Genomic DNA, 55,061 nt, shown 5'->3' with positions numbered 1-55,061 from the left:
GCTTCTGTGATTCTGAGCGAGGGGGGCTACCCTCGGGCAACAGTCTACTCGTCCTCCGGATCTAGTGAGGCAGCACTACACAGGAGAGGCTATTGCTCGGGGGGGCCCACACATCCCTCGTCTTTCGTAGGTGTCACCCCTTTTTCGGTGGCTTCCTCGCTACTCGTGTCCGCTCCGGCCGGCATCTCCCGTTCGAGCGCCTCGACTCGGTCGAGTGTCTCGCCGTGGAGCGTGACAAGCAGGTCCGAGAGCACGCCGAAGATGAGCAGTTGCACGCCGAGGATGACCCCGACGCCCGCGACGATCGCGAGGACGTTGTGGGAGATCCCGTTTGCGAACCAGTCATAGGCGACGTACGCGGCGACGAGTCCGCCCGCGAGCCCGGAGGCCACGCCCGCGCTCCCGAAGTAGAACAGCGGGTTCGAGGTCTTCGCCTGCCGGTAGATCGCCATCAGGATGATCCCCCCGTCGCGCACCGGGTGGAGGTTCGTGTTCGAGCCGTCCGGACGCGGGAGGTACGTGATCGGGACGACGGTCGTGCGGACGCCGTGGCGCGCGCACTCGACGGCCAGTTCCGTCTCGATACCGAAGCCGTCCGCCGAGAGGCGGAGGCGCTTGAAAGAGTCGACGGTGAAGGCGCGGTATCCCGAGAGGATATCGCCGAAGTCCTCGCGGTGAATGAGCGAGAACAGGCTATTGAAAATCGTGTTGCCGACGCGGTTGAGGCCGGTCATCGCGTCGTCGTGCATGTCGGCGAAGCGATCGCCGATGACGTGTTCGGCGGTGCCGCTTCGGAGCGGTTCGAGCATGGCGTCGGCGTCGCTCGCGCGGTAGGTGCCGTCGGCGTCGGCCATGAGGACGAACTCGGCGTCGACGTGCTCGCGGACGGCCTCGCGGATAGCCTGGCCCTTGCCGGAGCCCGATTGGATCTCGACGCGCGCGCCGGCATCGCGAGCGCGTTCGCGAGTGTCGTCCGTGGAGCCGCCGTCGATGACGAGGATGTTAGTGAAGCCGTGGTCGCGGAATTCCGTGACGACGTCTGCGACGGTGGCGGCCTCGTCGTAGGTGGGGAGGAGTACGCAGACGTCGTCAGTCATGTGTGTGGAGTGGTTCCGGGTGTGAGTTAGGGGTTTCGGGAACAGACAGCGGCCCGTAGTCGCGAGACTGGTAGTCACCACGCCAGTCGCCTCTGTTCATGCGAGGTCTGCGAAGATATCCCGATACCGATGGGTCGCTGCCTCGAAGTCGTAGTCGCGCACGACTTCTGCTCGCCCCTGCCGGCTCACCTCGATAAGGTCGTCCCGGTCGAGGATAGTGGCGACATCAGCCGCAATGCCCTCGGGTGATGGGTCATTCATGAGAAAGCCTGTCTCCCCCTCTCTGACCACGTCTGGGACGCCAGAGACTGGTGTCGCGTACACGGGAGTCCCACACGCGAGCGATTCCAGTATCGTCGTCGGGAGTCCTTCCGTCGGGTCAGACGGAAGGATGAGCAGGCGCATCTCGTTCAGTTCCGCAGAGACTTCATTGTGGTCGACCCAGCCGGCAAAGCTGACTCGGTCTGTCGTCGCTGTGGTCTCCAGCTCCTCAAATAGTGGACCATCGCCGATGAACCGGAAATTAGTCGACTCGGGTAGATTCTGCGCCGCCGCCAAGAGCGATCGGACGTTCTTTTCCTCGTCCAGCCGACCGACAAACCCGACGACTTCCCCCCGCGACTCGAATGGAACACGCACATCGAAAGCGTCGGTATCCACGTACCGTGCGCCGTTTGGGTACAATTTCCCGTCGAAGCGTGTCAATCCCAGTTCAGAAGCCATCGACGGCGTGTACGTCACGATTGCGTCGGCGGCGCGGTAACACACCTCCTCGAGCGCCCGGACGAGTCCCGCGAGCACACGAGCCAGCTGCGCCGGCATCCGCTGTTCCCAGTTCAACCGGAGCGTCAGCGGAACGTCTCCCCGCGGTTCGACAACAATTGTCTTCCCGATCGCCTTTGCGAACAAGACAGGGAGAAGATACGAGGTGGCTCCGAAGAACAAGACGATTTCTTCATCACGCTCGCGTATCCGCGCTGCCATCCGGAGCTGATTGCGCAGGAAGCGATACGCAGCAATGAGGATATTTGACTGACCAGCCCCGTGCTCAGATACCTCGAAAACAAGGTGATCGTCCCAGATCGACGAGTTCTCCGGAAGGTCAGCGGTCACCAGAGAGACAGTCGTAATCGCCGCAAGAACGTTCAATAGAGTCCGTGTTGCATTCTCTCCAGCAGGACTCAGCGGGTGTGTCACGACACAGACGCCCGGAAGGGGGTTTACGTCGCCAATGTCTTCGGAGTCCCCACCAGTCCAGTTGTCGCCGGATTCATTTTCGCCCTCCATTATCAACCCCACTTAGCAATACCGTACACGTACCCACAGCCGACTGCTCCTGTTAGCACCAGCAACAGCACTAACTTTTGAACTTTTGGACTGGAAGGATCACGAAACAAGCGATACAAGCGTTCGGGAGTGTACTCTCGCAGCAGGTCGCCGAGAAACTCACCCTCTTCGCCGCCCGAGTCGGGGACAAGCTGTTGCATCCCGCGTTTGGAGTAGCCCTGCCAAAACGCCCGGTCGAGCAGCCAGATTATGTCAGTTCGATATTCATATACCTTGTGTGCGACCGTCGCATTAGGATTGTACCAGACGCTCATTCCGTACTCTTTGCGAAGGCGCGCACACAGTTCCGTCTCGCCGCCCTGCAGATTCTTGTCGCCCTTGCGGCCCCCGACTTCTGCGTCGAAGCCTCCAAGATGGAGGAACACCTCTCGGTCGAAGGAGATATTCGAGCCGAATGTGTTTCGGACTGGGCCGGGGCCATCGGCGAACCCCCGATGAGTCACGCCGACAAGCCAGAAGAATTCCTCGGGGAGATAGGAGGGGCGCCCCGCAACCCAATCGGCGGTCATCTTCCCTCCGACCGCGACTGCGTCTTGCGCCTCGTAGCTCCCAACGAGTTCCTCGACCCAGTGCTTATCCGCCACAGCGTCATCGTCGATAAAGGCGACCACGTCTCCGTCGGCGAGTTCAGCACCGGTATTCCGACTCTCTAGAAGACCGACGTTCCAGTCGTTGCAGTGGGTCACGACATCGGACCTATCCCCGTACTCCTCGATCACTCTGTCGTACAGGTTATGGTTGCCGTCGACGACGATGACCAACTGCACTTCCTCATAGGACTGGTTGAGGATACTGTCCGCCGCCTCGCAAAAATCCACGAACATCGACTCCGTGTACGTGCAGAGGACGACGGAGACTTGCACACACGGTAGCAGAACCGTCTGTGGCTTACGTGTTGTGCATTCTTGTGGACGAAGTGTGGGCGACCACTTCACAAGGCTTATCCTCGTTTTCCAAGTCCATCGATGCAATGAGTCGAAGCGATAGCGACACGACCCCGGACGGTGGGAACTCCGCCACCTCCGTCCCGGGCCTCGACTACTCCTTCGCGGGGAAGTCGGCCACCGATGTCCTCGGTGACCTCTACCATATCCCGACGCTCCTCGCGATCGTCGCGTTCATGCTGTGGGTCCGCCTTCAGTCCTACAGTAACTTCATCCGCGACGGGCAGGTGTACTTCAACGGTAACGACGCGTGGTACCACCTCAGACAGGTCCGGTACACCGTCGCGAACTGGCCCTCCACGATGCCGTGGGACCCGTGGACGTACTACCCGTTCGGGACCAACTCCGGCCAATTCGGTACGCTCTACGACCAACTGGTCGCCACCGCAGCCCTCATCGTCGGCCTCGGGGCCCCCTCCGAGGCACTCGTCGCCAAGACCCTCCTCGTTGCGCCCGCGGTCTTCGGGGCGCTCATCGCGGTCCCCACCTATCTCATCGGGAAGCGCCTCGGGGGCCGCCTCGCAGGCCTTTTCGGCGCGGTCATCCTGATGCTCCTGCCTGGAACGTTCCTCCGGCGCGGACTCGTCGGCTTCGCCGACCACAACATTGTGGAACCGTTCTTTCAGGCGTTCGCGGTCGTCTCGATCATGGTCGCGCTCGCAGTCGCCCAGCGGGACCGCCCCATCTGGGAACTCGTGCAAGCGAGCGAGTGGGACGAACTGAAGCCCACTCTGTACTGGAGTGCACTCGGGGGGTTCGCGATCGGGCTGTATCTGTGGGTGTGGCCACCGGGCGTCCTCCTACTCGGTATCTTCGCCGCATACGTCGTGTTCCAAGCCGTCTCTGACTATGCGGGTGACCGATCCCCGGACCACGTCGCGTTCGTTGCGGTTATCTCGATGGTGGTTGCGGCGCTCATGGCCCTGGTTAAGTTCGAGGAGGCGACGTTCTCCCCGACCGCGATGAGCCTCATCCAGCCCGCCTTCGCGCTCGCGACCGCCGCGGGCGCCGTCTTCCTCGCGTTCCTTGCACGTCAGCTTGACGCCCGCGAGTTCGCGGACGAACGACTGAACGACGACGGGTTCGCGGCGACGGTCGGCGTGCTCGGCGCGGTCGGCGTCCTCCTCGTTATCTTCGTCGAGGCGGCGCCGTTCACCACGATCGAGAGCAACCTCCTCCGGTTCGTCGGCTTCTCTGCTACAGCGACAGCACGGACTATCGGCGAGGCCCAGCCGTTCCTCCAGTCGGGGCTCGTCCAGTACTACGGCGGCTTCGGCGTCGTCCTCGCCGAGTACGGCTTCGCGTTCATCACTGCCCTCGCGGCCGCGGTGTGGATGCTCGTCAAGCCGCTGTGGAAGCGCGGCACCACGAGCGACTACTACTACCTCGCCGGCTCGACGCTCGTCGTCTTGTTCGTGTTCGTCGGAGCGCCGATCTTCAACGACCTCGCGAGCGGGCTCGGACTCAACCCGCAGGTGGCGGGCCTCGCGCTCGTCGCGCTGCTCGTGTTCGGCGCGGCCGCGCGCGTCCGCTATGACGCCGAACACCTGTTCGTGTTCGTGTGGGCGGCGTTCATCACCGCGGCGGCGTTCACGCAGGTGCGCTTCAACTACTACCTCGCGGTCGCCGTCGCGGGAATGAACGCCTACTTCCTCCGGGAAATCCTCGCGGTTATCGGGATCGACTTCTCGGCGGACCTCTCGATGCCGGACGTGGAGACGTACCAGATCATCGCCGTGGTGCTCACGGTGCTGGTCGTCCTCGGTCCGGTGCTCGTCGTCCCGCTGTCGCTGGGGAGCACCGGCCAGGTGTCCATCGACAAGACGAACACCGCCGTCGGCGTCGGCAACAGCACCGGTCCGGGCGCAGTGACTATCTGGGACGAGAGTCTGCAGAAAATGAACAGTAACACGCCCGCCGAGGGCAACCTCGGCGGCGCCGGCAACGCCGACGAACTCGACTACTACGAAACCTACCAGCGGCCCGCCGCCGGCGACTACGATTATCCCGAGGGTGCCTATGGTGTGATGTCGTGGTGGGACTACGGGCACTGGATCACCACGCGCGGCGAGCGCATCCCGCACGCCAACCCGTTCCAGCAGGGTGCGACCTCCGCGGCGAACTACCTCCTCGCACCCAGCGAGGAGGAGGCGAGCGAGGTGCTCGCGAACATCGACGACGACGGCGAGGCCGAACAGATGCGGTACACGATGATCGACTGGCAGATGGTCACGGTCGGCTCGAAGTTCGGCGCGCCCGTCGTCTTCGACGACGACACGAACGCCTCGGACTACTACGAGCCGACGCTGCGCGCACAGGAGACCCAGCAGGGCACTCGCTACGGTGTCGCCTTCCAAGACAAGAAGCAGCGCTACTACGAGAGCATGATGGTGCGGCTGTACATGTACCACGGCAGTCGCGCCGACCCGGCGGTCCAGACGCTGTTCGGCGACCGGGTGATCGTGTTCGACTACGACACCGTTTCCGCCGAGGACGGAACCAGCTACAAGGTGCTACCGCAGGGCGAGAACGCAACCGCGGTGCGGACGTTCGCCAACGAGAGCGCCGCACAGCAGTTCGTCGAGGAGGACGGCACCGCCCAGATCGGCGGCGTCGGCGCGTTCCCGCGCGAGTCCGTGCCCGCGTTGGAGCACTACCGGCTCGTGAGCACCTCCGATACCTCGGCGTACGCCTCGAGTCAGTACCAACGGACGGTGCTGCAGGAGTCGCAGTCGCTGGGGCTGCGCCCGTCGCTGCTGCAGCAGACGCAGCCGCAGTGGGTGAAGACGTTCGAGAAGGTGCCCGGCGCGACCGTCGAGGGTGACGGCGCCGACCCCAACGAGACGGTCACCGCGACCGTCGAGATGGAAGTTCCCGAGGGCGGCACCGGCGGCAACGCGTCGACGTTCACCTACGAGCAGCAGACTACCGCGAACGAGGACGGCGAGTTCGAGTTCACCGTCCCCTACTCGACGGCCGGCTACGACGAGTACGGCCCCGAGAACGGCTACACCAACGTGAGCGTCCGCGCGACGGGCGCGTACACGGTCACCGGCGAGGTCGAGAGCAACGAGTCGGCGTACATCGTCCGCAACCAAGGGACGTTCAACGTGAGCGAGGGCGCTGTCAACGGCGACACCGACGAGACCGCGACGGTGACGCTGTCCGAGGAAGTCCTCCGTGCGCCCGAAGGCGCCCAGGAGAACGGCTCGGAGACGAACAACACGACCGACGACTCCGAGAACACGAGCTCGCTGCCCGCGGAGTTCGACTCGCTGAACGGGCTCGATTCGACGAGCGACGACCCGAGCGGCGAGTCGTTCGCGGGAACGGGTGCGACGGACGGGGCCGCACCATCGGTCCGTGCTCCGATCCGCCGACACGTCACGCCGTAGATGACGGACTCCAGCGGCGATGACGCAGTCGACGCGGCGGACGATTCGGAGGCGACCGGCTCGGCGGACGCGACCCTGATCGAACGCGACGAGGGACCGATCGGCACGTACCTCCGCGGGGTCGCGATGGGGACCGCCGACGCCGTCCCCGGCGTCTCCGGCGGGACCATCGCGTTGATCACCGGGATCTACGACCGCCTCATCGCCGCGGTCACGGCCGCCTCGCCGTCGCTCGCGCGCCGCACGATCGAGGGGCTCCTCGGTGACCGAGACCAGCTTCGCGCCGTCTGGACCGACATCGACGGGGCGTTCCTGCTCGCGCTCGGCGCGGGAATCGCCACCGCGATCCTCACCGTCACCCGGGTGTTACACGTCGCGCTGGAGACGGCCCCCGTGCTCACGTACGGCTTCTTCTTCGGGCTCATCGGCGCGTCGGCGGTCGTGCTCAGAGACGAGTTCCGCGTCGACACCGCCGGCCGGGCCGCCGCGGCCGTCGCGGGAGCGGCGCTGGCGTTCGTCGCCTCCGGGCGCGCGTCCGCGGCGCTCGGCGAGACCGCGCTCGCGACGTTCTTCGCGGGCGCGGTCGCGGTGAGCGCGATGATCCTCCCCGGCATCTCGGGGTCGCTCCTGCTGGTCATCCTCGGCCAGTACGAGCGGATGACCGAGGCGCTGTCCGTGTTCGTCGATTCGCTGCTGGCGGTCGCGACCGGCGGCCCGATGGCCGCGGCCATCGAGGCCGGGATCCCGGTGGTCGCGTTCCTCGCGGGCGGCGTCGTCGGACTGCTCACCGTCGCCCACGCGGTTCGGGCGGCGCTCGCGGCGCGGCGCGAGGCGACGCTCGCGTTCCTGATCGGCCTCATCGTCGGCGCACTCAGGGCGCCCGTCGTCCGCGTCGGCGAGGAGATCGGTGCCTGGACCGCGACGGTCGGCGGCGAGTTCGTCGTCGCGGCCGCGGTCGGCGCGCTTCTCGTCGTCGGACTCGACCGGCTCGCCGGCGGCGTCGACCTGGACTGATCGCCTCGATCGCGACCCGCGGGCGTTTTGTCCCGCCGTCGCCCAGCACCGATATGACCGACGAGGCGTCGAGCGAGTCGGACGCGACGACGACCGCGGGTCCGATCCGGGAGGTGACCGTCCGCGCGTCGGGCCACGAGCACGTCAGCGCCGAGCACACGAGCACCTTCGAGGTGACGAGCGACGACTGGCTCACGCCCGCGGGCGACTGCATCCTCGCGATCGAGGCGGACACGACTCCGGCGGACGTGCCGCGGTCGTTCGTCGAGGCGTGTCGCTCGCGGGAGGCGACGATCGTCGCCGAGTTCGGCGCCGCGGACGCGACCGAGACGGTGACGGGACGCGGCCACCCGGACCTATCGTACGAGGGCGACCGGAGCATTGTCGGACGCACCAGCGACTACGTCGACGAGCGGACGATCATGGTCGACGCCGACAAGGCCGCCGCCGACTTCGACCGACGGCTCGTGACCGCGCTGGAGCGGGGCGCACCGCTGACAGTGACGCTGCGCGTCGAACCGTAACCGGCGACCACCGGCTGACGCGGGGAGGCCGCCCGACCACCAGGCACCCAGACCGCGCGGGCGACGGTTCTTGTACGATGACGCCCGAACGGCGGCCATGTCCGACGACGAACCGGCCGAGAACATCAGCGGCGGCGACGCGGGCGGCGGCCGTCCGGCGGCGTTCGACTCGGCTGACGAGCCGGCGACGCGCGGCGAGGCCGTCGTCGACGCCCTCGGCGACCTGTACTGGCGCAAGGCCTACGGCGGGCAGGACGCCTTCGAATGTCTGGTCCGGACGGTCCTCTCGCAGAACACCAGCGACAAGGCGAGCCAGCCGGCACACGACGCGCTGCTGGCGCGGTACGGGCCGGAGGAGCCGCCCGGCGCCGCGGCGACGCGATCGGGGAGCGACGCGGGCCGCGAGCGTGGCGGATCCGAGTGGCCAGGGGATCTGGCGTCGTCGCTGGCGAACGCCGCGCGGGACGAATTGGCCGAGACTATCTCCGGAGCAGGGCTGTACAACGTGAAATCGGAGCGGATCGTCGCGCTCGCCGAGCGCGTCGTCGAGGAGTACGGCGGCGCCGACGGGTTCGACGCCTTCGTTCGCGAGGCGGACCCGGCCACGGTCCGCGAGACGCTGCTCGACATGGACGGCGTCGGGCCCAAAACCGCCGACTGCGTCCTCCTGTTCGCCGGCGGCCGCGGCGGCGTCTTTCCCGTTGACACGCACGTCCATCGCATCTCCCGCCGGATGGGGCTGGCGCCCGGGGATGCCGACCACGAGGCAGTACGGGCCGCACTAGAGGAGGCGGTGCCGCCCGAGAAATGCGGCTTCGGCCACACCGCGATGATCCAGTTCGGACGTGAGTACTGTACCGCCCGCGACCCGGCCTGCCTGAAGCGACCGGAGGCCTGCCCGCTGTACGACCTGTGCGACCGGAGGGGTGTGGACGAACTCGCCGGGGAGGCAGTCGACCCGAGCGAGGCGGTCACCGAGGAGTGAGGGCGCGACGCCGTCGAAGGGACGATCCTCAGGCGAGTTCGGTTCGGATCGCCTGTTCCGCCCGGCCTATCGCCTCCTGCACGCGCGGGTACAGCGCCACTACCGACGAGTCGTCGTACCCCCCGAGGTCCTCGCTGAACAGCACGTCGAGCGCCTCCTCCAGCGCCGCCGCCGCACGCGACAGCCGGTCGTTCGCGGACTGGGCGTCGCCGCGCTCGGCGGTCGCCGTCGCCGCGTCGACGTCCTCCAGCGCGGCCGAGAGTCGATCGACGACCTCGTCGCCGCCGCGGTCCTGTCGTGCGAACTCGCTCGCCAGATCGAGGAGGGCGGACAGTTCCGCACGGAGCGTCCGCGCGAGGCTCGCCTTCCCCGTCCCGACGGTCTCGCGGACCGCCTCGCCGGCGTCGTCGAAGTCGGCCGGGGCGACGCGGTACGCGCCGGGGCGACCCTCACTGTCGACGACGGTGACCGTGTAGTGGCCACCGCGGTGAACTGCGACGGCGAAGCGGTCGTCCTCCACGGGGGCGCCGTCGTAGACGACACCCGCGTAGTCTTCGACGACCCGGACGTGCGCGACTCCGGCGGCGTCACGGCCGTCCCCTCGGATCCAGCCGGCGTTCTCGCTTGCGACGACCGTCAGATCGCCCGCCGAGCCGGCCTGGAGGAGTCCGCCGTCATGGTCGAATCCGACAGCCAGCGGCGCGATCCCCGGGCCGTTCACGGTGAGCCGGTGTTCGCCGGGCGCGACGTGCAGGTAGCCGAACGCACCCGCCCTGGTGACCGACGCGACCGGGTCCTCGCTCGCGAGCTGCGTGCACAGTTCCACTGGGGGCTGACGGAACGAGACGGTGATCGAATCCGCGAGTGCGTCGCGCGCGCCGTCGCTCACGCGGTCGAGGGCCCCTTCGGCCCCGGTCTGGAGCAGCCGCACCCGTCCGACGACGCGGTTTCGTAGTCCCGCGGGCGACTCCCCGTCGATGCGCTGCCGGTGGGCGGGGTCGGTGACGTCCGCGAGGGGGTCAGTGAACCGCTCCTGCTCCCAAGGGATGCCGACCGACGTGATGTGGCTCGCGAGTTGATCCTCCACGAAACCGGGAATCGCGAACTCGAAACTCAACTGTGGGCCGACGAAGTCGTCGATGGCGTCGCTGACGACCTCGATCGGTTCGAGCGCGTACGTCGCGTCCCCCCCGGTCGCGCTCTCCGGGTGGGTGAAAACGAGTCCGGGAACGCGAAGCGGCAGCGATTCGGGCGGCCGAGGGAGCCCGCGCCAGTCGGTCACGGTGACCGCCGCGTCGATGAACCCCGCCGGGCCGACCGAGAGGTCCGGGTGGTCGTCGAGGCGGTGCCCGTCGAGTTCCGGCATGACGAACGGGAGCCGCGCCCCCTCGTCGCGCGGGAGTCCGTAGGCGAACCGTGCCAGTTCACCCGACGCGACGTCGACGAAGTCGTTCGACACGTCCGAGTTCCAACTCCCGCCCGCGAGTCGCTCGAAGGTCGGGACGCGCCCGTTGACCTCGCTCGCGCTCGAGTGAGAACCCACCTCCGCGAGGACGCCCGGGCGAGTCCCATCGGGGAGACCGGGATCGAGGAACTCGTTGTTCGGAACCGACCGCGAGTGCGCGCTCGCCGACAACAGCAACGGCCGGCCGGACTCGCGGTCGACGAACACCTGCAACAGCTCCCAGTCGTGCCAGTGGAAGTTGACGGTGAACTGATCGAACACGGAGTACTGCCAGTACTGGATCGCGTCGACGCCGTCTGCGGCCTCGACGACGTTGTAGAACACCGTCGGGGCCGGCGGCGCGCCCGTCGCTGTGAACTCGGCCGTGTACTCGTCGAGCGCGGTGAACCCGTCGACGACCCGGCCGTCCGCCGTCTCGATCACGTAGGGGCGCGGATCGGTGGGGAACCACTTCTCCAACCGCCCGTAGTAGAGGTCGGGCGCGTACCGCCGGACCAACGCGGGCACCTCGTCGGTCGACGCTTCGGGCGGTGTCTCGGTCGGCTCTGTCGCCGGCTCCGTCGCGTTCGGCGTGGGGGTCGCAGACGGCGTCTCGGCCGGCGGCGCTCCGGCCGGGCGCGAGGCGCGCCACGCGCCGGCGACTCCAGCGGCGCCGAGCACCCCCACACCCGCGATCCCGAGGAGCCGGCGACGGCGCTCGTCGAGGCCGGTCCGCTCCGAGGTACCGTCTGGGACGGGGCCCTCGGTGACGCGCTCTGGCGCGGGTTCGTCGTCGGCCGGCTCCTCGACGGGCGGGTCGTCGTCCGCCCCTGGGTCTGGGACCACAACTACTCTGCACAGTTCACGTCGAGAACCGGTAAATACCTGTCTGCGGTCCCGCCGACTTCGATTCCGGAGAGAACGCGCCGGAGCGACCCCGAACCGACGGCGGTTCGAGCAGCCTCGCGCGCCTCAGTCGACAGAGCACTCGGCCTCGGGGACGCCCTCAACGGGCGCCTCCGACTGCTCGTAGGTGGTGTCGCCGGGAGCGGCCGACAGCATCGGCAGCGAGAGCGTGTAGTCGAACGCGAGCCCGAACCGCGAGAAGGGGTCGGTGAGGAACCCCTCGGGGTCGCCGACGCCCGCGAAGACGACGCCGGTCCGGAGGCTGATCACCTCGTACTCGCCGGTGTGGCCGACGGCGGACATTCCGAGCGCGCCTTCACCCCCGAGGTTCGTGAACAGCGACGTGTAGATCGACAGGTCGATCGTCGGGCCCTCGGTGCCGACGTCGAGGTCCCGTCCGTCGCCGAAGCAGTCCTCGGGCGCGGCCGCGGCGGGCGCGACGACGGGCCCCCCGAGGGCCGTCAGCGACACGAGGAGCGCAACGGCGACGCGGACCGGGATCCGGTGGCTCACTGGCAACGATTCGGCGGTCGAAGTGAAAAAGTCCACCGCGCCGGCTATTTTCCGTGATATCCCGTCCCCTCGCGGTCGATCCCTTCGATGAGGTACGCCGCGCTCGCGGGGTTGGTCGCCAGCGGCACGTCGTGTACGTCGCAGACGCGCAACAGCGCGGAGATGTCCGGCTCGTGGGGTTGAGCGGTCAGGGGGTCGCGCAGGAAGACGATGCCGTGACAGTCGCCGTCGGCGACCTCCGCGCCGATCTGCATGTCGCCGCCGAGCGGTCCCGAGGACTTTCGCTCGACCGTCAGGTCGGTTTCCTCGTTGAGCCGCTTGCCGGTCGTTCCCGTCGCGAGCAGGTCGTGCTCGGCGAGCGTGTCGGTGTACTCGCGAGCGAACTCGACGAGCATCTCCTTCTGTTCGTCGTGGGCGATGAGCGCGAGGCGCATACCAGTCTCTCGACGGGACGGAACTTGAGTACCGGCGGTGATCGGTCGACTGACCGTGAGCGTCCAGGGACCGATCCGAGACCACTCCGTGTTGGACCGCGAGCGAGGGCCGGCAGGCCCGAGCGAGCGGTGTTGGCATTCAGGAAATCTTCGATTTCCCGTCAGCAGCAGGAACGGGTTTTGGCCGGGGGTTCCCGCAGGCCGCCGAAGGCGGCCGAGGAACTCCCCGGTCAAAAGCGGTTCACTTGAACCGGAACGTCTCCAGGTTCTTCGGGGCGAACGTTCGCACGTTGTACTCGTGGTACAACGCCGACGAGAAGTCCTGCACCGAGCGCTCGTCGCCGTGGACGCACAGCACCTTCTCGGGGCGCGGGTTCATCGTCTTCACGAAGTTCTCGAGCCCCTGTCGGTCGGCGTGGCCGGAGAAGCCGTCGACGACCTCGACTCCCATCCGCAGGGAGATGGTCGACTCGCGGCTGCGGTCGCGCGGGTCCTGCACCGGAATCTCGTCCCAGCCGTTCTGGATGCGACGCCCGAGGGTTCCCTGCGCCTGGTAGCCGACGAAGGTGAGCGTGGAGTGCTCCTCGCCGCCGAGGTGGCGCAGCCACGACATGATCGGGCCGCCGGTCATCATCCCCGAGGTGGAGAGGATGATGCAGGGGCCGCCGTCGGCGACCTCCTGTCGCTCGTCCTCGCCGCCGTCGATGTGGTTGAACTGGTCGGCGAGGAAGGGGTTCTCGTCCTCGTGGAAGATCCGGTCACGGAGGTCGTCGCGCAGGTACTCGGGGTACGTCGAGTGGATCGCCGTCGCCTCCCAGATCATCCCGTCGAGGTGGACCGGCATCTCCGGGATCTTGTCGGTGCGCATCGCCTCCTCCAGCACCATCATGATCTCCTGGGAGCGCCCGACCGCGAACGCCGGGATGAGCACTTTCCCGTCGTCCTCGTACGTCTCGTTGATCACCTCGACCAACTTGCGCTCGGAGTCCTCCTGATCCGTCTGGTAGTCGTTGCGGCCGCCGTAGGTGGACTCCATCACGAGCGTCTCGACGCGCGGGAAGTCGTTGACCGCGCCGTTGAACAGCCGCGTGTCGTCGTAGTGGATGTCGCCGGAGAACGCGACGTTGTAGAGGCCGTCGCCGATGTGGAAGTGCGACACCGCAGAGCCGAGGATGTGCCCCGCGTTGTGGAACGTGAGCTTCACGTCGGGGGCGATGTCGGTCACGTCGCCGTACTCCAGCGGGATGGTGTGTTTGATCGCCTCTCGCACCTGCGCCGACTCGTACGGCGGCGTGCGCCCCTCCTTGCTCGCCACGTCGAGGTAGTCGAGCGTGAGCAGGCCCATCAGGTCGCGCGTTGGCTCCGTACAGTAGATCGGGCCGTCGTAGCCGTACTTGAACAGCAGCGGAATGAGCGCCGAGTGGTCGAGGTGGGCGTGGGTGAGCACGACCGCGTCGATGTTCTGTGCGCCCGCGCCCAGCGCCTCGGGCACCTGGAGGTACGGCACCTCGCCCTCCGCGCCGGGCTTGTCGCCGCAGTCGACGAGGATCCGCGTCTCGGCGGTGTTGAGAATGAACGAGGCGCGCCCGACCTCACGGCAGCAGCCGAGGGTCGTGATGCGGACCCACTGCTCGTCGGCCATCTCCTCGCGGTGGATGGTTCGGCCGACGCGCTCGAGGATGTCGCGGCGCTCCTCGCGCTCCTGCTTCAGGAAGTTTCGAACGTTCGAGACGGTGGAGGACTCGATGGGCGGCGTCCGAACGACCTCGGGCGTCCAGCCGACCTCCTGTGTGATCTCCCGGAGCGTCGAGCCGCGGCGGCCGATGACCATGCCGGGCTTCTCGGCCTCGATGACGACCTCTCCGGTGTCCTCGTGGAAGTCGAGGTCGGTGACCCCGGCGTCTCCGGGGATGATCTCTTCGATCTTCGTCTCGGCCTCGCGCGGATCGGAGAGCACGTCCGGGTGCGGTCGGACGGTGATCCGCTTTCGGAGCTTGGACGCGAGCCGTCGGACCAGGTCGCCGTCCTGGGCGAATTCCTTCGGGTGACGCGTGTAGACGACCAGCTCCGGGCCCTCGTACTTCACGTCGGTGACGGAGATATCGTCGGGGATCTCCGATTCGATCTGTGCTTTCGTGTCGGCTAACTGCTTCTCGACTTGACTCATATGTGAGAGGATCGTCGCGGGTCCCGGAGGGCGCGGCTGTCGGACGCGACGCCCTCGGGTCGACTGTGAGTTGAAGACTGCATGCGTACGGGACGCTCCGTTGTAGCTGCCCTCGTGGGCGACGGAAAACCCGCTTATCACCCCGTATCCCCCGCGCGTTATAAAACCCTTCGCAAACCCCTACCAGGGGGCGGTCCGAACGGCCCGTATGCGACTCACGCCTGCGACTGTGGCCGCGGAGCGGGATCGACTCCGCGAGCGCGCCCCCGCGGTCGTCCCCCTGCTCAACGACACGCGGACCGCGCTGGGCGAGTTATTCGACACCGAGGTCGACGCGGTCACCGACGAGCAGTACCGCCGCGAGGTCGACCGCGTGTTCACCGACGGCGACCGCGCGGTCAACGTCGCCGCCCTCGCCGGACTCCTCCGCGACCTCGACGTGGAGGGAGACTACCCCGGGTTCGTCGTCGACGAACTGCTCGGCCGACAGCTCGCGTCGACCATCGCGGGCGGCCAGCCGCTCGCGCTGCTGGCGGAGGCGACGTTCCACTTCGCGGATACGCGCGTGGACGGCGCCGCCGACAGCGACACGGCCGGCGCCGACGACCTCGACGCGGCGCTTGCGGCTGGCTTCCAGACCAGACTGCCGGGCTGGTCGTGGCGCGAGGGCGACAGTCCGTTCGCGGTCGAACCGACAGCGAGCGACGATCTGTGACCGCACCGCTCGGCCCCGCGGCCGCCCGCGAGGCCCTTCCCGAGGCGACGCTGTGTCACATCGTCGACGGCGATCGGACGCTTCTGATCCGCAAACAGCGCGGCGTCGGCGCCGGGAAGCTGGTCGGTCCCGGGGGAAAACTCGAGGGCGAGGAGACGCCCCGCGAGTGTGTCGTTCGCGAGGTCCGCGAGGGGCTCGACATCAGCGTCCACGATTCCGGAACGCGCGGGCGCGCTCGCCTACTGGGCCGACGACTGGTCGGCCGTCGTGCACGTGTTCCGCGCGACGGCGTACGACGGCACGCCGACCGAAAGCGAGGAGGCGATTCCGGTGTGGGTGCCCGTCGGCGACCTCTCGACGGGAGAGATGTGGGCGACCGACCGCGAGTGGCTGCCGGCAGTGCTCGACGGCGACCGATTCCGGGGGACGTTCCGCTACCACGACGGGGAGCCGCGGTACGTCGATGTGAAGACCGGCGTCGACGCGCTCGGACTCGGTCGACCGTGACAGCGGTACACACGCCGGGGGAACCCTCTTGTCCGCGGCGGCGGTCGACCCGACTATGAGCGCTGCTCGCCGCGCCTCGATCGCGGTCCGTTGTCGTCGTCGCGAGCGGCGCGTCCGCGTTCCGACCCCGCCGCGTGGCGCCTAGCCACGCACTCACTTCTCACCCTTCGCAGGCCGATCGCACCGAGTTTAAGACGGCAGTCCGATATCCACGAGTATGAGCGAACACGAATCCGCCGACTCCGGCGACGACGCCCAGGAGTTGGGGATCACGAAGTCGAAGGAGTACGAGACCGGCGAGTGGTACGCCGAGGTGGTGAAGAAGGCGGGGCTCGCGAACTACGCGCCCGAGGGAATGTCCGGGTTCATCATCACTCGACCCCGCGGGTACGCGCTGTGGGAGCGCCTCCAGGGCTTCCTGGACGCGAAGTTCAAGGACACCGGGGTGCAGAACGCCTACTTCCCCATGTTCATCCCCGAGTCGTACCTCGAGGCCGAGAAGGACATCGTGGAGGGGTTCGACCCCGAGGTGGCATGGGTGACCCACGGCGGCCATGAGGAGCTCGAGGAGCGCCTCGCAGTCCGGCCCACCTCCGAGTCCATCATCACGCCCTACATCAGCCAGTGGGTCCGGAGCCACCGCGACCTGCCCCTGCGTGTGAACCAGTGGTGTTCGGTCGTGCGCTGGGAGGCGACGGAGACGAAGCCGTTCTTCCGCACGAAGGAGTTCCTCTGGCAGGAGGGGCACACGGCTCACGCCGACCGCGACGACGCGTGGGAGGAGACGCTGACCCGGCTCGAGCAGTACGAGTCCGCCTACCAGGACTTCCTCGCGATCCCCGTCCTCCGCGGACAGAAGCCCGACCACGACAAGTTCCCCGGAGCGGACACGACCACGACGGTGGAGGCGCTGATGCCCGACGGCAAGTCCGTGCAGGGCGGCACCTCCCACTACCTCGGAACGAGCTTCGCCGAGGCGTTCGACATCACCTTCTCCGGGGAGGACGAGGAGGAGCGGCTCGCCCACACCACCTCGTGGGGGTTCTCGTGGCGCGCGCTGGGTGCGCTGATCATGACTCACTCCGACGATCAGGGGCTCGTTTTGCCCCCCACCGTCGCGCCCACGCAGGTCGCGATCGTCCCCATCTGGCAGGAGGAGACGAAAGACGAGGTGCTCGAGTACGCCGAGGGCGTCGCCGACGAACTGGAGGAGGCTGGGATCCGGGTCGAACTCGACGACCGCGACACGCGTAACCCCGGCTTCAAATTCAACGAACACGAGCTCAACGGCGTGCCCGTCCGATTCGAGATCGGCCCCTACGAGGTCGAGGACGACGAGATAACCGTCGTCCACCGTCCCGACGGGGCGGAGTCGACTGTCGACCGCGACGGCGTCGCCGGGGCGGCCCGCGAGCACCTCGACGAGGTGTACGCGAAACTGTACGCCGCCGCAGAGGAGAACCTCGACGGCGAGGTTCGCGAGGCCGACTCGCGCAACGAGATCCTCGGCACCATCGGCCAGCACGGCGGCTACGTGAAGGCGCCCTGGTGTGGCGACGAGGCCTGCGAGGGAGAGATCAAAGACCAGATCGCCGCCGAGATCGTGATGATCCCCTTCGAGGAGGACGACGAGCGCCGCGGGACCGACCACGACGACGCGTGTGCCGTCTGCGGCGACGACGCGACGCGGACGGCGTACTTCGCGAAGTCGTACTGAGCTCCGAGGGTCGGCGGACGCCTTCGCCGATCGCCGCGATCTCCGCCGACCGCTCCGGTCGCGCGTTTCGTTATTCCACCGAACGATCACTCGACGGTGAGTCCCAGCGCGCCGTCTCGCGATCGAGAACGTTCACGGTCGTCCGAGGACATACAGTCATCCTATATCATCCTAATATGCCAATAACACACCCTTAGCCGTTTAGGGTCAACCCTTTACCCGGGCCTCGTAAACAGACAGGCATGACTGAGCCGGACGCGTCGGCGCGCGTCGGGGGCCTGGCGGACCCCACTGACGAGCGCTCGAACTGTGGTGTGGGCGCCGTCGTCGACCTCGACGGCGGGCGGTCACACGAAGTAGTATCGGACGCACTCGACCTGCTGGAGAATCTCGAACATCGAGGCACGACGGGGGCAGAACAGAACACCGGAGACGGTGCCGGAATCATGATCGAACGCCCCGACGAGTTCTTCGAGGCCGTCGTCGGCGACCTCCCCGAGACGTACGCGGTGGGATCGGTGTTCATGCCGACCGACGACGTCGCGCGCGAGGAGTTGGAGGCGATGTTCGAGGAGACGCTCGCGGCCCACGGCCTCGACGCGTTCGCGTGGCGCGACGTGCCCACCGACGCGGCGGGCGCCGACCTGGGGAAGACCGCGCTCGACGCCGAACCAGACGTTCGACAGGTGTTCGTCGCGCCGACGGCGGACGACGACATCGACGAGGAGACGTTCGACCGACGGCTGTACGTTTCCCGGCGCGCCGTCGAGTCGGCCGCCGAGGACCTCGCGGGCGAGCGCTTCTACGTCTGCTCGCTGGACCGCCAGCGCGTCGTCTACAAGGGGCTGCTGAAGGCCGATCAGATCGACGCCTACTACCCCGACCTGCGCGACGAGCGCCTCGACTCGGGCGTCGCGCTCGTGCACGCGCGGTTCTCGACGAACACGCTGGGCGCGTGGCACCTCGCGCACCCGTACCGCAACGTCGTCCACAACGGCGAGTTCAACACGATCCAGGGGAACGTCAACTGGATGCGCGCCCGGCAGTCGGACCTCGCGGACGGCGGCTTCACCGACGAGGAACTCGACGCCGTCCGCCCGATCATCTCCGACCCGAACCAGTCGGACACCGCCTCCGTCGACGAGACGCTTGACCTGCTGTTGCAGGGCGGGCGCGACCTCCCGCACGCGCTGCGGATGATGATCCCGGAGGCGTACCGGAAGGACGACGCGATGAGCGAGGAGCGCCGCGACTTCTACGACTACCACGCCTCGCTCGTCGAGCCGTGGGACGGCCCCGCGCTCGTCATCGGCTTCGACGGCGACCGCGTCGCCGGCGTGCTCGACCGCAACGGACTGCGACCGTGTCGATACGACGTGACCGCCGGCAACCGGCTCGTGATGGGCAGCGAGGTCGGCGCGCTCGAGCACGACCCGAGCGAGGTCAAAGAACGCGGTCGCCTCCGCCCCGGCGAGACGTTCGTCGCCGACCGCAGCGAGGGTCGCGTCCTCGACGACGGGGAGGTGTTCGCCGACCTCACCGACGCGAAGTTCGGCGAGTGGGTCGACGCCGAGCAGCGCGACCTCGCCGACGTGACCGCCGAGACGGACCCGTCGCCGGAAACCGGACCGGGCGACGCCCTCCGAAGCAAGCAGGCGGCCTTCGGCTACACGACCGACCAGCTCAACCACCTTATCGGCCCGATGGCCGAGCAGGGGAAGGACCCGGTCGGGTCGATGGGAGACGACACCCCGCTGTCTGTGCTCTCGGGGTTCGACCGCCCGCTGTTCACCTACTTCAAGCAGCTGTTCGCGCAGGTGTCGAACCCGCCGATCGACTACATCCGCGAGGAGCTGGTCACGTCCCTGGAGACGCGACTCGGCCCGCAGCGCAACCTCCTCGGCGAGACCCCGGAGCACGCGCGGCAGGTAGTAAACGAGTCGCCGATCCTCACGGAGGCGGAGACCAGGACGCTGCAGGACCTGGGAACGGCGACCGACGGGGATCTCGCGTCGGTGACGCTCGACATGACGTTCGATCCCGATGCGGATCTGGAAACGGCCGTCGCGGACCTCCGCGCGGCCGCAGCAGCGGCGGTCCGCGACGGCGCCGACGTGGTCGTCCTCTCGGATCGCGACATGGGTCCCGACCGGATGCACGTCCCGAGCCTGCTGGCGACGGGCGCCGTCCACCACCACCTCGTCCGCGAGGGACTGCGCGCCCGCGCCGGGCTCGTCGTCGAGTCGGGCGACCCCCGCGAGGTCCACCACGTGGCGTGTCTCGTCGGCTACGGCGCCGGCGCGGTGTGTCCGTACCTCGCGTACGACACGGTGCGCGACATCGTCGCGGGCCCCGACGGCGCCGACGAGGAGGAGGCGCTCGGCGCCTACCGCGACGCCCTGGAGATGGGCCTGCTGAAGACGATGGCGAAGATGGGCATCTCGACGGTCGAGTCCTACCAGGGTGCGCAGATCTTCGAGGCGGTGGGCCTGGACTCGGGTCTGGTGCGCGAGTACTTCGAGGGCACCGAGATCCGGACCGAGGGGATCGGCCTCCCCGAGATCGAGTCCGACCTCCGCGACCGCTACGCGGTCGGCTTCGGCGACGACCCGCAACTGGAGACGCAAGGCGAGTACGAGAACCGCTCCTCGGGGATCAAACACGGCTGGAACCCCCACTCGGTGAACGCGCTCCACACCGCCGTCCGCGAGGGCGACCGCGAGGCGTGGGACGAGTTCTCTGCGCAGGTGAACGACCCCGACGAGCCCGCGGAGCTTCGCAACCTCCTCGACATCGACAGCGATCGCGACCCGGTCCCCGTCGATGCGGTCGAGGCCGTCGACGAGATCGCGAAACGATTTTCGACGGCCGCGATGAGCCTCGGGAGCCTCTCGCCCGAGCAACACGAGAACAACGCCATCGCGATGAACCGGATCGGCGCGAAGTCCAACACCGGCGAGGGCGGCGAGCCGCCCGAGCGCTTCGACACCGAGCGCGGCTGTAGCGTGAAGCAGGTCGCCTCCGGGCGCTTCGGCGTCACGTCGAACTACCTCGCGAACGCCGAGGAGATCCAGATCAAGATGGCGCAAGGCTCCAAGCCCGGCGAGGGGGGCCACCTCCCCGGCGCGAAGGTGAACGAGTACATCGCGCACGTGCGCTACTCGACGCCTGGCGTCGGCCTCATCTCGCCGCCGCCGCTGCACGACATCTACTCCATCGAGGACCTCAAGCAGCTCATCTACGACCTGAAGGCGGCCAACCCCGAGGCCGACGTCAACGTGAAACTCGTCTCGGAGGCCGGCATCGGCACCATCGCCGCCGGCGTCGCCAAGGCCGAGGCCGACGTGGTCCACATCTCGGGCCACTCCGGCGGCACCGGCGCGTCGCCGAAGACCTCGATCAAGAACGCCGGTCTCCCGTGGGAGCTGGGCGTCGCGGAGGCGAACCAGATGCTGCGGGCGACGGGACTGCGCGACCGCATCACCGTCTCCGCGGACGGCGGGCTCAAGACCGGCCGCGACGTGGCCGTCGCCGCGCTGCTTGGCGCCGAGGAGTTCGCGTTCGGGACGGCCGCGCTCGTCTCCTCAGGCTGCGTGATGGCCCGGCAGTGCCACCAGAACACCTGCCCGGTCGGCGTCGCGACCCAGCGCGAGGACCTGCGCGACCGCTTCCCGGGCGAGCCCGAGCACGTCATCAACTACATGCAGTTCATCGCCCAGGAGCTGCGCGAGATCATGGCCGACCTGGGCTTCACCTCGGTCGACGACCTGGTCGGGCGCGTCGAGTGCCTCTCCCAGCGCGAGGTCGACCACCCGAAAGCCAGCAAGCTCGACCTGTCGGCGCTCATCGCCGAGCCGGCCGACGACGGCCCGCGCCACAAGGTGCGCGAGCAGGACCACCCCGACCTGGCGGAGGCACTCGACTGGGAGCTCCTCGACGAGCTGGGCGACAGCGTGGAGACGGGCGAGCCGGCCGCGCTCGCGGCCGACGTGGATAACACCGACCGCGCGGTCGGCGCGACGCTCTCGAACCGCATCTCCGACGCCCACGGCGAGGACGGGCTCCCCGCGGGCACGCTGGATCTGGACTTCCGCGGCGAGGCGGGCCAGTCGTTCGGCGCGTTCCTCGCCCACGGCGTGGACGCCCACCTCGTCGGCGCCGCCAACGACTACGTCGGCAAGGGCCTGTCGGGCGGAACGGTCGTCGTGCAGACGCCCGAAGACGCCGCCTTCGAGCCGGACGAGAACATCCTGATCGGCAACGTCGCGCTGTACGGCGCGACCGACGGCGAGGCGTACGTTAACGGGATGGCCGGCGAGCGATTCGCCGTGCGCAACTCCGGGGTGAAGGCGGTCGTCGAGGGCGTCGGCGACCACGGCTGCGAGTACATGACCGGCGGCGTCGTCGCGGTGCTGGGCGAGGTCGGCCGCAACTTCGCCGCGGGGATGTCCGGCGGCGTCGCGTACGTGCACGACCCCGACGACGACCTGGCCGCCAAGACGAACCCCGGGATGGTGAGCCTGAACGAAGAGCTGACCGACCAAGACGAGGCGATGCTCCGCCGACTGGTCGAGAACCACCTCGCGCGCACCGGCAGCGACCGCGCGCGAGAGCTGCTCGACGACTGGGAGTCGGTCGTCGGCGCGTTCACGCGTGTCCTGCCGGACGCGTACGCCGAGGTCATCGCGGAGGGCCGCGGCGACGACGTGCGCGAGGAACTGCCCGACGCGGCCGAGACCGGCACCGCGACCGCGGAGTTCGGCGCCGGCGTGGTGGGAGACGACTAGCCTGTTTCGGACCCCTCGGGTGGCACTGGTCGCCCTGGAGTTCGACCGGGACACAGGTGCGGCTCACCGGTGTGAATTTGTCGTCGCACTGAGAACGGGGGCGCATGACCACCTCGCTCTGGTCGGAAGCGGTGTCGGTCAGGCCGCACGTGTTCTTGTACCCGCTGGGTATCTGGGTCGTGATGGCGGTCATCGCCGTCGCCAACGGCGCCGTTCGAGAGGTCCTCCTCATTCCCCGCGTCGGGACATACGCCGGTCACGTCCTGAGCACCGGAGTGTTGGTCGCCGCGATACTCGTCGTCTCGTTCGCTTACTTCTCGTTGACGCCCGTCGTCTACGCCCGGGCAGAACTCGCCCTCGTCGGGATACTCTGGACGGTGCTCACCGTCGGCTTCGAGTTCGTCGTCGGATACGCCGAAGGAACGCCGGTTTCGGTCACGCTCGGCCAGTACGACGTGCTCGCGGGGCAGGTGTGGATAGCCGTCCCGATCGCGTTGCTCGTCTCCCCGCTGCTGTTCGGCTGGTATCTCGCAGCGTTCCTCCCGCGATAAACTCCTCCGGTCTTCGACCACCAGGACAAGACCGAGTTTAACCCGCATGCCGTTCAATCCCGTCCATGGACAGTCTCAATCGCATGGCGGTGGAACTTGTCGACGAGGCGCTCGACTTCGCCGACGAGCTCAACATCACCGGCTACGAACTCGACTCGGGCGCGACCGTCGTCGACTTCGGCGTCGAGGCCGACGGCGGCCTCGAGGCCGGGCTGCTGCTCGCGGAGATCCAGACCGCCGGCCTCGCCACCGTTCAGACGCGGATGGGCCGCGTCGACGGGTCGCCGACCCCGTACGTGGAGCTGACGACCGACCATCCCGGGATCGCCCTGCTCGGGTGTCAGAAGGCCGGCTGGGAACTCGACCTCCCAGGGTTCTCCGGGCTCGGCTCCGGCCCCGCCCGCGCGCTCGTGGGCGAGGAGCGCGAGTTCCAGGCGCTGGGCTACTACGACGAGTTCGACCTCACGGTGCTGTGCGTCGAATCGGCCACCCTCCCCGACGACGCCGTCGTCGAGCACGTCGCCGAGAAGGCCAACGTGAACGAGCCCGCGGTCTTCCTCCCGACGACCGCGCTCGGCTCGACGGCGGGGAGTGTGACCGCCGCCGCCCGCGCCGCGGAACTGGCCGTCTTCCGGCTGTTCGAGCTCGGCTACGACCCCGAAAACGTCAAGTCGGTGGCCGGCTCGGCGCCGGTGGCTCCCGTGAGCTACGACGAGACCGAAGCGATGGGGCGGACGAACGACGCGCTCGCGTACGGCGGCGAGGTTCACCTCACCGTCACCGAGGACTTCGACCGGTTCGACGAGATCCCCTCCAGCGCCGCCGCCGAGCACGGCCGCCCGTTCGCCGAGGTGTTCGCCGACGCCGACTACGACTTCTACGAGCTCGACGAGTCTGTGTTCGCGCCCGGCGCCGTCAGCGTCGACGTGCTCGACGGGCCGACGTACGCGCTCGGAGAGACGCGCGAGGACCTGCTCGCGGCGTCGTTCGACTACCAGTGAGCCGTCGCCGGCGATGAAGTTCAAACTCGTCCCGGCGGCGCCCGACACGGTCGCGTTCGTCGCCGACGCGCAGGCGGCCGTCCCGCTGGTCCCGGGGAGCGAGGACGACTGCTGCGCCAGGCTGCTGCACCGGCTCGGCTTCCGCTCGCGCGACGTGGCCCGCACGTGGCTCACGTTCCTCCGAGCGCTGGGGCTCGCCGCGGAGACCGACGAGGGATTCAAGCGCGTGCGCGCGGACCCGACGCCCGCGTACGTCCGCGAACAGTTCCTGTCCGGAGTCTACGGCGCAAGCGACGTGGCCGACGCGCTGCTGGCGAGCGAGTCGGATGACGGGGCCACCGGGGACGCCGACGGGACCACCGTCGACGAGGCGTTCGCGGCGTTCGTCGACCGCGTGCCGCAGTGGGAGCGCTACCGGACGGACGACTGGGAGTCGGTGTGGCGCGAGCGCGTCGAGCGACACCTCGCCTGGTTCGCCCTGCTCGACCTCGCGACGCGCCGGGACGGGCGTTACGTCGCGACCGATCGACTCCGTGACCTCCGCGGCGGCGGTCTCCAGGGGGACGCGAGCGGGGAGCACGATAGCGAGGGCGCGCGCGATGGATGAGCGCACGAACGATGCCTGAGGACGCCGACCCACCGCGGCTCGCTCCCCCGCTGGCCGGCGCCGCTGCAGTGACGTTCGACCTCGACGAGACGCTCGTCGCCTACCGGCGGTCGCCGGGTGAGGTGCTGTCGGCCGCCTTCGACGCCGTCGGCGTCGATCCGGTGTTCCCGGTCGAGGCGTACGCCGACCGCTTCGAGGAGTTCAACGACCGAACCGACTCCATGGCGGAACTCCGAGCGGCGTGTTTCGCCGCGCTCTGTGAGGACCGCGGTCGCGACCCGGAACTCGGGCGTTCGGTGGCGCGTGCGTTCGCCGATGAGCGCGATCACGCGAACGTCGCGTGGCGGCCGGGGGCGCGCGGGCTGTTGGACGCGCTCGACGCGCACGGGACGCCCTACGCCGTCGTCACTAACGGTCCGCCGGACGCGCAGGCGGCGAAATCCCGCGCGGTCGGCGTCGACGACCGCGCCGCCGAGGTGGTGTTCGCGGGCCACGACGCGCCCGCGAAGCCGGATCCTGCGGCGTTCGAGGCGGGGCTGTCCGCGCTCGGCGTCGTCGCCGGCGACTCGGTTCACGTCGGCGACTCCCCCGAGTCGGACGCCGCGGGCGCGCTCGCGGTCGGGATGGAAGCGGTACTGGTCGGCGACCGCGAGCCGACGCCGGCGGGTGCGGTTCGAGTACCGTCGATGGCGGCGCTGCTCCGCTGAGGGCGACGGGACGACGGGACGAACAGAGCGGGTCGGCGGACTACTCGCCGCCGTAGTTCACGCCCGTGACGGTGCCGACGCCCTTGCTTCGCCCCTCGCGGAAGACGAACCGCTGTCCCTCCTCGACGAGGTACGGCTGGAACTTGAATCGGACCTCCGTCTCGCCGGTGTCGCCCGGCAGCAGGCGACCGCCCTCCGGGCGGAACACGGCCGCCTCGCTGACAGTCTCCAGGTGGACGACCGGCTCGTACCCGTCCTGGATCCGGGTGGGGTGGTTGAGCACCATCACCTCGGCGTCGAACGAGCGAACCGGCCGCACCTCGGCCTCGCGGGGCACCAGCGCCATCCCGCGCTCGACCTCGGACTCCTTCACGCCCTTGAGCGCGATGCCGACGATCCGACCCGCGCGGGCCCTGTCGACCCGGTGGTAATGCATCTCGATGGAGCGCACCTCCACCTCGCGGAAGGACCCGTCGGGCATCGGCCCGAGCAAGAGCTCGTCGCCCGCCTCCACCTCGCCCGAGCGGATCGTGCCGGAGGCGACCGCCCCGACGCCCTTCACGTCGTAGGAGCGGTCGATATACATCCGAAAGTCGCCGTCTGCGTCGTCCTCGCGCTTCGGGAGGCGCTCCAGCATCCGGTCGAGGTCGTCCAGTCCCCGCTCGGTCACCGCCGAGGTTTGCAGCACCGGGACGACGCCGTCGCCGATCTCCTCGACGGCGGTGGTGACGCCGTGGCGCTCCATTCTGAGCGGGGTCTTCCCCACGTCGCGCAGCATCGATTCGACCTCGCGCTCGACCTCCAGCACGCGCTCCTCGGGCGAGGCATCGACCTTGGTGATCGCGACGACTGTCGGCAGCTCCATCGCCAGCAGGATACCGAGGTGCTCGCGGGTCGTCTTCGTCGGGCCGTCGTCGGCGGCGACGGTGAGCAGGCCGTAATCGAGCTTCTGGCCGACGAGCCCGCGGATAGTGGTGCGCAGCCACGGCTCGTGACCGACGGTGTCGACGAACGAGACGAGGCGGTCGGCCTCTTCGACCACCCGCGCGCGATCGGTCTTCCGGTCGGGATTGTCCATGCGGACGGGCCCGTCGTCGTCGAAGCCGTAGACGCCGTAGCTGAGATCCGCCGACAGCCCGCGGTCCATCTCGTGCGGCTGCACGTCGAGGTACGATCGGGTGCCGCCCTCGCCGTCGTCGGTCTGTCCCGTGACGAGCGTGCCGACGAGCGTGGACTTCCCGTGGTCGACGTGACCGGCGGTGCCGACGACGATGTGGTCGTCGTCCGCCTCGAAGGCCGCACCTTCCCGGATCGTCGCCAGGCCGACGAGTCCGCCCTCGGCCTCGCCGGTCCCGGCGGCCCACGTCTCCACCTCGTGAATGTGCGCGTCGGCCTCCTCGGCGAGCAGCGAGAGCACGTCCATCGACTCGGAGAACGCGGTCGGCGGGATGCCCGCGATGCCGCCGTCGTCTGTGACGCCGACCACGTACAGCGCCTCGCCGTCGCCCGAGAGCACCCGGTGGCGAAGCTGTGCGGCCAGCGACTCCATCCGTCCCTCCGCGAGATGGACCTCCCGCGTGAGGCGGGTTTTGAACTCCACGTTCCCGCCTTCCTCCTCGCCGTGCTCGATGGTCCGCCGGAGCACGGCCCGGTCAGCGCCCATAACCGAGGGGTAGCGGTGGGCAAGTATAACGGTTTTCACGTGTATGCCACGCATTGTCACGATACCGAACGGGATCGCCTCGCGGCGACCGGCGGGACCGGGGCGAAACTAGCGCTTCCTGCGGCGCCCGCGGCGATGCCGGGTCTCGGCTCGTCAGTCGTCTTTCAGCGTTTCGTAGGCGCGGTTCACGCGCTTGAACTCGTCCTCGTCGCCGCCGGAGTCGGGGTGCGTCTCCTTCACGCGGTCGCGGTAGGCGGCTTTCACCTCCGATTGGGAGGCGTCGGCGTCGACGCCGAGCGTCCGGCGCGCGTCGCCCGGCGGCATCCCCGAGTTGGCGTTCATCGCGGCGCCGCCTGTCGGGCCGCGACCGCGCGCCCGGCCGTCACGACCGCCCGTGCCACGCGGGCCGACGCGACCGCCGTCACCCATCCGGGCGCGCGCTTCGCGGGCGAACCTGGAGTTCCCCCCGGAGCGCCCTCTCCCGCACGGGAGGCCGCACGTCGGCCGGCCGCGCGCGATCGCATGTCCTCTTTCAGCCGGCCGGACGCCTGATACCAGAGGAAGTAGGCGGCCGCACCGGTCGGGATCGCCGCGAGGAGTACGAACGGCGAGTACGCGATCCCCAGCATCGCGAGCGTGGCCGTCAGGCCGGCGAGCACGGCGGCGATCCCGAGCAGGAGCACGTCGCGGTCCACACCAGTGATCGGCGACGACGGACCGTAAACCCCTCGCCGCGACTGGCGCGGCGTGCCGTCGATATCGCGCCGACACCGCGGCCGCGACGTTCCCGTCGCGCGCGCATCCCCGGAGCGCCCAAGTCGCCGCGCGGCGAGGATCCACACGAGGGTCATCCATGAGCACGACCGGACTCTGCCAGATCTGTGAGCGCGCGACGGCGTCGCACTCCTGTCGGCAGTGCGGCGCGGTCGTCTGCGAGGACCACTGGGACGCCGACCGACGGCTCTGTGCAGACTGCACAGCGGCTTCGGCGACGTGACTGTCCGGAGCCTGTGACGGCGTCGGTCGGACCCGGAGGTCAGCCACCGCGGTCGGGATTGCGGCTCTCCGCCGACCCGGTTGTCACCCGTTCTTCTCGCTGTCGGCTCCGCCGTCGCCGTCGCCCTCGGCCTCAGCCGATCCCGGTGCCGATGGCCCCTTCGGCGCGTCCGGCGGGAGCGTCACCGTGGCGAGGGTGCCGGTGGGATCGCGCTCCTCGAACGAGAGGTCAGCGCCGAGCATGCGCGTCCCCCAGCGGACGACCCACAGCCCCAGCCCGCTCCCGTGCGTCAGGGCCGTCTCCGTCCCAGACCGGATGCTCTCCAGTTCCGCCTCCGGGATCCCCGGACCGTCGTCGGCGACGGCGAACGCGACGCCCCCGTCGGTGACGCTCGCGGAGAGCCGAACGGTCACGGCCGACCCGTGTTCGAGGGCGTTCTCGACGAGGTTCCACAGCACCGTCTCCAGTACGGTCGGCGCGACGGTCACCGCGAGCCCGTCGGGGACGCTCACCCCGACCGACGCGTCGGGATACGAGTCGCGGGCGCGGGTGGCCAGTCCCCCACACAGGTCCGCGACCGCGACCTCGCGGGCGGTGGCTCCGTCCGCGAGCACCGCCTCGGCGTCGCGCGCCTTCTCGCCGAGCCGCTGGAGCGCGCGCCCGCGCCTGGCGATGGCGTCGGCAAGCGGGCGCTCGTCGTCGCCGACGCGGTCCACCAGCAGGTCCGCGTTGCCGACGACGACCGTCATGTCGTTGCGGAGGTTGTGCCGGAGCACGCGGTTGAGGACCTCGAGTCGCTGGCGCCGCAGTTCCCGGTCGGTCACGTCCGCGAAGGTGACGGTGTAGCCGACGGTCCGGTCGGTGTGGTCGCCGATGGGCGAGGCGGTCGCCTCGTACACGCGGTAGCCGTCGCCGTCGGCCGCCTCGATGCGCTGGGGGCCGGTAGCGCTCAGGTCGACGCCGGACACGTACGAGGCGAGCGACTCGCCTGCCGCGGCGTCGCTGGCGGGCGATGTGGGGTCGATCGGCTCGTGGACGCCGTCAGCCGACCCGTTAGCGTCGCCGTCGCGACCGATCCCGAGGAGAGGTCGGGCCGCGCCGTTGAATTCGACGATCGTCCCGGCGGCGTCGACGACGACGAGGCCGACGCCGACGTCCTCGATGGCTGCGCGCCGACCGAGCGTCTGTGTCGCCGGGAGCAGCCCGAGTAAGTCGAATCGGAATAGGGCGAACCCGAACAACACCCCCGTGAACGCGAGCGTCAGCGGGGTCAGATCGAGCGCCGGCGCCGGCGGCAGGAAGAACACGGCCTTCACGTGGGCCGCGAAGCTGACGGCGGCACCGACGATGAGCGCCAATCCCTGGTCGCGGTAGCGCTCGCCGTAGGATATCACCGGCTCCAGCAGGAACACCATCCCCGCCCCGATCACCGCCCAGCCGAATCCCGCGTGGAGGTAGAACCACCCCCCGGGATCGAACGACACCGTCGCGGTGCCGAGCGTGGGGTCGATCCGGTAGGCGGTCCACATGAGGCTGTGGGAGGGAGTCGCTGCGACGAGCACCGTGGTGAGCACGGGGATCACCGCGACCGCGGCGACGAGACGCCGCGTGACGTACTCGCCGCGGCCGGTGTACCCGAGCGCGAAGAACAGCCACGCCGGCGCGATGATCGCCTTGCCGACCTCCAGCGGGATCTCGAGCCACAGCCGCACGACCGGGTCGAAGACGGTGAGTGCGACGCCGTAGGTCAGCGACCAGACGGCGACGCCCGCCATCAACACGGCGAACTCGGTCGCCCCCGGCTCGCTCCGATTGCGCCAGGCGTACCCCCCGACGATGACCCCGGTCGCTCCCCCGAGGAACGCGAGCAACACGATCGCGACACCCCCGGGTGACATGGCCGCTACTCCACGACCGAGACGTAAATACGAATCCCCCGACTGTCCCGCCCAAAGTGACGCGACCCCGTCAGATCCGGGTGCCGAGCGGTCCCGGCGTCACCCGCGGTACTGGTTCAGTCGATCCCGGAGTCGCTTCGCAGCCTGCCCGGACGCCTTCGCGAAGGTCTCCTCGGGGTCTCCCGACTCCGCCGACCGACCCCCCGAGGCGCTGTGTGCCTCGCGGTCTTCCCCCGCGAAGATGATCCCCCGCGAGGAGTTGACGAGTCCGACGCCGTCGGCGAGTCCGTGCTCGACGGCCGCCTCCGCGTCGCCGCCCTGCGCCCCCACGCCGGGGACAAGGAATGGGAGGTCGGGGACCGCCTCGCGCAGTTCCTCCAGTTCGTCGGGCGCGGTCGCGCCGACGACGAGCCCGACGTTCCCGCGCTCGTTCCACAGGTCCGCGAGCGCGGCGACCCGTCGGTACAGCGGCTCGCCGGAGTCGAGTTCCAGGTCCTGGAGGTCGGCGCTGCCGGGGTTGGAGGTGCGACAGAGGACGAACACGCCTTTGTCGGGCTTCGAGAGGAACGGCTCCAGCGAGTCGCGGCCCATGTACGGGTTCGCCGTGATCGCGTCGACGTGTTCCAGCAGTTCCGCGTACTTCCTGGCCGTGTTGCCGATGTCGCCGCGCTTGGCGTCGAGCAGGACGGGGACGCCCTTGCCGTGGGCGTACGCGACCGTCTCGCGGAGCGAGCGCCAGCCGTCGGCGTCCTCGTAGAAGGCGGCGTTTGGCTTGTAACACGCGGCGTACTCGTGGGTCGCGTCGATGATCCGACGGTTGAACGCCCACCGCGGGAGGTCCTTGTCGAGGAGCTGCTCCGGGATCCGGCCGATGTCGGCGTCCAGCCCCACGGAGACGACGGTGTCGCGTGAGTCGATCCGCTCGCGCAGGCGCTCGAAGAAGGCGTTGAACTCCGGCATTACCGGCGCTTCGACGCGCGAGCCATAATGGTTCCCGGTTCGAGTCACGCGCGCTTCGGGCGGCGACCCCTCGGCGACGCGGGGGACCGGATCACTCCTCCACCCGCGGATCCGGAACGGATCGCTCCCCGGACGCGCCCGGGACAATCCACCGCGGCACCGCCCGCGTGAGCGCGACCATCCAGGCTAGCTCCACGAGCGTCTGTGTGACGACGACCGCCGGCGCCAGCGCGTAGCCGTCCGGCAGTGCCAGCGCCAGGGGGAGGACGACCAGCGAGTTGCGCGTGACCGAGGTGAACACGAGCGCGCGGCTCTCGCCGCGATCGAGGGCGAAGACGCCGGCGGCGACGCGGCCGACGGCGATCATCACGACCGGGAACACCGCGTAAATCGGGACGACCGCCCCAACCTGTTCGAGCGACGCGCTCACGCGGGAGAACTGCGAGGCGATCACGACGAACAGCGTCAGCGCCATCATCGGAACCGGGAGGGTCCCGAGCGCGGCCTCCGCGCGCCGGCCCGTCGCCGAGCGCTCGGCCCACGCCTCCGTCGCCCACGCGAGCGTCAACGGCGCCGCGATGAGCGTCGCGAACGCCGCCAGAAACGGCTCGGCCTCCACCGCCGCCGCGGCCGCGGGGCCGGCGAACAGCCACAGGTAGCCGGGAAGCAACGCGAACTGCACGAACAGCAGCGCCGGGGTCGCCGCCGTGAGTTGTTCGGCGTCGCCGCCGGCGATCCCGGTGAAGGCGATCACGTAGTCGACACACGGCGTCAACAGCACCAGCAGCGCACCGACGAGGACGGCCGGGTCGCCCGCGATCGGTCGCGTGAGCGCCCACGCGACGATCGGGACGACGAGGAAGTTCGTCGCCATCGCCGCCCCGATGAACCGGCCGTTCGTGAACGCCCGGCGCAGCCTGACGAACGGGACCTCGAGGAAGGTGACGTACAGCAGCGCCGCGAGCACCGGGTCGATCGCGGCGTCGAGGGCCGCGACGCCGTCCGGCCGTGCGACCGCAGCCGTGACCGCGGCCACGACGCCGACCGCGTAGACGAGGACCTGGTGTCGGTTCAGTCGATCGGCGACGCTCACGTGTGCCTCGCGTTCGTGGCTCCGCGGGTGAGTGCGATCCGAGCGCGGCCGCCGGGTTCGGACCCGCGACGGATCGCTCGCGTCACGCCTCGACGACCGATCGCCGTTCCTCGCTCTCCGCGGACCCGTCTTTGCCGTCCGGGTCCTCCCGATCCCCCGATCGCCCGTGCCGCCGGCGTCCGTCGGGCGTTCCGACGCGTCCGGGTCAGCGGGCGACACGCGCGCCAGTCGGCTCGCGTTCGCGGTGACGCCCACGGTCATCCCGGCGTCGCCGGCGAGCACCGCGAACCAGATGGGGACGAGGCCGAACGGCACCGCCGCCGCGAGCGCGGCCTTCGCCGCGAGGCTGGTCCAGACGTTCTGGCGAATGACCGCGTTCGCGCGCTCGGCCAGCGTCCGGAGGTACGGGAGCGTCGAGAGGTCGTCCGCCAGCAGCGCCACGTCCGCGGTTTCGAGCGCGGTGTCGGTGCCGGCGGCGCCCATGGCGATCCCGACCGTCGCGGTCGCCAGCGCGGGGGCGTCGTTGACGCCGTCGCCGACCATCGCCACGCCGTCGTGCTCGGCGAGCAGTGCTTCGACGGCGGCGACCTTCTCGTCGGGGAGCAGCTCGGCGCGCACGTCGTCGACGCCGACCGCTTCCCCGACCGCGCGGGCGGTGCGTTCGTTGTCGCCGGTGAGCATCACCGTCCGGACGCCCGCCTCGCGCAGGCGTTCGACGGTGCGGCGCGCCTCGGGGCGCACCTCGTCGGCGACCGCGATCACCCCTTCGAGGTCGGCCTCGGTCCCGACGAGCACGACGGTCTTCCCCTCCGCCTGGAGTTCGGGGACGGTGTCCGAGAGGAGGTCGAGGCAGTTGTTCCGCTCGCAGATCGCTCTGGAGGTCCTGGTGACGACCCCGCCGTCGGTCGCGGCGTGGACGTGCGAGAGGTCGAAGCCGAGATCCGCGAACAGGCCGGGCTTGCCGGCGTAGTGGGGCGTCCCGTCGAGCGTCGCGCGCACGCCCTTCCCGGTGACGGCCTCGAAGTCGTCGACGGCGCGGTCTCCCACGTTCTCGGCCTCCGCGCGTTCGACGATGGCGTCGCCGATCGGGTGCTCCGAACGGAGCTCCAGCCCGCGGGCGCATCGAAGCACGTCGTCTGCGGTGTTGTCGCCGAGCGGGATCACGTCGGTGACGGTGAGTTCGCCCTTCGTGAGCGTGCCCGTCTTGTCGAACGCGACCGCGTCAACGTCGCCCATCGCCTCCAGATGGGTGCCGCCCTTGATCAGCACGCCGTTGCGGGCGGCGGAGGTGATCCCCGAGACGACCGTGACCGGAGTCGAGATGACGAACGCGCACGGGCACGCGAGGACGAGCAGGGTGAGTCCGTAGAGGACGTACGTCTCCCACGCCGCGCCGACGGCCAGCGGCGGACCGAGGGCGACGACGAGCGCGAACCCGACGACGACCGGCGTGTAGTAGCCCGCGAAGCGCTCGACGAACTGCTCGCGCTCGGAGCGCTCGCCCTGGGCGGCCTCGACCATGTCGACCACCTGCGAGAGCGTGTCCTCGCCGGCTTCGGTCGTCACCTCGACTTCCAGGTATCCCCCTTCGACGATGGTGCCCGCGAACACCTCGTCGCCGGGCGCCTTGTCGACAGGCACGGACTCGCCGGTGACGGGCGCCTGGTTCACCGCGCTCGCGCCGTCGGTGACGGAGCCGTCGCGGGGGATCCGCTCGCCGGGGCGGACGACGACGGTCTCGCCGACGGCGACGGCGTCGGCGGGGACGACCTCCTCCTCGCCGTTTCTGACGACGGTCGCCTCGGTCGGCGACAGCTCCATCAGCTCGCGGAGGGAGTCGCGCGCGCGGTCCATCGCCGCCCCCTCCAGCAGCTCAGAGACGGAGAACAGCGTCGTCAGCGTCGCCGCCTCGAAGTACAGCGGCTCGTCGAAGCCGATTCCGGCGGCGACGGCGCCGAGGATGGCGACGCTCATCAGCAGGTCGATGTCGAGGCTGCGCTGGCGCAGCGAGTAGTAGCCGTTACGGAAGACGGCGACGCCGCCGACTGCGACCGCCCCGAGGAACGCGAGGTCGCCGATCCGGACCGCACGACCCAGAAGATCGACTGTCGGCCCCGCACCCGCGGGCGCCAAGGGGTTCGCGAGCACCAGTCCGACGCCGGTGAGCAGCGCAGCGAGGTACGTCGCGTACGCGCGACGGCTCCGCCACACCGAGCGCTCGTCCTCGCCGGCGCCGCCGCTCTCACCGTCTCCGTCGAGTGACGTGGAGACGACCTCGTAGCCGGCAGACTCGACGGCCGAGACGATCGCCGTCAGCGTCGTCGCCTCGGGGTCGAAGCGGAGAAGGACGTTCCCCGTCGTCGGGTGCGCGTCGAGTTCGCGCACGCCCGCGACGCGCTCCAGCGCGCCGGTCACCTTGCCGGCGCAGGAGGCGCAGTCCATCTCCGGGACAGCCAGCGTCACCGATTCGAGGCCGCCCTCGTCCTCGACGGTGTAGCCGGCGGTCTCGACAGCCGAACCGACCGTTTCGCGGTCGATCGAGCCGTCGGTCGTGACCGAGAGCGCGCCGGTCGTCGGGTATGTGTCGACGTCGATCACGCCGTCGACCCCCGAGACGCTCCGCTCGACTTTCGCGGCGCAGGAGGCGCAGTCCATGTCGGGCACACGAAGTGAGAACTCGCCCGACTCGTCGCCGCCGGGGCCGGTCTCTCGGTCCTCGCCGAGAGCGTGGTCGGCGCCCGGGTGATCGTCGTGGTCGTCCGTCATCGCTGTTGCCGACGCTACTGTCCGAGTCGGTATTAATTCTCCTGCCAATTCCGGCTGAATTGGTGGTATATCATAACAACGAACTGTGGACGAATTATTAACTCACGTCGCTCCGGGCGGGACGGCCGAGTTCGCGTTCGACGGCGCCGACTTTCTCGTCGGCGCGCTGGCTGCGCGTTCGCTTGTCGTCGATCTTCAGGAACGTGGAGACGCGGTCGCCGTCGACGGCCTCGTGTGCGGCCGTCGCGGCCGCCATCAGCTCCCCGATCTCCTCGGCTTCGATGACGGTACCCATCGGATTCGTCTCGTAGGCGACGTCGAAGTCCTCGAGGGCGGCGACGGCCTTCGCGACCTCGCCGGCCATACTCCCCTCGACAACCGGCGCGACGCTCAACAGCGCGATGACGGTCATAGCGGCCAGTCGGCGGCGGGAGACAAATCGGTTGTCCCGCCCGCGGGGTCATCGTCCGGTTCCGAAGGCGATTCGATCGTTGGCCCCGGAATCCCGCCGATTCAGGCTCGGAGGGTCGAGAGGTACGCGGTGAGGTCGGTGGTGGAGACGACGCCGACGACGCCGCTCTCGCCGTCGGTGACGGGCATGTGGTGGAACCCGCGGTCGAGCATCGTCGCGGCGACGTCCGCCAGCGAGTCGCCGGGGTCGGCGGTGACGAGGTCGGTGCTCATGTACTCCGAGACGGGCGTCTGGTCTTTCGGCTGTCGCTCGGCGACGATCTGCACGAAGTCGGTGTTCGTGAGAATCCCGCGGAGCGTACCGTCGTCGTCGACGACGATCACCGACCCGATGCCGCGCTCCATCATTCCCGTGGCCGCGTCCTCGACCAACGTGTCGGGCGTGACGGTGTAGAGGCTCTCGGACATCACCTGGGCGACGAAGACGTCGTCTAGATCGTCCATCGTATTCTCGGATACGTCGGGGGTAGAATAAGCGTTGGCGTCGCGTGTGACAATCGCCGGCGCTCGTGGACTGATTGGGCTGGTAACGTCGCGATCGCGGCCCGCGAGACCGCGTCTCGCTGTGGGGTGACCGGGCCAGATCCACACCCCCGGATGCTGAACCACGGACGTACCGATCACGGCGTTCGCTTCACTCCTCGTTTCAGAACCTCAACGAACTGCACGCGCTACCGGCCAAACTCACGAGGCGTCGCCACGCGAGTTCGATCGTCGGCAGAGAAATGCACTGGCGGGGATTTGAACCCCGGTTGTGACCATGGCAAGGTCACGTGATACCACTACACTACCAGTGCGTACCTGCATCCGGGCGCCGTCTCCGGCTTTCTCCCGGTGCGCATTCACCACTAACGGCAGGGTAATATATAAATCCGTTCCTCCGACGGCGCCGTGCGGGACCCTCGCGTGGGTCGCGATCCCAGCACTGTGACGGCGACTGGTACGAGAGTGGTTCACACGTGAAACGCCCGCAGACGGGTGTGTGACGCCGTGTCTACGGGGGCGCGAGTCAATACCCTTTTACCTCGTGGCTGAGGAACAACTGAGTACAGTCCGGTGCAGCGACAATGAACGGAACGACGCTCGATGTGCTCGTTCCGTCGTCGCTCGTCCGGGAGGCCGAGGACGGCCGCGAGGCCACGCGAAAACTCGGTTACGTCGCCCGTGCGGCGACGATCTTCCGGGCGGACCGGTTGGTCGTCTTCCCCGACCGGGAAGGCGAACGCCGCAGAGGCAGCGAGTACGTCCGAACCGTACTGGAGTACTGCGCGACCCCCGCCTACCTCCGACGCGAGGTGTGGGGGAAACGCGACGAGCTCCGGTACGTCGGCGTGCTCCCGCCGATGCGGCCCGCTCGATCCGGCCCAGACGGGTCGGAATTACGAGAGGGAATCGTGACCGAGGTCGGACCTGAAGGCCGCGTTCGGGTCAATTGCGGAATGCAACACCCGATCTCCCTGCACGCGTCTCCCGGACGGGAGTACGTGGAGGGGGAGCGCGTCACCGTCAGGGTCTCTTCGAGAGAACCGGTCCGTGCCCGCCTCACCGACGACCCCGCACCGGGGTTTCGGGTGGCTGGCGCGGCCTTGGAGGACGCCCTCGCCGACGCCGACACCGCGATCGCCACGTCGCGACACGGACGCGAACTGTCCGTGTCCGGCCTGGCGGACGTGCGTGCTCGCACGCGCGACACACACGTCGCCGTCGCGTTCGGCTCACCCGGCAGGGGGCTCCCGGCCATCCTCGGCATGGACACCGAGGATGTCCCGGTCGACCCCGACGCCACGGACGGCTCGGGGTTCGACCTCTGGCTGAACGCGATTCCGCGACAGGGCAGCGAGGTGGTGCGGACCGAAGAAGCGATCTTCGCCGCGCTCTCGCCGCTCACACTCACGGAGTAAGCCAAACACAATGCCACAACCAAGCAGACCACGCAAGGGTTCGCTGGGCTTCGGCCCGCGCAAGCGCGCGAGCAGTGAAGTCCCCCGCATCCGCTCGTGGCCCGAGGACGACGGCGCTGCCGGCGTCCAGGGCTTCGCGGGCTACAAGGCGGGCATGACCCACGTCGTCATGGTGAACGACGAATCCGACTCCCCGCGCGAGGGGATGGAGGAGTCCGTTCCCGTGACGGTCGTGGAAGTGCCGCCGATGCGAGCGGTCGCTCTGCGAGCCTACGAGGACACGCCGTACGGACAGAAGCCGGTAACCGAGGTCTGGGCCACCGAGTTCCACGAGGAGCTCGACCGCACGCTCGACCTGCCGGCGGAGAACACCTTCGAGGCGGACGCCGAGGAGCTTCGCGAACTTGTCGACGACGGCGTCGTCGACGACCTCCGGTTCATCACCCACACCGAACCGGCGAAGCTCTCGAACGTCCCCAAGAAGAAGCCCGACGTGATGGAGACGCGTGTCGGCGGCGACTCGATGGACGAGCGCCTCGACTACGCGCTCGACCTGGTCGAGGACGGCGGCGAACACGAGTTCGGCGACGTCTTCCGCGCCGGCGAGTACACCGACGTCTCCGGCATCACGAAGGGGAAGGGCACCCAGGGCCCCGTCAAGCGTTGGGGCGTCCAGAAGCGGAAGGGCAAGCACGCGCGACAGGGCTGGCGGCGCCGGATCGGCAACCTCGGCCCGTGGAACCCCTCGCGCGTTCGCTCGACCGTCCCCCAGCAGGGGCAGACCGGCTACCACCAGCGCACGGAGCTCAACAAGCGGCTCATCGACTTCGGCGAGGGCGACGACGCCTCCGTCGAGGGCGGCTTCAAGGGCTACGGCGAGGTGGACGGCCACTACGCGCTCGTGAAGGGCTCGCTGCCGGGTCCCTCCCAGCGCCTCCTGCGATTTAGACCGGCCATTCGGCCGAACGACCAGCCGCGCCTCGACCCCGAGGTGCGCTACGTCTCCACCGCATCGAACCAAGGATAATGAAGGCAACAGTACGCGATCTGAACGGCGACGACGCGGGGGAGATCGACCTCCCCGACGTCTTCGAGACGCAGTTCCGCTCGGACCTGATCCAGCGGGCCGTCGTCGCCGCGCAGGCAAACCGGAAACAGGCGTACGGCGCTGACGAGTTCGCCGGCCTCCGCACTCCCGCGGAGTCGTTCGGCTCCGGCCGCGGTATGGCTCACGTGCCCCGTTCGAACGGGCAGGGCCGCCGCGTCCCGCAGACCGTCAAGGGCCGCAAGGCCCACCCGCCGAAGGCCGAGAAGGACCAGACAAAGAAGGTGAACGACAAGGAGCGCAAGCTCGCGACGCGGTCGGCCATCGCGGCCACCGCCGACGCCGAGCAGGTCGCCGAGCGCGGCCACGCCTTCGACGAAGACACCGAGCTCCCGCTCGTCGTCTCCGACGAGTTCGAGGAGCTGGTGAAAACGAAGGACGTCGTCTCCTTCCTCGAGGCCGTCGGCATCGACGCCGACATCGAGCGCGCCGACGAGGGGCGCACGATCCGCGCGGGACGCGGGACGACCCGCGGTCGCAAGACGCGCGAACCCAAGTCGGTCCTGTTCGTCACCAGCGGCGAGCCGTCGAAGGCCGCCCGCAACCTCGCCGGCGCCGACGTGGCGACCGGTCGAGAGGTGAGCGTCGAGGACCTGGCGCCCGGCACGCACGCCGGCCGCCTGACCGTCTTCACCGAGAGCGCGCTGGAGGAGGTGGCCGAGCGATGAGTTCGGTCATCCACCACCCGCTCGTCACGGAGAAGGCGATGGACGAGATGGACTTCCAGAACAAGCTCCAGTTCATCGTCGACGTGGACGCCGCCAAGCCCGAGATCGCCGACGCCGTCGCCGCGCAGTTCGACGTCGGCGTCGAGTCGGTCCGGACGCAGGTGACCCCTAAGGGGACCAAGAAGGCGACCGTCGAACTCGACGAGGACAGCGACGCGCAGGAAGTCGCCTCCCGCATCGGGGTGTTCTAAGATGGGACGCAGAATTCAGGGACAACGACGCGGTCGCGGCGGCTCGACGTTCCGAGCCCCCTCGCACCGCTACAAGTCGGACAAGCAGCACAAGAAGATCGCCGAACGCGATGCTGACACCGTTCACGGCGAGGTCGTCGGCATCGAACACGACCCCGCGCGCTCGGCTCCGCTCGCGGACGTGGAGTTCGAGGACGGCGACCGCCGCCTCGTGCTCGCGCCCGAGGGCGTCACCGTCGGCGAGACGCTGTCAGTCGGCGTCTCCGCGGAGATCAAGCCCGGCAACACGCTCCCGATCGCGGAGATCCCCGAGGGCGTTCCGGTGTGCAACGTCGAGTCCAAGCCCGGCGACGGCGGCAAGTTCGCCCGCGCTTCGGGCGTCAACGCGACGCTGCTCACCCACGACCGCGACGTCGCGGTCGTCCAGCTCCCCTCCGGGGAGGTCAAGCGGCTCAGCCCCGACTGCCGCGCCACCATCGGCGTCGTCGCCGGCGGCGGTCGCACGGAGAAGCCGTTCGTGAAGGCCGGAAACAAGTACCACAAGATGCGGAGTCGCGGGACCAAGTACCCGCGCGTCCGCGGGGTCGCGATGAACGCCGTCGACCACCCGTTCGGTGGCGGCGGCCGTCAGCACCCCGGGCAGCCGAAGTCCGTCTCGCGGAACGCCCCGCCGGGGCGGAAGGTCGGCGACATCGCCTCGAAGCGAACCGGTCGAGGTGGAGACAGATAACATGAGTTCGGAATACCGCACCGGCCGCGAGGGTGAGTTCACCTACCGCGGCCACACGCTCGACGAGTTGCAGGCGATGGAACTCGACGAGGTCGTTGAACTGCTTCCCGCCCGCGCGCGGCGAACCATCGACCGAGGACTCGGAGTCCAGCAGCAGAAGCTGCTGGCGACCGCCGAGGACGCCACCGAAGAGGAGACGGCAAACGACCCGATCCGGACGCACGTTCGGGACATGCCGATCCTGCCGTCGTTCGTCGACCTCACGTTCGAGGTGTACGACGGGAGCCACTTCGAGCGCGTCAGGGTAGAGCCCGAGATGATCGGGCACTACCTCGGCGAGTTCAATCTGACACGCAACTCCGTGGAACACGGTCAGGCCGGCATCGGCGCGACCCGGTCCTCGAAGTTCGTGCCCCTCAAGTAACAATGGGAATCAGCTACAGCGTCGACGCCGACCCGGAGACCACCGCCAAGGGGATGCTCCGCGAGCGGCAGATCAGCTTCAAGCACAGCAAGGCCATCGCCCGCGAACTGAAGGGCGAGACGGTCGCCGACGCCGAGGAGTACCTGCACGCGGTCATCGACGGGGAGCGCTCCGTCCCGTTCCGCAAGCACAACTCCGGCGTGGGTCACCGCTCGGACATCGACGGCTGGGACGCCGGCCGCTACCCCGAGAAGGCCTCCAAGGACTTCCTGAAGCTCCTTGAGAACGTCACGCACAACGCCGACGAGCAGGGATTCGACGGCGAGTCGATGACGATCAAACACGTCGCCGCCCACAAGGTCGGCGAGCAGCAGGGCCGCAAGCCCCGCGCGATGGGCCGTGCGAGCGCCTGGAACACCCCGCAAGTGGACGTCGAAATGATCATCGAGGAGGACGACTAACATGGCGGACGAGCACCAGTTCATCGAGGACGGGCTCCGACGGAGCCAGATCAACGAGTTCTTCGAGGACGAGCTCGGTCGCGCCGGCTACGGCGGGATGGAGGTCGCGAAGACGCCCATGGGCACGCAGATCGTGCTCAAGGCCGAGAAGCCCGGTATGGTGATCGGCAAGGGCGGGAAGAACATCCGCAAGGTGACCACCGAACTCGAGGAGCGCTTCGACATGGACGATCCGCAGATCGACGTGCAGGAGGTCGACGAACCCGACCTCAACGCGAAGATCGTCGCGGACCGTCTGGCGAACGCACTCGAGCGCGGCTGGTACTTCCGCCGCGCGGGCCACACGACGATCGACCGGATCATGGACGCGGGCGCGCTGGGCGCCGAGATCGTTCTCTCCGGGAAGGTCACGGGTGCCCGCTCGCGCGTGGAGAAGTTCAACCGCGGGTACATCAAGCACAACGGCGAGCCCGCCGAGGAGGTCGTCGACGAGGGCCAGGGCGTCGCGGTCATGAAGCTCGGCACCATCGGCGTCACGGTGAAGATCATCCCGCCGGGCGCGACGCTGCCCGACGACTTCGAGATCGCCGAGGACGCCGACGCGCCCGAGGTCGAGCAGCAGGCCGAGGGTGGCGTCGAGGACCTCCTGGCCGACGTCGACGACGAAGCGGTTCCGGAGACGGACCCCGAGATCCCCGACGGCGAGCCGGAGTTCGACGACGAGGACGTCCCCGACGAGGAGGACGTCATCGACGAGGAGGTCGTCGAGGAAGTCATCGAGAGCGACGAGACCGCCGACGGCGACGCCGCGGAGACCGCCGAGCCGTCCGAGGAGGATGACGTCGAGCTCGACGACCTCGACGAGGACGTCGAGGCCGAGGCCGAGGATCTCGTCGCGGAGATGGAGGACGACGCCGACGATGAGGCGACCGACGAAGCCGACGCGGACGAGGAGGAGGAGTAACCGATGGCGATCCTTCACACCCAGGAGATCCGCGACATGACGGCCGCAGAACGCGAGGCCGAACTCGAGGAGCTCGAGACCGAACTCCTCAACGCGAAGGCCGTGCAGGCGGCCGGCGGCGCCCCGGACAACCCGGGGCGGGTCGGCGAGCTGAAGCGCACGATCGCCCGGATCAAGACGATCCAGGGCGAGGAAGGCGACCTCGCCGACGCAGACGAGTAACGACACGACACATGGCACTCACACCCGAGACGCTCACGCGACACGAACTCCGCGGCCTCCCCGTCAGGGTGGTCGCCGCCGCCAGCGACGCCCACGTCGGGCTCGCGGGCGTCGTCGTGTCCGAGAGCATGCGCACCCTCACGGTGCGTACCGCTCGGGGGGACAAACGGGTGCCGAAGGAGGGGACGACGTTCCGGTTCGTTCTCTCCACTGAGCGAACGGCTGGCGACGTGGGCCGTCGCCCAGCCGGGCCTAGTACGGACGCGCCTCGAAGCGGCGAGGCGTCGCCCGTCATAGATGAAGCCGCGGGGGACCGCAAGGCCCCCGGGTCCACGTTCGAACTTCCGTCGTCCGACTTCCCCACACTGGCCGGGAAGCGCGGGCAGTACGATACTACCGGGGTCACAGCCGGTCAGTCGGACGGTTGCGAGGACGCGGTCTCCGTTACGGTGGATGGGGCCAGACTGCTCTCACGACCCGCCTTCCGCACGGAACGTGCGGGTGATCACCAATGGCAATCGGACTGAACGTAACAGAACCGGAGGAGTCCTGCTCCGACGAGAACTGCCCGTTCCACGGATCGCTTTCCGTGCGCGGACAGACGCTCGAAGGAACAGTCGCCTCCACAGCGATGGACAAGACGGTCGTCGTCGAGCGCGAATACGACGTGTTCGTGCCGAAGTACGACCGGTACATGAAACGACGAAGCCGCGTGCCGGCACACGTCTCGCCCTGCCTCGACATCGAGGAGGGCGACGAGGTGCAGATCGCCGAGACGCGGCCGCTGTCGAAGACGAAGAGCCACGTCGTGGTCGAACAGCTCGACACGGACGGTGATGCCTGATGGAGGCCCTGAAGGCCGACGTCACGCAGGGCCTCGAAAAGGGCTCACTCATCACGTGCGCCGACAACACCGGCGCGCGTGAGCTGAAGGTCATCTCCGTGTCCGGCTACTCGGGCACGAAGAATCGCCACCCCAAAGCGGGCGTCGCCGACAAGGTCACCGTCTCGGTGACCAAGGGGACGCCGGAGATGCGGCGCCAGGTGCTGGAGGCCGTTATCGTCCGCCAGCGCAAGTCCATTCGTCGACCCGACGGCACCCGCGTGAAGTTCGCGGACAACGCCGCCGTCGTCATCGACGACATGGAGGAGCCGCGTGGGACCGAAATCAAGGGTCCCATCGCGCGAGAGGTCGCCGAACGCTTCGGGAGCATCGCATCAACCGCGACTCAGATCGTATGAGCGAACAACCGCACAAACAGCGCACCCGGACCCGAGACGCGCCGCTCCACGAGCGGCAGAAGTTCGTCCGCGCCACCCTCTCGGAGGAGCTCCGGGAGGAGTACGGCCAGCGGAACGTCCGCGTCAACGCGGGCGACACCGTCGAGGTCATGCGCGGCGACTTTGCGGGCGAGGAGGGCGAGGTGCTCGATGTGGACCTGCGGCTGTCGCAGATCCACGTCGAGGACGTCGTCGTCGAGAAGGCCGACGGGGAAGAGACCCCGCGTCCGCTCGACACCTCGAACGTTCGCGTCGTCGACTTGGACCTCGAGGACGACCGCCGGGAGGCGCGTCTGGAGTCCGACGAGGAGGCTGCATAACATGAGTAACCACCAGAAGCGACTGTCGGCCCCGAACTCGTGGCCGATCGAGCGGAAGGAAGAGACGTTCACCGTGAAGGCGGGCGCGGGCCCGCACGGCGAGTCAGGCGTTCCCCTGCTCATCGTCCTTCGGGACGTGCTGGGCTACGTCGACTCGCGCAAGGAGGCGCGCTACGCGCTCGATCACGGATCCGTGCTCGTCAACGGCAAGGCGGTCTCCGATGAGGCCCGCCCCGTCGGGATGTTCGACATCCTGGCCTTTGCCGAGCGCGAGGAGTACTACCGCGTGTTCCCCGGCGAGGGCGGTCGGCTCTCCCTCACCCCCATCGACGAGGAGGCCGCCTCCTCGCGGCTGGGGAAGGTCGCCGGCAAGACGCAGGTCGCCGGCGGCGACTTCCAGTACATGCTGCACGACGGGACGACCCTCGTCAGCGACGACGGGAGCTACGCCGGCGGCGACTCGCTGGTCGTCGACAACGAGACGAAAGACGTCGTCGCGCACTTCCCGTACGAGGAGGGCGCACTCGTCACCGCGGTCGCCGGCTCGCACGCCGGCGATATCGGCGAGATCTCGGACATCACCGTCACGGCCGGTTCCGGCGACAACGCCGTGACCGTCGAACAGGAAGACGGCGGCTTCGAGACGATCGAAGAGTACGTCGTCGTCATCGACGAGAACTTCACGGGTGATGACGAATGAGCGAGGCCGAAGCGGATATCCACGAGATGCGCGAACCACGTATCGAGAAGGTCGTCGTCCACATGGGCGTCGGTCAGGGTGGCCGCGAACTCGCTAACGGCGAGGAGATCCTCGAGGAGATCACCGGGCAGGACACGGTTCGAACGACGGCCAAGCGCGCGATCGCCGAGTTCGACATCCGTCCCGGTGACCCCATCGGGGCGAAGGTCACCCTGCGCGAGGAGGACGCCGACGAGTTCCTCGACACCGCGCTGGAGCTGGTCGATCTCTCGGCCTCGCAGTTCGACGACACGGGCAACTTCAGCTTCGGCGTCGCCGAACACACGGAGTTCCCGAGTCAAGAGTACGACCCGCAGATCGGCATCTACGGGCTCGACGTCACCGTGACGCTCACGCGTCCGGGCTACCGCGTCTCCCAGCGGAACAAGGTGACCCGGTCGATCCCGAGCAAGCACCGGATGACCGTCGAGGACGCCGTCACGTTCCTCGAACGCGAGTTCGACGTGGAGGTCACAGCATGAGCGACGCAGACACAGAATCCACAGGACCCGAAGAAACGGGCGAGCACGCAGCAAAGCGCACCGGCCAGGAGGTCGCGTGCCGACGCTGCGAGCGAAAACAGGGGCTCGTCGGCAAGTACGACATCAACCTCTGTCGCCAGTGTTTCCGCGAGGTCGCCCGGGACATGGGGTTCCGGAAGTACCGATAAACTATGGCAGGTAACGACCCACTCTCCGACGCCCTCGCCGGCCTCGACAACGCCGAGGACGTCGGCCATCTGGAATACACGGTCCAGCCCGCCTCGAACATCATCGGCTCCACGCTCGAAGTGCTGTACGACAACGGCTACGTCGACGGCTTCGAGTTCGTGGACGACGGCCGAGCGGGAACGTTCGAGGTCGAACTGAAAGGCGCCATCAACGAGTGCGGCGCCGTCAAGCCGCGCTACTCCGTGGCCGCGGACGGCTACGAGCGATGGGAGAAGCGATTCCTCCCCGCGCGTGACTACGGCGCACTCATCGTGACGACGAGTCACGGCGTCATGAGCCACTACGAGGCCCGCGAGGCGGGCATCGGTGGCCAGGTAATCGCATACGTCTACTGACAATGGCAGAACGAACAATCGAACTACCCGAGGACGTCTCCGCCGACCTCGACCACCTCGATCTCACGATCGAGGGGCCGAACGGCTCGGTGACGCGCCGCCTGTGGTACCCCGACGTCAGCGTCTCCACGGACGAGAACGCCGTCGTCATCGCGTACCCGGACGACGCTGACCGCCAGACGAACGCGACCGTCGGCACCTTCGCGAGCCACGTGGACAACATGGTCCACGGGGTCACCGAGGGGTGGGAGTACGAGATGGAAGTCTTCTACGCTCACTTCCCGATGGACGTGGACGTCGAGGGCGACGAGGTCGTCATCACGAACTTCCTCGGGGAGACGGCACCCCGCCGCGCGGCGATCCGCGGCGACACCGACGTACAGATCGACGGCGAGGAGCTCGTCTTGACCGGCCCGTCCAAGGAGGACGTCGGCCAGACGGCCGCCAGCATCGAACAGCTCACACGCGTGACCGACAAGGACACGCGCATCTTCCAGGACGGCGTGTACATCACGCGCAAACCCACGGGTGATGTCTAAATGAGCGACGACATCGAGAGCCTGGAGGACATCTCCGGCGTCGGCCCGTCGAAGGCCGACGCGCTCAGCGAGGCCGGCTACGAGACCGTCGAGGACGTGAAGGCCGCCTCACAGTCCGAACTCGCGGAGGTCGACGGCGTCGGGAACGCCCTCGCGGCCCGCATCAAGGCGGACGTTGGCGGGCTCGAGGTCGACGAAGAGGCCGACGCCGAGATCGAAGACGACGAGCCCGAGGCCGACGAGGAGGAGGCCGAGGACGTCGAGACCGAACTGCGCCCGCGCGGTCACGCGGACAAGACGCCCGAGCTCTCCGACGAGCGCGCCCGTGCGCTCGGCAAGAAGCTCCGCGAGGGCACGCCGCAGTTCAACCGCCAGGACTACCACAAGAAGAAGCGCATCCCGACCTCGTGGCGACGCCCGCGCGGCCAGCTGTCGAAGCAGCGCCGCAGCATGAAGGGCAAGGGCCCGAAAGTCGAGGCCGGCTTCCGCTCGCCGAAGGCGGCCCGCGGCCTGCACCCGAGCGGCTTCGAGGAGGTCCGCGTGTTCAACACGGACGACCTCGAGGGCGTCGACGGCGACACCCAGGCCGTGCGCATCGCGTCCACCGTCGGCGGACGCAAGCGCGAGGCCATCGAGGACGAGTGCGAGGACCGCGAGATCCGCGTCCTCAACCCGACCTACGTCGAAGTGGAGGTTGACCAATGAGCGACCTGGCAGCACAGCGCCGGCTCGCGGCCGATGAACTCGACATCGGCAAGAGCCGCGTGTGGCTCAACCCGGAGGCACAGGACGAACTCGCGGACGCGATCACGCGTGAGGACATCCGCGAGCAGATCGAACAGGGCAACATCCGCGAGAAGGACGCCAAGGGGAACTCGCGTGGCCGTGCCCGCGAGCGCGACGAGAAGCGCTCGTACGGCCACCGCACCGGCGCCGGGTCCCGCAAAGGGAAAGCCGGCGGCCGCCAGAACTCCAAGGACGAGTGGATTTCGCGGATCCGCGCCCAGCGCGCACGCCTCAAGACGCTCCGCGACGACGGCCCGCTGAACAGCACGCAGTACCGCGAGCTGTACAACAAGGCCTCGGGCGGCGCCTTCGAGGACGTGCGACGACTCGACTCGTACATCGTGAACAACTACGACGTAACACTGGAGGACGACTGATGGCGACCGGACCACGCTACAAGGTACCGATGCGTCGCCGCCGGGAAGTCCGGACGGATTACCACCAGAGGTTGCGCCTGCTGAAATCCGGCAAGCCGCGCCTCGTCGCGCGCCTGTCGAACAAGCACGTCAGGGCGCAGCTGGTTTCCCCCGGCCCCGATGGCGACATCACACACGCGGCCGCATCCAGCGAGGATCTCGCGGAGTACGGTTGGGAGGCCCCGACGGCCAATCTCCCCAGCGCGTACCTCACGGGCTATCTCGCGGGGCTGCGGGCGGTCGAGGACGGCCTCGATGAGGCCGTTCTCGACATCGGCCTGAACACCGCCACGCCCGGGAACAAGGCGTTCGCGGTGCAGGAAGGAGCGATCGACGCCGGGCTCGAGATCCCCCACAACGACAGCGTCCTCGCGGACTGGTCGCGCACCCGTGGCGAGCACATCGCCGCGTACGCCGAGCAGCTCGACGAGCCGCTGTACAGCGGGGCGTTCGACGCGGCGGACCTGCCCGAGCACTTCGACGAGCTTCGGGAGACCCTGACGGAGGAATTCGACAATGAGTAGAAACGGCGGATGGGAGCCGCGCACGCGGCTCGGCCGGAAGGTACAGGAGGGCGACATCACCTCGATGGAGCAGGCGCTCAACTCGGGGCTCCCGCTGAAGGAGCCGCAGTTGGTCGACCAGCTCATCCCCGATCTGGAGGACGAGGTGCTGGACATCAACATGGTCCAGCGCATGACCGACTCCGGGCGCCGGGTGAAGTTCCGCTGTGTCGTCGCTATCGGCAACAACGACGGCTATCTCGGCTACGCCGAGGGCCGCGACGACCAAGTCGGCGGCGCCATCGAGAAGGCCATCGAAGTGGCTAAGCTGAACATGATCAAGGTCGACCGCGGCTCGGGCTCGTGGGAGGACTCCGCCGGCGGAGTCAACTCCCTCACCCGGACGGCGAACGGGAAGGCCGGGTCCGTCGAGGTCGAGATCAAGCCCGCCCCGCAGGGACTGGGCCTCGCGGCGGCTCCGACCGTCCGCAACATCCTCGAACTCGCGGGCATCCAGGACGCCTGGACGTCCTCGAACGGGAACACGCGGACGACGGTCAACCTCGCGAAGGCGACGTTCAACGCCCTGCAGAACGCCTCGCAGGCGCGCACGCCCGACCGGGCGCGACGCGTCCAGCGCGAAGCGGAGGGTGAGCACTGATGCAGGCGGTCGTCCAGCTTCGCGGCGAGATCGACATGTCCGCCGCACAGCGCGACACCCTGAAGATGCTCAACGTCCACGCGATCAACCACTGCGCGCTGGTGCCCGAGGAGGACACCTACCGCGGGATGATCGCGAAGGTGAACGACTTCGTCGCGTTCGGCGAGCCCGACGTCGAGACGGTCGCGATGCTCATCGAGCGGCGCGGCGAGCCCGCCGAGGGCGACGCCGACGTCGACGACGAGTGGGTCGCCGACAACACGGACTACGACGATGTCGAGTCGCTGGCGGCTGCGCTGGTCGCCGAGGAGACGACGCTGCGCGAGGAGGGGCTGGCGCCGGTGCTGCGGCTGCACGCCCCCCGCGGCGGTCACGACGGCATCAAGCACGCCGTGAAGAACGGCGGCGCGCTCGGTCGTCACGACGACATCGACACGCTCCTGGAGGCGATGCGATAATGACGAGCAAGAAACGACGACAGCGCGGCTCGCGGACGCACGGCGGCGGCTCCCACAAGAACCGGCGTGGCGCCGGTCACCGGGGCGGCCGCGGCAACGCGGGACGCAAGAAACACGAGCGACAGCAGTACGGTCCGCTGGGCAAGTACGGCTTCAAGCGCCCGCAGGGCGTGCAAGACGAGGTCGTCGAGGTCTCCGTCCAGAAGCTCGACGAGGACGCCGCTCTGCTGGCGGCCGACGGTCTCGCCGAGGAGGAGGGCGACGGCTACGCCCTCGACGCTCGCGACGTGGCCGAGGACGGCCACGAGGTCGACGTGGTGAAGGTGCTTGGCGGCGGGCAGGTCCGCGGGGAACTGCACGTCGTCGCCGACGCGTTCACCGCCGATGCCCGCAGCCTCATCGAGGAGGCGGGCGGCTCCGCGGAGCTGACCGAGCGCGCCGAGCAGGCGCAAGCCGACGCCGAGGCGTCCGAGGAGCAGTCCGACGAAGACAGCGACGACGAGTAGTCGCCGACGGCTGACGCCGCAGTTCGCGGTTTCACTTCTTTGCGGTCGCGTCACGATGCACGGAGCACGGCCAACGGCTGCTCCGGACGCGACTGTGTGAGTGCGTCGCCGACGGTCGTCGCACCCGCCAACGACGGGTTGGCGGATCAGCCGGGAGCGGCCGCCGTCGGCGTCTCGCCGGGCGTTGCGCCCGCGGACCCAATCGAAGCGTTAAGGTGTGCCGGCCAACCAGGTGCACGATATATGGGTTGGAAAGAGACCGCGGAACCCGTACTCACGCGGATGCCGACGGTCGAGCGTCCGGAGGGGCACGTCCCCTTCAAGCGGAAGCTCGCCTGGACGGCCGGTATCCTCGTGATGTACTTCTTCCTCACGAACATCACGATGTTCGGGCTCGCGACGGGCGGGGCCGAAGGCGACTTCTACGGCCGATTCCGGTCGATCCTCGCGGGCTCGCAGGGGTCGATCCTACAGCTCGGTATCGGGCCGATCGTCACGGCGTCAATCGTCCTCCAGTTGCTCGGCGGCGCCGACCTGCTCGGCCTCGACACGGACGACCCCCGCGACCAGGTGCTGTACCAGGGGCTTCAGAAGCTGCTCGTCGTCGTGATGATCTGTCTGACGGGGCTGCCGATGGTGTTCGCCGGCAACTACCTGCCGGTTGACGGCCAGCTCGCGACCTCGCTGGGCATCGGGGCCGGCGGGATGCGAACGCTGCTGTTCGCGCAGATGTTCGTTGGCGGCGTCCTCATCCTGTTCATGGACGAGGTCATCTCCAAGTGGGGCGTCGGCTCCGGGATTGGCCTGTTCATTATTGCGGGCGTGAGCCAGCAACTCGTCGCCGGGCTGTTCGCCGTGCCCGCGCTGGGCACGCAAGTGACCGGCTTCTTCCCCGCGTGGTACGGCATCATCACCGGGAGCATCGAGCTTGACCCGTTCGTCCAGTCGCTGCTGTTCGACCCGGGGAACATCCTCGCGCTGTTCACGACGGTGCTCATCTTCGCGGTCGTCGTGTACACCGAGTCCGTTCGCGTCGAGATACCGCTGAGCCACGCCCGGGTGAAGGGCGCCCGCGGCCGCTTCCCCGTGAAGCTCATCTACGCGTCCGTCCTCCCGATGATCCTCGTTCGCGCGCTGCAGGCGAACATCCAGTTCCTCGGGCAGATCCTCAACAACTACGTGACCCTCCCGGCGATCGTCGGCGTCTACTCGCAGGGCCAGCCCGTGAGCGGGCTGTTCTACTACCTCGCACCGATCCAGCAGCGGGCCGACTGGATGTGGTTCTCCGGGGCGTTCACCGTGAGCGCCGAACCGTGGCAGATCATCATCCGGGTGCTCGTCGACCTCACGTTCATGATCATCGGCGGCGCCATCTTCGCGGTGTTCTGGGTGGAGACGACCGGCATGGGGCCGGAGTCGACCGCCAAGCAGATCCAGAACTCCGGGATGCAGATCCCCGGCTTCCGGAAGAACCCGCAGGTCATCGAGAAAGTGATGGAGCGGTACATCCCGCAGGTGACCGTCATCGGCGGCGCGCTCGTCGGCCTCCTGGCGGTCCTGGCGAACATGCTGGGCACGCTCGGCGGCGTCTCCGGCACGGGGCTACTGCTGACGGTTTCGATCACCTATAAGCTGTACGAGGAGATCGCCGAAGAGCAGCTCATGGAAATGCACCCCATGATGCGCCAGATGTTCGGCGACTGACAGGACACCGCGGATACCTCTCCGGCGACCGGCTCGATTTCTCGATCGTCACCGACTCGATGGAGTCGCTACGCGGACGTTCGGAGCCGTGACTCGGCCCCAGGGCGGTCGCGGTCACACACGACTCCGACGCGAGCGGACCCAGACGATCCCCCCCAGCAGTGTCCCCCGATCGCTTTCTCGATTCGGGCGCCCCACCTGTCTCGCATCCAGTCCGTCGCGACGAACGCGCGTGCTCCGAGAATTCGGACCAGACGACACCGGCTTCAGGCGAGCCGAGAGGGAGTTCGTCGAACAGTTCTCGAAGTAGCGTACCGCTACCAGGTGAGCCCCTCGTAGGTGATCCCGTCGCGCCGTTCGATCACCCGGCGTCCGTCGACGACGATCGGGCTCGCCATCGCGTCGAACTCGCCGTCGAGCGCCGCGAACTCGTCCCAGTCGGTCGCGACGACGGCGGCGTGCGCGTCGCTGAGTGCGGCCTGCGCGGATTCCGCGTAGTCGAGATCGGGGAAGTACTCGCGCATGTTCTCGGTCGCGACGGGGTCGTAGGCGGCGACGGTCGCGCCGCGCTCGCGCAGTCCGCGGATCACCTCGATCGCTCGGGAGTTCCGGACGTCGTCCGTTCCGGGTTTGAACGCGAGCCCGAGCACGGCGACGCGAGCGCCGTCGACGTCGAGGTGTGCATCGAGCAGCGAGAGGAGTCGTTCGGGCTGGCGGTCGTTCGTGCGGATGGCGCTCGCGAGCATCTCGGGCTCGTACCCGGCGTCGCGAGCGGCGGCGACGATCGCGTTCGTGTCCTTGGGGAAGCAACTGCCCCCCCAGCCGAGTCCGCTTCGAAGGAACTGCTCGCCGATTCGGTCGTCGAGGGCGATCGCGTCGGCGACCTCGTAGGCGTCGATATCGAACTCCTTGCAGATGTTCCCGATGTCGTTGATCAGCGAGATCTTCGCCGCGAGGAAGCCGTTGTTCGCGTACTTGATCATCTCCGCCGTTCGCGTGTCCGTCTCGACGACGGGCGTGTCGCTTCGGTCGATCAGCGGCTGGAACACCTCGCGCATGTCGGCGTGTGCGCGGTCGTCGTCGGCGCCGAGGACGATCTTATCCGGATCCAAGAAATCGCGGACCGCGGTTCCCTCGCGGAGGAACTCCGGGTTCATCCCCACGCCGAAGTCCTCGCCCGCGGTTTTGCCGGACTCCGATTCCAAGCGAGGCGTGAGTAGATCCTCGGTCGTTCCGGGAACGACGGTGCTCTTGACCACGACGGAGTGCCAGTCTGTCTTCTGTGCGAGTGTTGCACCGAGTCGTTCCGCGCCTGCCTCCATGATGGATCGGTCGATGCTCCCGTCGTCGTTCTGGGGCGTGGGGAGACACAGGAAGGTAACCTCGGTGTCTCGGACGGCGTCGTAGTCAGTCGTTGCTCGGAGGCGGCCGGTACCGGCCGGACCGGCGTGAGCCTCGATGAGGTCCGAGAGGCCGTCTTCGTGGATGGGTGCGTCGGCGTCGTTGATCGCGGCGACGACCGCCTCATCGATATCGACGTTGACGACCTCGTGACCGAGGTCCGCGAAGCAGGCGGCGATCGTGGTGCCCACGTACCCGCTCCCGATAATACTCATACGCATTAGGTGTCGGTTCGGTGGGCGAGTAATCAGCGTTTGGTTCACACCTGCGGCCGCCGCGTGGAATCGCTCCCGGTACCGCGATGGACAGGCGGTTTGGAGACTCATAACAATCCGTGTCGTTGCCCTCCGCGGTAGGTATGAAAGCCGTCGTTCTGGCCGCCGGCGAGGGGACGCGACTTCGGCCGCTCACCGAGGACAAGCCGAAGGGGATGGTCGAGATAGACGGGAAACCAATCTTGACACACTGTTTCGAACAGCTGGCGGAGCTGGGTGCCGAGGAGCTGGTGGTGGTGGTCGGCTATCGAAAACAGGACATCATCGACTACTACGAGGACGAGTTCGACGGGATTCCCATCACCTACTCGCACCAACGCGAGCAGCAGGGGCTGGCTCACGCCCTGCTCACCGTCGAGGAGTCCATCGACGACGACTTCATGCTCATGCTCGGCGACAACGTCTTCGACGCGAACCTCGAGGACGTCGTGCGTCGACAGCGCGAGGAACGAGCCGACGCCGCGTTCCTCGTCGAAGCGGTCGACTGGGAGGAGGCGAGTCGCTACGGCGTCTGTGACACCAACCAGTTCGGCGAGATCACCGACGTGGTCGAAAAGCCCGAGGACCCGCCGTCCAACCTGGTGATGACCGGGTTCTACACGTTCACGCCGGCCATCTTCCACGCGTGTCACCTCGTGCAGCCGTCGAATCGTGGGGAGTACGAGATCTCGGAGGCGATCGACCTACTGATCCAGAGCGGGCGGACGATCGATGCGATCGGGATCGACGGATGGCGGATCGACGTCGGGTACCCGGCGGATCGGGACGAGGCGGAGAAGCGATTGACCGGGGAGTCGTCGCCTGCAGTAGTGGAACAGAGCACAGGTGGGTCCTGATCGCCGCGACCGGCAGAACCGCCGCAGAATCAGCGGAGCTCAGTACCTGCGTTGACAGCGGTTGAGGTCGGTGTGTAGCGTACGAGACGGATTGAGTGCGCTGTGTCGTGGGTCACTCGCGATCGACGAAGCCAGTAGATTCTCGCCGTCTCGCGACGACACGCCCACACCGCAGATCACTCTCGTCTTCGATAATCAGAGCCACAGCGTCATATACTCGAATGTGGTATCCACTCGCATGCACGCGAGCGACGATCGTCCCCAACTCCGCGAGGCTGCCTCGCTCGAGGAGTTCCCCGAGTTCGGCCTCCGGTACCTCTTCGACGACGGGTCCGACCCGAGCTCGGTGACCGTCTACGACCCCGAGACGCTGGAGACGGCGTGGATCACCGTCGGCACCGACGCGGCCGTGTCGCTTGAGGACGTCCGCTAGACGGACTCACTCACGGCAGCGAGGGGAAGCGTTTACTCCGGTCGGGGCCCACCGACGTGATATGACTGACAGACACACCAGCGACGCGGCCGGCGACGAGACGCATCGGCCCCCCAGTCGGTGCGACCGCACACCAGCCGAGCGCGATACCGAGGGAGGTGACCGCCGGTGAGCGACCTGCTCTCGCGGGTCGTCGTCCCGGTGGCCTCCGAGGGGACGCGGCCGCCACGGCCGCCGCCATCGCCGCCCACGACGCCGAGGTGGGCGACGTGACCCTCGTGTACGTCGTCGAGAAGGCCGGCGGCGCCGTCGACAAGGCGGGCGTCGAACAGCGCGAGGCGGCCGCCGACGAGGCGTTCGACACCTTCGACGCCGCGCTGCCGGACGTGACGGCCGACCGCGAGATCGTCTACGCCACCGACGTGGTCGAGGGGATCCTCGCGGTCGCCGACGATGTCGACGCGACGGCGGTCGTGTTCACGCCCCGCGACGGGGGCCGGTTCATCCGAATGCTCACCGGCAGCGTGGCGCTCCGGCTGGTCACCGACGCCGACCGCCCCGTGGTGAGCCTCCCGCGGCCGGCCGACGAGGAACCCCGCGGCGAGGGAGCTGACGACGCCACAGAGGAGAGCGAATGAGCGGCGACGAGGAGCTCGCGAAGGACCTCGGCCCGCTCGCGGCGCTGACGATCGGCGTCGGGACGATGATCGGCGCGGGGATCTTCGTTCTCCCGGGCGTCGCGATCAGCGAGGCCGGGTCGTTCGCCGTGATCTCGTTCGTGCTCGGGGGCGCCATCGCGATCCTGACGGCCTTCTCCGCCTCGGAGTTGGGGACGGCGATGCCGGTGTCCGGCGGCGCGTACTACTACGTGAACCAGGCGCTTGGCCCGATGTTCGGCTCCGTCGCCGGCTGGGCCAACTGGATGGGGCTGGCGTTCGCCTCCGCGTTCTACATGGTCGGGTTCGGCGAGTACGTCGTCAACATCTCCGGCGGGTCGATCGGGATCCCGTTCGTCGGGATCGCGATCCCCGTCGGGGTGAAGGCCGTCGCGCTCACGGGCGCGGCGCTGTTCGTCCTCATCAACTACGTGGGCGCAAAGGAAACCGGACGTCTCCAGAACGTGATCGTCGTGCTCTTGGTGATCATCCTGACCGTGTTCACGATCGCGGGCACGCTCCGCGCGGATCCGGCGAACATCGCC

The 55,061-nt window shown here is 68.5% G+C and carries 57 protein-coding genes, 1 tRNA gene and 3 pseudogenes (1 of these 61 running past the window's edge); 43 read left to right on the top strand and 18 right to left on the bottom strand.

What is annotated here, in order from left to right; genetic code table 11:
- Positions 1 to 89 precede the first annotated feature (89 nt).
- The 3 genes from aglJ to aglG all read right to left on the bottom strand — a co-directional run bounded on the left by aglJ (position 90) and on the right by aglG (position 3,307).
- Positions 90 to 1,097 carry an S-layer glycoprotein N-glycosyltransferase AglJ gene (aglJ, locus tag P0Y41_RS14215; RefSeq protein ID WP_284061964.1) on the bottom strand — a complete coding sequence of 336 codons (1,008 nt, stop codon included), beginning with the start codon at positions 1,095 to 1,097 and terminating at the stop codon, positions 90 to 92.
- 96 nt (positions 1,098 to 1,193) lie between these two features.
- Complete coding sequence (locus tag P0Y41_RS14210) at positions 1,194 to 2,330, bottom strand: glycosyltransferase family 4 protein (RefSeq protein WP_345783213.1); 1,137 nt, start codon at positions 2,328 to 2,330, stop codon at positions 1,194 to 1,196.
- Positions 2,331 to 2,386: 56 nt separating this feature from the next.
- Positions 2,387 to 3,307 carry a glucosyl-dolichyl phosphate glucuronosyltransferase gene (aglG, locus tag P0Y41_RS14205; protein ID WP_284061962.1) on the bottom strand — a complete coding sequence of 307 codons (921 nt, stop codon included), beginning with the start codon at positions 3,305 to 3,307 and terminating at the stop codon, positions 2,387 to 2,389.
- 107 nt (positions 3,308 to 3,414) lie between these two features.
- Between aglG and P0Y41_RS14200 the strand changes: the two genes are divergently transcribed.
- From P0Y41_RS14200 to P0Y41_RS14185, 4 genes are all read left to right on the top strand, one after another.
- Entirely contained in the window at positions 3,415 to 6,783 is a 3,369-nt protein-coding gene (locus P0Y41_RS14200; protein WP_284061961.1) for an oligosaccharyl transferase, archaeosortase A system-associated, read from the top strand.
- Between the two features lie 126 nt (positions 6,784 to 6,909).
- Positions 6,910 to 7,797, top strand: coding sequence for a DUF368 domain-containing protein (locus P0Y41_RS14195; protein ID WP_284063426.1), 888 nt, complete (start codon positions 6,910 to 6,912; stop codon positions 7,795 to 7,797).
- 53 nt (positions 7,798 to 7,850) lie between these two features.
- Positions 7,851 to 8,321: a DUF371 domain-containing protein gene (locus P0Y41_RS14190; protein WP_390215402.1), complete on the top strand. Its 471-nt coding sequence runs from the start codon at positions 7,851 to 7,853 to the stop codon at positions 8,319 to 8,321.
- Between the two features lie 97 nt (positions 8,322 to 8,418).
- Positions 8,419 to 9,306: an endonuclease III domain-containing protein gene (locus P0Y41_RS14185; protein ID WP_284061960.1), complete on the top strand. Its 888-nt coding sequence runs from the start codon at positions 8,419 to 8,421 to the stop codon at positions 9,304 to 9,306.
- A gap of 28 nt (positions 9,307 to 9,334) precedes the next feature.
- Here the strand turns inward: P0Y41_RS14185 and P0Y41_RS14180 are convergent, their stop codons facing one another.
- The 4 genes from P0Y41_RS14180 to P0Y41_RS14165 all read right to left on the bottom strand — a co-directional run bounded on the left by P0Y41_RS14180 (position 9,335) and on the right by P0Y41_RS14165 (position 14,770).
- On the bottom strand, positions 9,335 to 11,596 hold the full coding sequence (locus P0Y41_RS14180) for a hypothetical protein (RefSeq protein ID WP_284061959.1): 2,262 nt from the start codon (positions 11,594 to 11,596) through the stop codon (positions 9,335 to 9,337).
- A gap of 126 nt (positions 11,597 to 11,722) precedes the next feature.
- Entirely contained in the window at positions 11,723 to 12,169 is a 447-nt protein-coding gene (locus P0Y41_RS14175) for a DUF7332 family protein (protein WP_284061958.1), read from the bottom strand.
- Positions 12,170 to 12,213: 44 nt separating this feature from the next.
- A complete protein-coding gene (locus tag P0Y41_RS14170; RefSeq protein ID WP_284061957.1) occupies positions 12,214 to 12,603 on the bottom strand; it encodes a methylglyoxal synthase in 390 nt (129 codons plus the stop codon).
- Between the two features lie 241 nt (positions 12,604 to 12,844).
- Entirely contained in the window at positions 12,845 to 14,770 is a 1,926-nt protein-coding gene (locus P0Y41_RS14165; RefSeq protein ID WP_284061956.1) for a beta-CASP ribonuclease aCPSF1, read from the bottom strand.
- Positions 14,771 to 14,978: 208 nt separating this feature from the next.
- On the opposite strand from P0Y41_RS14165, the gene P0Y41_RS14160 reads away from it, so the two are divergent.
- The 9 genes and pseudogenes from P0Y41_RS14160 (at position 14,979) to P0Y41_RS14125 (ending at position 25,362) form a co-directional block, all read left to right on the top strand.
- On the top strand, positions 14,979 to 15,485 hold the full coding sequence (locus P0Y41_RS14160; RefSeq protein ID WP_284061955.1) for a DUF7984 family protein: 507 nt from the start codon (positions 14,979 to 14,981) through the stop codon (positions 15,483 to 15,485).
- Positions 15,428 to 15,640, top strand: a pseudogene (locus tag P0Y41_RS18035) (hypothetical protein); the annotation flags it as partial. The gene P0Y41_RS14160 and the pseudogene P0Y41_RS18035, both read left to right, overlap by 58 nt.
- 13 nt (positions 15,641 to 15,653) lie before the next feature.
- Complete coding sequence (locus P0Y41_RS14155) at positions 15,654 to 15,992, top strand: NUDIX hydrolase (RefSeq protein ID WP_284061954.1); 339 nt, start codon at positions 15,654 to 15,656, stop codon at positions 15,990 to 15,992.
- Positions 15,993 to 16,209: 217 nt separating this feature from the next.
- Entirely contained in the window at positions 16,210 to 17,709 is a 1,500-nt protein-coding gene (proS, locus tag P0Y41_RS14150; RefSeq protein WP_284061953.1) for a proline--tRNA ligase, read from the top strand.
- 242 nt (positions 17,710 to 17,951) lie between these two features.
- Positions 17,952 to 22,496, top strand: a complete 4,545-nt coding sequence (gene gltB / locus P0Y41_RS14145; protein WP_284061952.1) for a glutamate synthase large subunit — start codon at positions 17,952 to 17,954, stop codon at positions 22,494 to 22,496.
- A 104-nt stretch (positions 22,497 to 22,600) separates the two neighbouring features.
- Positions 22,601 to 23,047, top strand: a complete 447-nt coding sequence (locus P0Y41_RS14140) for a hypothetical protein (protein WP_284061951.1) — start codon at positions 22,601 to 22,603, stop codon at positions 23,045 to 23,047.
- 65 nt (positions 23,048 to 23,112) lie between these two features.
- A complete protein-coding gene (gene mch, locus P0Y41_RS14135; RefSeq protein ID WP_284061950.1) occupies positions 23,113 to 24,048 on the top strand; it encodes a methenyltetrahydromethanopterin cyclohydrolase in 936 nt (311 codons plus the stop codon).
- A gap of 13 nt (positions 24,049 to 24,061) precedes the next feature.
- Positions 24,062 to 24,655 (top strand): double winged helix-containing putative transcriptional regulator, encoded by a 594-nt coding sequence (locus P0Y41_RS14130; RefSeq protein ID WP_284061949.1) that lies wholly within the window; start codon positions 24,062 to 24,064, stop codon positions 24,653 to 24,655.
- Complete coding sequence (locus P0Y41_RS14125; protein WP_284061948.1) at positions 24,652 to 25,362, top strand: HAD family hydrolase; 711 nt, start codon at positions 24,652 to 24,654, stop codon at positions 25,360 to 25,362. Before P0Y41_RS14130 ends, P0Y41_RS14125 begins: the two co-directional genes overlap by 4 nt.
- A 40-nt stretch (positions 25,363 to 25,402) precedes the next feature.
- Here P0Y41_RS14125 and P0Y41_RS14120 read toward each other — a convergent pair whose 3' ends face one another.
- The 3 genes from P0Y41_RS14120 to P0Y41_RS14110 all read right to left on the bottom strand — a co-directional run bounded on the left by P0Y41_RS14120 (position 25,403) and on the right by P0Y41_RS14110 (position 27,720).
- Complete coding sequence (locus tag P0Y41_RS14120) at positions 25,403 to 27,025, bottom strand: GTPBP1 family GTP-binding protein (protein ID WP_284061947.1); 1,623 nt, start codon at positions 27,023 to 27,025, stop codon at positions 25,403 to 25,405.
- Positions 27,026 to 27,178: 153 nt separating this feature from the next.
- The gene (locus tag P0Y41_RS14115) at positions 27,179 to 27,367 is read right to left on the bottom strand and encodes a J domain-containing protein (protein WP_284061946.1); all 189 of its coding nucleotides are present in this window, start codon (positions 27,365 to 27,367) and stop codon (positions 27,179 to 27,181) included.
- Positions 27,364 to 27,720 carry a hypothetical protein gene (locus P0Y41_RS14110; RefSeq protein ID WP_284061945.1) on the bottom strand — a complete coding sequence of 119 codons (357 nt, stop codon included), beginning with the start codon at positions 27,718 to 27,720 and terminating at the stop codon, positions 27,364 to 27,366. Before P0Y41_RS14110 ends, P0Y41_RS14115 begins: the two co-directional genes overlap by 4 nt.
- Before the next feature lie 158 nt (positions 27,721 to 27,878).
- On the opposite strand from P0Y41_RS14110, the gene P0Y41_RS14105 reads away from it, so the two are divergent.
- Positions 27,879 to 28,022 carry a hypothetical protein gene (locus P0Y41_RS14105; protein ID WP_284061944.1) on the top strand — a complete coding sequence of 48 codons (144 nt, stop codon included), beginning with the start codon at positions 27,879 to 27,881 and terminating at the stop codon, positions 28,020 to 28,022.
- Positions 28,023 to 28,105: 83 nt separating this feature from the next.
- On the opposite strand, the gene P0Y41_RS14100 is transcribed toward P0Y41_RS14105, so the two are convergent.
- The 7 genes and pseudogenes from P0Y41_RS14100 to P0Y41_RS14070 form a co-directional block, all read right to left on the bottom strand.
- A complete protein-coding gene (locus tag P0Y41_RS14100; RefSeq protein ID WP_284061943.1) occupies positions 28,106 to 29,920 on the bottom strand; it encodes a sensor histidine kinase in 1,815 nt (604 codons plus the stop codon).
- Between the two features lie 99 nt (positions 29,921 to 30,019).
- Positions 30,020 to 30,880 (bottom strand): orotidine-5'-phosphate decarboxylase, encoded by an 861-nt coding sequence (pyrF, locus tag P0Y41_RS14095; protein WP_284061942.1) that lies wholly within the window; start codon positions 30,878 to 30,880, stop codon positions 30,020 to 30,022.
- A 91-nt stretch (positions 30,881 to 30,971) separates the two neighbouring features.
- A pseudogene (locus P0Y41_RS14090) lies at positions 30,972 to 31,787 on the bottom strand (arsenic resistance protein); the annotation flags it as partial.
- A 381-nt stretch (positions 31,788 to 32,168) separates the two neighbouring features.
- Positions 32,169 to 34,739: pseudogene (locus P0Y41_RS14085) on the bottom strand (heavy metal translocating P-type ATPase); the annotation flags it as partial.
- A 97-nt stretch (positions 34,740 to 34,836) separates the two neighbouring features.
- Entirely contained in the window at positions 34,837 to 35,151 is a 315-nt protein-coding gene (locus P0Y41_RS14080; RefSeq protein ID WP_284061941.1) for an MTH1187 family thiamine-binding protein, read from the bottom strand.
- Positions 35,152 to 35,252: 101 nt separating this feature from the next.
- The gene (locus tag P0Y41_RS14075) at positions 35,253 to 35,654 is read right to left on the bottom strand and encodes a CBS domain-containing protein (protein WP_284061940.1); all 402 of its coding nucleotides are present in this window, start codon (positions 35,652 to 35,654) and stop codon (positions 35,253 to 35,255) included.
- 282 nt (positions 35,655 to 35,936) lie between these two features.
- Positions 35,937 to 36,007, bottom strand: a tRNA-Gly gene (locus tag P0Y41_RS14070).
- 270 nt (positions 36,008 to 36,277) lie between these two features.
- Here P0Y41_RS14070 and P0Y41_RS14065 point away from each other — a divergent pair.
- From P0Y41_RS14065 to secY, 25 genes are all read left to right on the top strand, one after another.
- Entirely contained in the window at positions 36,278 to 37,111 is an 834-nt protein-coding gene (locus P0Y41_RS14065) for a putative RNA uridine N3 methyltransferase (protein WP_284061939.1), read from the top strand.
- A gap of 10 nt (positions 37,112 to 37,121) precedes the next feature.
- Entirely contained in the window at positions 37,122 to 38,138 is a 1,017-nt protein-coding gene (locus P0Y41_RS14060) for a 50S ribosomal protein L3 (protein ID WP_284061938.1), read from the top strand.
- Entirely contained in the window at positions 38,138 to 38,884 is a 747-nt protein-coding gene (gene rpl4p / locus P0Y41_RS14055; protein WP_284061937.1) for a 50S ribosomal protein L4, read from the top strand. The genes P0Y41_RS14060 and rpl4p overlap by 1 nt, the downstream gene beginning before the upstream one ends.
- Complete coding sequence (locus tag P0Y41_RS14050; RefSeq protein ID WP_284061936.1) at positions 38,881 to 39,135, top strand: 50S ribosomal protein L23; 255 nt, start codon at positions 38,881 to 38,883, stop codon at positions 39,133 to 39,135. The genes rpl4p and P0Y41_RS14050 overlap by 4 nt, the downstream gene beginning before the upstream one ends.
- A gap of 1 nt (position 39,136) precedes the next feature.
- Positions 39,137 to 39,865, top strand: a complete 729-nt coding sequence (locus tag P0Y41_RS14045) for a 50S ribosomal protein L2 (protein ID WP_284061935.1) — start codon at positions 39,137 to 39,139, stop codon at positions 39,863 to 39,865.
- Position 39,866: 1 nt separating this feature from the next.
- Positions 39,867 to 40,289: a 30S ribosomal protein S19 gene (locus P0Y41_RS14040; RefSeq protein ID WP_284061934.1), complete on the top strand. Its 423-nt coding sequence runs from the start codon at positions 39,867 to 39,869 to the stop codon at positions 40,287 to 40,289.
- A gap of 2 nt (positions 40,290 to 40,291) precedes the next feature.
- A complete protein-coding gene (locus P0Y41_RS14035; protein WP_284061933.1) occupies positions 40,292 to 40,750 on the top strand; it encodes a 50S ribosomal protein L22 in 459 nt (152 codons plus the stop codon).
- A gap of 1 nt (position 40,751) precedes the next feature.
- Positions 40,752 to 41,714, top strand: coding sequence for a 30S ribosomal protein S3 (locus P0Y41_RS14030; RefSeq protein ID WP_284061932.1), 963 nt, complete (start codon positions 40,752 to 40,754; stop codon positions 41,712 to 41,714).
- A 3-nt stretch (positions 41,715 to 41,717) separates the two neighbouring features.
- A complete protein-coding gene (rpmC, locus tag P0Y41_RS14025; RefSeq protein ID WP_284061931.1) occupies positions 41,718 to 41,936 on the top strand; it encodes a 50S ribosomal protein L29 in 219 nt (72 codons plus the stop codon).
- An 11-nt stretch (positions 41,937 to 41,947) separates the two neighbouring features.
- Positions 41,948 to 42,463, top strand: coding sequence for a ribonuclease P protein subunit (locus P0Y41_RS14020; protein WP_284061930.1), 516 nt, complete (start codon positions 41,948 to 41,950; stop codon positions 42,461 to 42,463).
- The gene (locus P0Y41_RS14015) at positions 42,448 to 42,780 is read left to right on the top strand and encodes a 30S ribosomal protein S17 (protein WP_284061929.1); all 333 of its coding nucleotides are present in this window, start codon (positions 42,448 to 42,450) and stop codon (positions 42,778 to 42,780) included. The genes P0Y41_RS14020 and P0Y41_RS14015 overlap by 16 nt, the downstream gene beginning before the upstream one ends.
- Positions 42,780 to 43,178, top strand: a complete 399-nt coding sequence (locus tag P0Y41_RS14010) for a 50S ribosomal protein L14 (protein WP_284061928.1) — start codon at positions 42,780 to 42,782, stop codon at positions 43,176 to 43,178. The genes P0Y41_RS14015 and P0Y41_RS14010 overlap by 1 nt, the downstream gene beginning before the upstream one ends.
- Complete coding sequence (gene rplX, locus P0Y41_RS14005; RefSeq protein WP_284061927.1) at positions 43,175 to 43,537, top strand: 50S ribosomal protein L24; 363 nt, start codon at positions 43,175 to 43,177, stop codon at positions 43,535 to 43,537. The genes P0Y41_RS14010 and rplX overlap by 4 nt, the downstream gene beginning before the upstream one ends.
- Before the next feature lies 1 nt (position 43,538).
- Positions 43,539 to 44,237 carry a 30S ribosomal protein S4e gene (locus tag P0Y41_RS14000; RefSeq protein WP_284061926.1) on the top strand — a complete coding sequence of 233 codons (699 nt, stop codon included), beginning with the start codon at positions 43,539 to 43,541 and terminating at the stop codon, positions 44,235 to 44,237.
- A complete protein-coding gene (locus P0Y41_RS13995) occupies positions 44,234 to 44,758 on the top strand; it encodes a 50S ribosomal protein L5 (RefSeq protein ID WP_284061925.1) in 525 nt (174 codons plus the stop codon). The genes P0Y41_RS14000 and P0Y41_RS13995 overlap by 4 nt, the downstream gene beginning before the upstream one ends.
- The gene (locus P0Y41_RS13990) at positions 44,755 to 44,946 is read left to right on the top strand and encodes a 30S ribosomal protein S14 (RefSeq protein WP_284061924.1); all 192 of its coding nucleotides are present in this window, start codon (positions 44,755 to 44,757) and stop codon (positions 44,944 to 44,946) included. Before P0Y41_RS13995 ends, P0Y41_RS13990 begins: the two co-directional genes overlap by 4 nt.
- 3 nt (positions 44,947 to 44,949) lie before the next feature.
- Positions 44,950 to 45,342 carry a 30S ribosomal protein S8 gene (locus tag P0Y41_RS13985; protein ID WP_284061923.1) on the top strand — a complete coding sequence of 131 codons (393 nt, stop codon included), beginning with the start codon at positions 44,950 to 44,952 and terminating at the stop codon, positions 45,340 to 45,342.
- 2 nt (positions 45,343 to 45,344) lie between these two features.
- On the top strand, positions 45,345 to 45,881 hold the full coding sequence (locus P0Y41_RS13980; RefSeq protein ID WP_284061922.1) for a 50S ribosomal protein L6: 537 nt from the start codon (positions 45,345 to 45,347) through the stop codon (positions 45,879 to 45,881).
- Complete coding sequence (locus P0Y41_RS13975; RefSeq protein ID WP_284061921.1) at positions 45,882 to 46,586, top strand: 50S ribosomal protein L32e; 705 nt, start codon at positions 45,882 to 45,884, stop codon at positions 46,584 to 46,586.
- The gene (locus P0Y41_RS13970) at positions 46,583 to 47,044 is read left to right on the top strand and encodes a 50S ribosomal protein L19e (protein WP_284061920.1); all 462 of its coding nucleotides are present in this window, start codon (positions 46,583 to 46,585) and stop codon (positions 47,042 to 47,044) included. Before P0Y41_RS13975 ends, P0Y41_RS13970 begins: the two co-directional genes overlap by 4 nt.
- Positions 47,044 to 47,607: a 50S ribosomal protein L18 gene (locus P0Y41_RS13965; RefSeq protein WP_284061919.1), complete on the top strand. Its 564-nt coding sequence runs from the start codon at positions 47,044 to 47,046 to the stop codon at positions 47,605 to 47,607. Before P0Y41_RS13970 ends, P0Y41_RS13965 begins: the two co-directional genes overlap by 1 nt.
- Complete coding sequence (locus tag P0Y41_RS13960; protein ID WP_284061918.1) at positions 47,600 to 48,247, top strand: 30S ribosomal protein S5; 648 nt, start codon at positions 47,600 to 47,602, stop codon at positions 48,245 to 48,247. The genes P0Y41_RS13965 and P0Y41_RS13960 overlap by 8 nt, the downstream gene beginning before the upstream one ends.
- Complete coding sequence (gene rpmD / locus P0Y41_RS13955) at positions 48,247 to 48,705, top strand: 50S ribosomal protein L30 (RefSeq protein ID WP_284061917.1); 459 nt, start codon at positions 48,247 to 48,249, stop codon at positions 48,703 to 48,705. Before P0Y41_RS13960 ends, rpmD begins: the two co-directional genes overlap by 1 nt.
- Positions 48,705 to 49,211 carry an uL15m family ribosomal protein gene (locus P0Y41_RS13950; protein WP_284061916.1) on the top strand — a complete coding sequence of 169 codons (507 nt, stop codon included), beginning with the start codon at positions 48,705 to 48,707 and terminating at the stop codon, positions 49,209 to 49,211. The genes rpmD and P0Y41_RS13950 overlap by 1 nt, the downstream gene beginning before the upstream one ends.
- A gap of 243 nt (positions 49,212 to 49,454) precedes the next feature.
- Positions 49,455 to 50,915, top strand: coding sequence for a preprotein translocase subunit SecY (gene secY / locus P0Y41_RS13945; RefSeq protein WP_284061915.1), 1,461 nt, complete (start codon positions 49,455 to 49,457; stop codon positions 50,913 to 50,915).
- 317 nt (positions 50,916 to 51,232) lie between these two features.
- On the opposite strand, the gene aglM is transcribed toward secY, so the two are convergent.
- Positions 51,233 to 52,537, bottom strand: coding sequence for a UDP-glucose 6-dehydrogenase AglM (gene aglM / locus P0Y41_RS13940; protein WP_284061914.1), 1,305 nt, complete (start codon positions 52,535 to 52,537; stop codon positions 51,233 to 51,235).
- Between the two features lie 137 nt (positions 52,538 to 52,674).
- Between aglM and aglF the strand changes: the two genes are divergently transcribed.
- The 4 genes from aglF to P0Y41_RS13920 all read left to right on the top strand — a co-directional run.
- A complete protein-coding gene (aglF, locus tag P0Y41_RS13935; protein WP_284061913.1) occupies positions 52,675 to 53,427 on the top strand; it encodes a UTP--glucose-1-phosphate uridylyltransferase AglF in 753 nt (250 codons plus the stop codon).
- 238 nt (positions 53,428 to 53,665) lie between these two features.
- Entirely contained in the window at positions 53,666 to 53,860 is a 195-nt protein-coding gene (locus P0Y41_RS13930; RefSeq protein WP_284061912.1) for a hypothetical protein, read from the top strand.
- A gap of 158 nt (positions 53,861 to 54,018) precedes the next feature.
- A complete protein-coding gene (locus P0Y41_RS13925; RefSeq protein ID WP_284061911.1) occupies positions 54,019 to 54,498 on the top strand; it encodes a universal stress protein in 480 nt (159 codons plus the stop codon).
- On the top strand, positions 54,495 to 55,061 hold the 5' portion of the coding sequence (locus P0Y41_RS13920; protein ID WP_284061910.1) for an amino acid permease. Its footprint extends 1,671 nt past the window's final position; only the first 567 of its 2,238 coding nucleotides appear in the window; the start codon lies at positions 54,495 to 54,497; its stop codon lies beyond the right edge, outside the window. The genes P0Y41_RS13925 and P0Y41_RS13920 overlap by 4 nt, the downstream gene beginning before the upstream one ends.

It is taken from the genome of Halobaculum halobium, assembly GCF_030127145.1.
Classification (GTDB): domain Archaea; phylum Halobacteriota; class Halobacteria; order Halobacteriales; family Haloferacaceae; genus Halobaculum; species Halobaculum halobium.
This window is presented reverse-complemented; position numbering and strand designations above follow the sequence as displayed.

Bases quoted from the DNA above. Each gene is read 5' to 3' on its own strand.
- P0Y41_RS14105 (WP_284061944.1), top strand. From the start codon at position 27,879: ATGAGCACGACCGGACTCTGCCAGATCTGTGAGCGCGCGACGGCGTCG.
- aglM (WP_284061914.1), bottom strand. From the start codon at position 52,537: ATGCGTATGAGTATTATCGGGAGCGGGTACGTGGGCACCACGATCGCC.
- P0Y41_RS13990 (WP_284061924.1), top strand. From the start codon at position 44,755: ATGAGCGACGCAGACACAGAATCCACAGGACCCGAAGAAACGGGCGAG.
- P0Y41_RS13930 (WP_284061912.1), top strand. From the start codon at position 53,666: ATGCACGCGAGCGACGATCGTCCCCAACTCCGCGAGGCTGCCTCGCTC.
- P0Y41_RS14015 (WP_284061929.1), top strand. From the start codon at position 42,448: ATGGCAATCGGACTGAACGTAACAGAACCGGAGGAGTCCTGCTCCGAC.
- P0Y41_RS14045 (WP_284061935.1), top strand. From the start codon at position 39,137: ATGGGACGCAGAATTCAGGGACAACGACGCGGTCGCGGCGGCTCGACG.
- P0Y41_RS14100 (WP_284061943.1), bottom strand. From the start codon at position 29,920: ATGTCACCCGGGGGTGTCGCGATCGTGTTGCTCGCGTTCCTCGGGGGA.
- P0Y41_RS14060 (WP_284061938.1), top strand. From the start codon at position 37,122: ATGCCACAACCAAGCAGACCACGCAAGGGTTCGCTGGGCTTCGGCCCG.
- P0Y41_RS14170 (WP_284061957.1), bottom strand. From the start codon at position 12,603: ATGCGCCTCGCGCTCATCGCCCACGACGAACAGAAGGAGATGCTCGTC.
- P0Y41_RS14130 (WP_284061949.1), top strand. From the start codon at position 24,062: ATGAAGTTCAAACTCGTCCCGGCGGCGCCCGACACGGTCGCGTTCGTC.
- rplX (WP_284061927.1), top strand. From the start codon at position 43,175: ATGAGCGAACAACCGCACAAACAGCGCACCCGGACCCGAGACGCGCCG.
- P0Y41_RS13980 (WP_284061922.1), top strand. From the start codon at position 45,345: ATGGCAGAACGAACAATCGAACTACCCGAGGACGTCTCCGCCGACCTC.
- P0Y41_RS13950 (WP_284061916.1), top strand. From the start codon at position 48,705: ATGACGAGCAAGAAACGACGACAGCGCGGCTCGCGGACGCACGGCGGC.
- P0Y41_RS14190 (WP_390215402.1), top strand. From the start codon at position 7,851: ATGACCGACGAGGCGTCGAGCGAGTCGGACGCGACGACGACCGCGGGT.
- P0Y41_RS14035 (WP_284061933.1), top strand. From the start codon at position 40,292: ATGGGAATCAGCTACAGCGTCGACGCCGACCCGGAGACCACCGCCAAG.
- P0Y41_RS14200 (WP_284061961.1), top strand. From the start codon at position 3,415: ATGAGTCGAAGCGATAGCGACACGACCCCGGACGGTGGGAACTCCGCC.
- P0Y41_RS14140 (WP_284061951.1), top strand. From the start codon at position 22,601: ATGACCACCTCGCTCTGGTCGGAAGCGGTGTCGGTCAGGCCGCACGTG.
- P0Y41_RS14030 (WP_284061932.1), top strand. From the start codon at position 40,752: ATGGCGGACGAGCACCAGTTCATCGAGGACGGGCTCCGACGGAGCCAG.
- gltB (WP_284061952.1), top strand. From the start codon at position 17,952: ATGACTGAGCCGGACGCGTCGGCGCGCGTCGGGGGCCTGGCGGACCCC.
- P0Y41_RS14075 (WP_284061940.1), bottom strand. From the start codon at position 35,654: ATGGACGATCTAGACGACGTCTTCGTCGCCCAGGTGATGTCCGAGAGC.
- aglF (WP_284061913.1), top strand. From the start codon at position 52,675: ATGAAAGCCGTCGTTCTGGCCGCCGGCGAGGGGACGCGACTTCGGCCG.
- P0Y41_RS14195 (WP_284063426.1), top strand. From the start codon at position 6,910: ATGGGGACCGCCGACGCCGTCCCCGGCGTCTCCGGCGGGACCATCGCG.
- P0Y41_RS14020 (WP_284061930.1), top strand. From the start codon at position 41,948: ATGGCACTCACACCCGAGACGCTCACGCGACACGAACTCCGCGGCCTC.
- P0Y41_RS14010 (WP_284061928.1), top strand. From the start codon at position 42,780: ATGGAGGCCCTGAAGGCCGACGTCACGCAGGGCCTCGAAAAGGGCTCA.
- rpl4p (WP_284061937.1), top strand. From the start codon at position 38,138: ATGAAGGCAACAGTACGCGATCTGAACGGCGACGACGCGGGGGAGATC.
- P0Y41_RS14040 (WP_284061934.1), top strand. From the start codon at position 39,867: ATGAGTTCGGAATACCGCACCGGCCGCGAGGGTGAGTTCACCTACCGC.
- P0Y41_RS14000 (WP_284061926.1), top strand. From the start codon at position 43,539: ATGAGTAACCACCAGAAGCGACTGTCGGCCCCGAACTCGTGGCCGATC.
- P0Y41_RS14050 (WP_284061936.1), top strand. From the start codon at position 38,881: ATGAGTTCGGTCATCCACCACCCGCTCGTCACGGAGAAGGCGATGGAC.
- P0Y41_RS13960 (WP_284061918.1), top strand. From the start codon at position 47,600: ATGAGTAGAAACGGCGGATGGGAGCCGCGCACGCGGCTCGGCCGGAAG.
- P0Y41_RS13985 (WP_284061923.1), top strand. From the start codon at position 44,950: ATGGCAGGTAACGACCCACTCTCCGACGCCCTCGCCGGCCTCGACAAC.
- P0Y41_RS13970 (WP_284061920.1), top strand. From the start codon at position 46,583: ATGAGCGACCTGGCAGCACAGCGCCGGCTCGCGGCCGATGAACTCGAC.
- P0Y41_RS14160 (WP_284061955.1), top strand. From the start codon at position 14,979: ATGCGACTCACGCCTGCGACTGTGGCCGCGGAGCGGGATCGACTCCGC.
- pyrF (WP_284061942.1), bottom strand. From the start codon at position 30,880: ATGCCGGAGTTCAACGCCTTCTTCGAGCGCCTGCGCGAGCGGATCGAC.
- P0Y41_RS14120 (WP_284061947.1), bottom strand. From the start codon at position 27,025: ATGGGCGCTGACCGGGCCGTGCTCCGGCGGACCATCGAGCACGGCGAG.
- proS (WP_284061953.1), top strand. From the start codon at position 16,210: ATGAGCGAACACGAATCCGCCGACTCCGGCGACGACGCCCAGGAGTTG.
- P0Y41_RS14165 (WP_284061956.1), bottom strand. From the start codon at position 14,770: ATGAGTCAAGTCGAGAAGCAGTTAGCCGACACGAAAGCACAGATCGAA.
- P0Y41_RS14065 (WP_284061939.1), top strand. From the start codon at position 36,278: ATGAACGGAACGACGCTCGATGTGCTCGTTCCGTCGTCGCTCGTCCGG.
- P0Y41_RS13965 (WP_284061919.1), top strand. From the start codon at position 47,044: ATGGCGACCGGACCACGCTACAAGGTACCGATGCGTCGCCGCCGGGAA.
- P0Y41_RS13975 (WP_284061921.1), top strand. From the start codon at position 45,882: ATGAGCGACGACATCGAGAGCCTGGAGGACATCTCCGGCGTCGGCCCG.
- P0Y41_RS14080 (WP_284061941.1), bottom strand. From the start codon at position 35,151: ATGACCGTCATCGCGCTGTTGAGCGTCGCGCCGGTTGTCGAGGGGAGT.
- secY (WP_284061915.1), top strand. From the start codon at position 49,455: ATGGGTTGGAAAGAGACCGCGGAACCCGTACTCACGCGGATGCCGACG.
- mch (WP_284061950.1), top strand. From the start codon at position 23,113: ATGGACAGTCTCAATCGCATGGCGGTGGAACTTGTCGACGAGGCGCTC.
- P0Y41_RS13995 (WP_284061925.1), top strand. From the start codon at position 44,234: ATGAGCGAGGCCGAAGCGGATATCCACGAGATGCGCGAACCACGTATC.
- P0Y41_RS14115 (WP_284061946.1), bottom strand. From the start codon at position 27,367: ATGAACGCCAACTCGGGGATGCCGCCGGGCGACGCGCGCCGGACGCTC.
- rpmC (WP_284061931.1), top strand. From the start codon at position 41,718: ATGGCGATCCTTCACACCCAGGAGATCCGCGACATGACGGCCGCAGAA.
- P0Y41_RS14185 (WP_284061960.1), top strand. From the start codon at position 8,419: ATGTCCGACGACGAACCGGCCGAGAACATCAGCGGCGGCGACGCGGGC.
- P0Y41_RS14125 (WP_284061948.1), top strand. From the start codon at position 24,652: ATGAGCGCACGAACGATGCCTGAGGACGCCGACCCACCGCGGCTCGCT.
- rpmD (WP_284061917.1), top strand. From the start codon at position 48,247: ATGCAGGCGGTCGTCCAGCTTCGCGGCGAGATCGACATGTCCGCCGCA.
- aglJ (WP_284061964.1), bottom strand. From the start codon at position 1,097: ATGACTGACGACGTCTGCGTACTCCTCCCCACCTACGACGAGGCCGCC.